Origin of the sequence: Paenibacillus albidus (assembly GCF_014644435.1) — a bacterium.
Lineage (GTDB): Bacteria > Bacillota > Bacilli > Paenibacillales > Paenibacillaceae > Paenibacillus_AQ > Paenibacillus_AQ albidus.
The window spans coordinates 1-57,671 of the sequence record NZ_BMKR01000015.1 but is presented as its reverse complement, the minus strand read 5'-3'; the positions used below and the strand labels follow the sequence as shown (position 1 = coordinate 57,671).

The following is a 57,671-nucleotide window of genomic DNA, read 5'->3' as shown; positions in this document are numbered from 1 at the left end:
CCCGTTCATCCGGCCGGAGCGGAAGGTGTGGATGCACAGGCCAATAGCGATGGCGGTTGCGAGAAAAGGAAGCGATGAGAATCCCCACGCATACCATACCGGGTAACCCAGCATAAAGGCCTCCGAGTTCCCGTACAGTAATTGTCCGGCCAGGAAAACGGAATAGATAGCGGCGATCAGGAAGGTCGGCCCGGACATTCTCCGCCGTTTCCGTAAAATAAGCGGTAAGACGTAAATGAAAATCCCGATGATAAACAGACAAAACCACAGGATGCCAACTCCTGCGTATACAGCTAATTGGGTAGACGGCTGCTGCAGGAAAGGTGCCTTTTCTTCGATGGTGACCCCATGGGTAAAGGTCATTTTCCATGTGCCGTTGTCCTGGTGAAACCAGATATATTCTTCAAGCTTCTCATCTTTGAACAATCCGTTGTTCAGGGGTACATAACTTTTGGTCTGCTCCGTGCCTACCCCATCCGGGAAGACCCCCCGGACGGACAATTTGTCCCCGGCGGTTCGGACTTCAAAATCTCTTCCGCCCAGAAATTTGTACCACTTTCCCCATCCATGCTGCGGTCCAAGGGCCAATGTATAATCACGAGCATATTGCTCAAGATCGGTAGGGGATACAGCAATTGGAGCTGCAGGTGACTGTGTAACGGGCAGCAGATCAACAATCGCAGTCGTTACCTGTTCAGGAAGCGGAGTGCCCGGAGCGTTGGCATTGCTGATTACGAAGATGCCCAGCTTCTGCTCGGGAATCAGCGTCATTCTGGACGTGAAGCCGTCGATATCCCCGGTGTGCCAGAAGGCCAGCATGCCGTTGTTCGCCAGACGATCTCTGTACAGACCATAGCCCACACCTTCAACATCAGGATGCTCAGAGAACTGCCTCGCCTGCATTTGAGAAACCGAGTCACTGTTCAGGATACGCCGTCCTTCATAGGTTCCGTCATTCAGCAACGTTATCATTAAATGGGCCCATTCATTCGGAATCGCACTAAGCGCACCGGCTCCCGGCAGATGAATATAGGTAAAAGGGATTTGGCGCGGGGCCCCGTCCTGATACGCATAAGACTGTGCGAGATTCGGTCCGTCTGTGTCCAGCTGGAATGAGGTATGTGTCATATCAAGCGGCTCAAAAAGCTGCTTCGACATATACTCCTCAAGCGAACTGCCGGAGACCTGTTCAATGAGATAACCGGCCAGTCCAGGCCCGGCATTATTGTAGGCGAACTCTTTGCCCGGTTCACGGACTGGAGGCTGCTGGTCGAAATATTGCGGCAAAAAGCTCCCGGCAGGCCATGCAGCTTTTTGGGAATGGGAAACAATCTTATAGATCGGATCATCCAGGCCCGCAGTATGGGTCAGCAAATGATGCAGGGTTATCGGCTGATTCGAATAAGACGGGACCTCAAACGTGTCGAGATAAGTATTAACATCCTGATCCAGCTTAAGCTGGCCTTGCTCTACCAGCTGCATGACAGCAACGGCCGTCATAGTTTTGGTCAATGAGCCTATGCGCATTACTGTGCGTGCGGGGTCGACGGGATACTGCTGCTCCACATCGGCGAATCCATAACCTTTGCTGTAAATGATTTTGTCCCCGAGCGTGACTACGACAGCGGTGCCGGGAATATGCCCGGCTTCCATCACCTGCTGTACGACAGGATCGACGGTTTTCTCCAATATAGCAGGGGTGATGGAAGCCTCTGCGGCGGCTGCGGGTGAAGCCGGGATCATTCCCATGCTGCTTACTCCGAGAATCATCAGCCCTATCATTATTTTCCTTATCTTCATTACATGCCCTCCCAAGCTGACTATTTGTGCCTTCTATCCTTAGCTTAACGGGAGTTTCTTTCTACACTATTTCATCAATCTTAAATCGATCTTAAATCACTCGAAACCCGGATGAGCCATGGTAGAATATAGAACATACAGTCATACTTAGGAGGATTTTGCCCTTGCAAAAAACGGTGCTGCTCGTTGATGATGACCGGGATATCGTGGAATTATTGAAGCTTTTTCTGGAAAAGGAAGGATTGCGCATTATGGAGGCCTTCAATGGGGCAGAGGCGTGGGAATGTATCCGCCGGGGCAACATTGACCTGGCGGTTCTTGATATTATGATGCCGGGACTGGACGGTGTCCAGCTGCTTCAGCTGCTCCGTGCGGAGCACAAGCTGCCGGTCATCCTGCTTTCGGCCAAAAACCAGGACAGTGACAAGATTCTCGGACTGTATCTGGGGGCCGACGATTATATCGCCAAACCGTTTAATCCGCTGGAGGTGGTCGCCCGGATCCAGGCGATTCTGCGGCGAACCTATGAATATGGGGAACCGGCTTCTCCTGCCCCGCGCCGCGAAGAACAGACGGTCATCGGTGAACTGATTCTGGACCACCGGGACTGCGTGCTGTACAAGGGGGGAGTGGAGATCGGGCTGACCGCAATCGAATACAAGGTGTTGTCTGCCTTAATGGGGGCACCCGGACGGATATTTACCAAAAAGCAGCTGTTCGAGCAGGCTTGGTCTGATCATTATTATGAGGATGCCAATACCATTATGGTGCATATCTCCCGCCTGCGGGACAAAATTGAAGATTCGCCGAAGCAGCCCGTCTATATCCGGACGATCCGCGGGCTCGGCTACAAGTTTGCGAAAAAGGAGGATTTAAGGTGAGGCCTGCGCCGAAACAGGATAAGCTGTTCTTCAAGCTTATTAAATCCTATGTTTTTTTTGCGTTCACTCTGGGAGTCATTAATCTGGCCTTACTGCTGCTTGTGCTGGATACGGAAAATGAGATTATCGAGATCACATTGCCATGGCTGCTCCTCCTTGGGTTGTTGTTCAGTATGAACGTCTACATCTACAGCCGCTGGACAGCTAAGCGGATCACGCGGCCGCTGGAAAGTATCGCTGCGGCCATCCGCAGAATGGAGAAGGGACACTATACCGAGCGCCTGGATATTACAGCCGGCTACGAGTTCTCAGTGATCCAGCAGCGTTTCAACGATATGGCGGAGAGGCTGGAGCGGACCGAGGAGGAGAACCATAGACTACAGGCCAGCAAGCAGCGAATGCTGGCCGATCTGTCCCATGATCTGAAGACGCCGATCACAACCATTCAAGGGTATGCCAAGGCGCTGCAGCTGGGGATGGTCGATAACGAAGCGCAGAAGGAGCGGATATTGCAGCTGATCTATACCAAATCGACACTGGTTACGACGCTTGTTGATGACATCTTCAACCTCTCCAAGCTGGACCGTCCGGATTATCCGCTTGTGGCCATGCAGGGCGATCTCGCCGAGCTGCTGCGGGAGATTGCCGCTGATTATTACGATCAATTCGAGGACAAGCAGTTTACACTCCTGCTCGATATTCCCCATGGCGAGGTGCTGATGGACTATGATTCCAATCTGATGCGCAGGGCGATCTCCAATCTGCTGTCCAATGCCTTGCTGCATAATCCGCCGGGCACGGAGGTGTCCATTAGGCTGAGCGATGCAGATGATACGGTCCGGCTGTTCGTCATCGACAACGGGGTCGGGATCTCTGACCAGCTCAAACGAGTGATTTTTGATCCGTTCGTGCGTGGTGATGCCGCCCGGCAAGGGGACGGAGGAACCGGGCTTGGCCTGGCCATCGCCAGACAGACACTGGAACTGCACGGGGGTGAGCTGAATCTTCACAATCAACACGGCAAGACTGAGTTTGAGCTGGTACTGTACAAGAAAAGGAAATCGACACAATGAACAACAATATCAGCGGCGCTTATATGGAGATAGTTCAAGAAGCACTCGTAGGCCAGCGTACTGGATGCCAAAACCGATGAACTAGCCTATATTTTTGTGCTCTCCGCAGTAAGGATGAACAGCGGAATTCCTTTTCACGTTAAATCCGCGAGAAGTCATGGGGCCACCCGCGAAGAGGTGAAGAGTGCTGTCCTGGTTGGGCTTCGGGAGGAGGGACTGGCAGTTACCGAAGCGTTCGCTATTGCCATGCGCAGCTATGATGATAAATAAAGTCGTAACACCAAAAGAAGGTTCATCATGTAGCCTGAACCTTCTTTTTATCAGATTAAACGAATCCCCTTTGGGAGGACGTTCCCCGCAGAGTGACGAATCTGTGTAAACTAAAGAATTACCTCTACAGTCCGATATATAGTAAGTGATTGACTTACAAATACCAGGAACTTAGGGGGTAATTTTATTATGCAGGTTATGCAAAAGGAGTATATAATTCCTGGATACATTCGTGAATTTCAATGTACGGGGGCTGCATGTGAAGACAGCTGCTGCTCTTTTTGGGAAATAACAATAGATAAATCAACTTACGAGAAGTACAAGCGGATTCCAGACAAGTCCATCAGAGAAGATATAAACAGCAATCTTGTCCGTAATCCAAAAAACAACGGAGCGCATGCTTCTTTTAAAATGAACCAGAAAACCGGAAACTGCCCCATGCTCTGTGGCGGGCTATGCTCAATTCAGGCGAAGCTGGGGGAAGACTATTTATCGCAGACTTGCTCAACCTACCCAAGAGTGCTGAATAAACGGGATGAATCTATTGAAGTGTCCGCTCTCCTGTCCTGCCCAGAAATAGCCCGCCTTGTGCTGCTTTCAAAGGACTCCATGCACTTTTCGTACGCAGCTGAATTACCCACCCCCAACCTCATGGTCAAAAACCAGGGGAACCTATCTAAAACGAAAATCGAATGTTCCTTCGCCATTAGGGACCTTGCTGTGGAGATTTTAAGAGACCGCCAGTTTTCACTCCAACACAGGTTGATTATACTAGGAGTACTATTAGACAATGCAGCCAACCCATTTGTAGTGGGGGAGCATGCAGATACCTTAGCTTTCTTGGATGAGTTCAGAGGTGAACTGAAGACAAATCAAGAATTAAGAAATTACGACGTATTCGCCTCCGATGATCAGTTCCAGTTTCAGTTCTTAAATAACACCTTGATGCATCACCTTAACGAGTTCTTGTGGAATGCTCGTTACAACGAATGTATGAATGAGTACCTCAAAGGCATACAGTCTAATGGAAGTAGCTTATCTGAATCATTGAGTACTTATCGTAAGGCACGCAAAGAAATATATGATCCTTATTTTAAACATAATGAGCACATCATGGAGAATTACTTGATTAACCATGTGTACCAAACCTTTGTTGCAGATGCCTTAGTTGATTCAAACCTATTTAACTTCTTCCTAAAACTTGTAGCTGATTATTCATTCATCCGCCAACACTTAATTGGCATGGCAGCTTATAGACAAGAACTAACCGACGACATGGTAGTTAAGCTGATTCAGTCCTATACAAAAAACTACAAATTTTCAAACAAATTTTTAGATGCGGTTCTTAAGGACATGGCCGCACAAAACATCTCCTATTTAGGAGGCATGTCACTGCTTATTAAATAAGCTGAATATAAATTTAAGGCGCTCCGGGCTAAGACAACATCTGTAAGGACCATCCTCGCCTGGACAGTATACGTCTTCGTAAAAAAGCCTTTTAAAAAAGACACGGTTCCTTTTCACGGTCTTACGGACCGAGAAAAGGATGCATTTAAGAAGGTGATCAGCTTATCGGCTGTCTTGAACTGAGGTTATTTCAGTGATGCAGGCAGCTTGATCCCAAACAGTTTGCCGCCGGATTGAATCAACAGCATGTCGCCGGTCTTCAGCAGAGGGCCGAATTCGCGTGATCCGGTCCGGACGGTGAATACGGGCTTCGTGCTCATAAGGTCATAGGCATGCAGCAGACCGTCGGACTGTCCGACATATACCCCCTTGCCGAATACAGCGGACTGTACCGAATCGTTCTCTCCCTGATCGAAGCGCACATATTGTCCGGTAGCCAGTTTCATGGCGATCAGGCCATGGCTGTTCTCATCGGTGAAATAGATCCGGTCCTGATGTACCAGACCCAGCGGAGTCCGCTGATCATAGCTCTCCTGCGCCCACTTCTTGACCGGCTCTGCGCCGGACACATAGTTCCGGAAATCATACAGAGCCAGGCGCTGACCTTGATGAATGTACAGATCGTTTCCGTTCAGAAATGCGAAACTATAAGAGCCGCCTCCGTGATACACCCCGTCAGTTGCCGCCTTGTCCGTCCAGCTGTAGGTTCGTTCACCCTTGAGCGTTCCCGTACGGAGATTGAAGGCGGCAATTCGGATTTTTCGGTTTACGGGGTCATCATCCAGCATGAATAATTCACGCTCCGAGTAAAGAATTCCATCCTTTATGACCAGCGGCGCCTGCTGCCTGGAAGCCTCCCACAGCTTGGTGCCGGTCGTTTTATCGTACACGGCCACCAGAGATACGGTAATTGCACCGGATACGGCATAATTTCTAACGACAACGTCCTCTGCCTCCTGCGGTTTTGATCCATAATAGTAATTGTTCGGATCTTCGGCGATCCTCCATTTGATCTTGCCCGTTGCGGCGTCTACTGCCGCCATTTTTTGCCCTTGGGTAACATACACCGTTCCCCCGGTAACCGTGATGCTGTCCGCAGCCCCGTAACTGAGTGCAGCGGACCAAACTTTGCTGCCGTTCTCTTCTTTGACCTTATACAGGGCACCCGCACTGGTCATTCCGTAAATGGAGCCGTTGTTATACACCATTCGCTGAGCCAGCTGGCTGCCGAATTCCCAGAGCTTGGTGCCGGTTGCGGCTTTCAGTGCGGCCAGCTTGCCGTTTGGCTGCATCATAAATACCTTGCCATTCTCTGCGATGGCTGTCACCGGCTCCAGGTTATCTACCACCTTGGGCCTTGCGATCGACAGGGACCAAGCAGGTTGTACCACCGGTGCGTCCACTTGCTGGTAATAAATATTGCTTGTACGTACAGCCGCCTCTTCTGCCTGGGCGATTTCTCCACCCCCTCCGAGTGGCAGCATCAGTGCTGCACAAACAGTACAGCTGAGTTTTTTGAAGTTTTCCCCCATTAGCATTGCGAATCCTCCATCCTCAAATGTTTTGTAAACACGTCATGTTCAGGAACTGCTACTATATAGACTCATTGTTTGTAAAAAAGTTACAGTGTGTACGGACTGGAATGGTTTCTAGTGATTATGCAATAGGGTATATTCAATAGATAGGAAAGCAGGAAAGACCAGGAAATATTAAGGAGGGAGAGACATGTTATTACCTCACCGTGTTCGTGAAAAGGGGGTGCTGGAGCAGCGGTTTGGCGACTATCTCACCCGTGAGCGATTCGGTTACCGGATTATGGAGGGGAAGGCAGCTGCGCAGAATCCGCAGGATGTCTGTACTTTTTCGGCGGCAGAAGCACTTGCGGTTCAGAAACGTTTCCTTGCGGCCGATCTGGCTTTTATCAATGCCCGCCATCAGGTGCCGATGCTCTATCATTTTGCCTGCCGTGTGGATAAGGAGAAGGAGAGGGCTTTTTTGCTGGAATACCTGGATATTTTTGCAGAGGAGAAGGATCTTCATTATATTGTGATGCTGGAGATTCTCGGCATGGAAGGTATACATACGCTTGTCGTTCCGGCACTGCTTACCCGTGAGTTGTATCAGGGATACACGCTGGAATTTACAGATACTTCTCATACGATTCTGCGCAAGCAGCGCTAAGACCTAAGGAGGAACAACTATGGGACATCGGGCCAATCTGATTATAATCCGGGAGAGGACTTATTCTCTTTATTACAGCCACTGGTGTGCAATCACATTGCCCAGTGATTTATTCTGGGGGCCGGAAGCGGCAGTGGAATTTATTGAGCAGCAGGAACCGGCGGAAGGATGGCTGGATAACGCATGGGCCGAAGGCGGGGCCTTGGTCGATCTGGACCGGCAGTATCTGTTATGGTACGGCGGTGAGGATGTGAAATATGAAATCCCGCTGCGCCGGCATTTGTTGAAGATGATGTTGCCGTTGTGGCCGGGCTGGACAATGGAGTGGGCTTCCGCCGGGATTCTGGATATGGGCGCTTATATCGGATATCCACTTGAGAAACTGTACAGCAAGAACAGCAGGACTGTGACCCCCTTGAAGCTGGAATCTGAACCCAAAGACGGCTGGGTCCGCTTGGTGGCAAGCGTGGTTTATCTGGATGGAGAGCTGCGACTGTACCCTGTGCAATCGGAACTGGAAGACTATCTGCTGCAAGGGCCTCAGCTGGTGGAATCACTGGAGAAATCAGCGGGGTTCCCCGAACTGGACTTAAACGAATGGCCCCAAGAGACACCGGATCAAGGATTTCACTTGAATTTGCCGGATAAAGCGATAGATGTCTGGTATGCCCCGGATGCGGGAACCCTGCTGCAGCAGTTACGGGAAGCATGGCCCGGCTGGAAGGTTACAGATCATAAGGACCGGTATGAAGCGCAGGTACGGCTGACAGAAGGCAAGCTGCTGTTTAAAAAGGATAATCCGGGGGAGTTGACGGAGTGCTTAACTTCTTATCTGCTGAGAAGCCACTCCAGCCCCATAGATGTGATTAAACAAATTGTTCAGTTAAAAGAAGAGGCCGGGGAGAACATCGAGGTCAATCCGCATGCTCTGGTGGATGAGCCGCAGGATATCCCACAGGATACCCGTGAGCAGCTCTTGCGTTATGCGATTGCGAACATGGCTTTAGAATGAGCCTAAGAGGCTTAAGCCGAAATACGAATCCATCGAAGGAGGAAGAACATATAGAGTGGTTTTTAGAGGATGTTGAAGAGACGATCCGTTTAAACACCCGGAATCGTTTTTTATCCCTTCAAAGCTAGAACGGATGACACAAGAGATAGGGAGAAAAATCAGGCTGCATTTTATATTGACGAATCGGGCCGAAGGGAACCCGCGTGCAGAGCGGATGTGGGTGGAGATAAGGTGGCATTGGTCACCAAAAGATGTTTTCTGCCCGGGAACGCGGTACACTCTGGATATATCGTGAGCCTGCTGAACGTGAAAAGGATAGCGGTTGGCGGCTATTCGCCGGGGATGAAGATCAGGAGTACCTGAGCAATCCTCAGAATACACGGCTGATGAAGTGTATGACACAGTGGACCGTGACCCCGGTTTACTGGGGCCTTCTAAAGGAGAAGTAGGCACGGCGTTCCAGGGGAGCAATATGAGGGAGTGTGGCGGGAGGTCAAGGATTGACAGGGCGGGTACGGATAAGGAATACAAAATGCAAGCTCCTGGAGCGATATGCTGCGGGGGCTTGTTTCACTTCTTCTGATTTAGGTTGGATGAGGAGCCATTTGGCTGCATTTTCTACATCAGGCAGCAGGTAAATCAGGCTGATTTTTAATTTGAGTGTATTTTATACAGTAGGAAAAGCAGTAGTGGCTGGAAAACGCCTGTTTCTTAATGTTCCACTGTACAAAATACATCAGAACACACTTTTGAACTATTTCAGAGGGATTTTGCTGTACTAAATACATTAGCTACATGCTATTGGGGCCTAAGAGATTGAAACGGGAAATTTCGGCCTGTTGAAGCTAATTTGAGTTTGTCCTCCTCTGGAATTTCATATTAAATACACACAGTGTACACAGGACTCAGATATAGTTGGTCTTGTAAGGAACAGCAAAATGATGGTGGGTGGAAGTGGAGTGTCCAAACATGAGGCGAAAAATATTGCTGGTTGAAGACGATGTGCTCATGCGGGAGTTCATTACGGATTATTTTAAAAGGGAACAATGGGATGTGTATGAGGCCGAGAACGGGAGAATCGCGATGGAGCTATTTGAACAGATCTCTGTTGACTTGGTGGTTCTGGATATTATGATGCCGGAGCTGGATGGATTTTCGGTATGCAGGCGTATCCGGAAGAAATCGGACGTACCGATCATTATCATCACGGCCCGTTCGGACGACGAAGATCATATGCTGGGATTCGAGCTGGGGGCGGATGAATACGTGACGAAACCCTTAAGTCCGAGGGTATTAGTTGCCCGTGCAACGGCACTGATGAGAAGATCGGAAGGGACAGTCGGACGGGATGACGATCTGCTGGTCTATGGCGAATTGGTAGTGAACAGATCGGCGCATTCGGCGGCTGTAGCTGGAGCTAAGATTTCTTTGTCGCCGAAGGAGTATGAGCTGCTGCTCTTTCTGACCAAGCACTACGGCAAAGTGTTGGCCCGTGAATATATTCTGGATGCGGTCTGGGGATACGACTACTTGGGGGATGTGCGCACCGTGGATACCCATATCAAAAAATTAAGAGCCAAACTGGGAGAAGAAGGCCGGTACATCTGCACGGTTATCCGGTCAGGCTATAAATTCGAGATGGAACCTTGAGAAGGCACAGTGTAGTACTTAAGCTTTTTGTTGTGACGACAACGTTGATTCTGCTTGTTTTTTCAGGTGTACTGGTTGCCGCAGGGGTGTTTTTTGAACACTTTTACCGGGTATCCAAGATTGAGGCTTTGGATAAAAGCACAGCTGAGCTTGCCCGGCAGCTCCAACTGGAGCCGTTAAATGAGTCTCAATTCTCGCGGCGGCTTGGAGTATACATGAATGAGAATGATAGCAGTATGTCTATTTTGGATGAGTCCTTTGCGCGGATTCCTTATAACCCGTATCATCTGGAGCTTCAGACCGGTACCCAGCAGATCAGTATCCATATTCCCCGGGAAGGAATGGCTGTTGGTGACATTCCTCAGGGCATTAGGACCGGTGACAAGCTGGTAGTGGATGGGATTTTTATGGATGAAAAGGATACCATCTTGCAGCCGGTGGTATTTCAGCCGGCAAACATGGACCCGGAAGAGGGATTGGTACGGGTATCAGGGACTGTGACAGATCTGCTGCTCCCTAAGGATCGGTCGTATAACCCTTTATATCAGGATACACTGATGGATGAGGCACTTAATGAATTCGGGCCGCAGGTGGAACACGCTCAGTCCAGCTTGGCGAGCGGTTCTATTATGGAGATGGAGTGGCAGGATAAATGGAGCGGAGTGAATTACGCGGTATTAATCCGCTCTCTTCCGGAAGACCATCAGGGCATGCGTTATTTAATGGTCATGACTTCTTTGCAGCCTGTCGGGGAAGCTGTGGAGATTCTAAAAAACTATGTCGTGTATTTGGCACCGGTTATAGCCGTGGCAGTGGTTATTTTGTCATTCATTTATTCCAGACTGGTCTCCCGCCCGTTACTGACACTGAACCGTTCTGCGGAGCGTCTGGCCCAGTTGGACTTTTCTGAGCCGCCAAAGATCCAATCGAGAGATGAGTTCGGCAAATTGTCCCGGAACATGACGGCATTGTCCCGAAATCTGGATGCTGCCTTACAGGAGCTTACCCGTGCGAATGAGCAGCTTCAAGAAGATGTTGAGCAAAAGCTGCGGTCTGAACAGCTTCGTAAGGAGCTGATTGCGAACATTTCGCATGAATTGAAGACTCCACTGGGGATTGTCAAAGGTTTCGCCGAAGGCCTCCAGGATGGAGTGGCCAGCGACAAAAAGGAACGTTACCTGGAGCTCATTGTCAATGAAACGGATCGCATGAATGCTCTGATTATGGATATGCTGGAGCTGTCCAAATATGAAGCCAAGGCCATCCGGTTACGTCTGGCGAGCCTGTCCCTAAAGACTCTGATTTACAAAGTGGTGGATTCGTTCACGGAGCAGCTGGAGCGGAAGCAGCTTGCACTTAAGCACGATATCCCGGAAGCAGAGGGGCTGTTCGTAGCCGCCGATCCCCGGCGAATCGAGCAGGTGATTCTAAATTTACTCAGCAATGCCACCCGGCACGCCGCCGAAAATAGCGTGATTACTGTCCGTATAAAGCAATCGTCACCTGGTATTCTCACCACGGTTATTGAAAATACCGGTCCATCCATTGCCGAGGAGGACCTTGGCCGGATTTGGGATCACTTTTACCGGGCGGAACGCTCCCGTGATCGTAAATCCGGAGGGACGGGGCTGGGACTGGCGATTGTAAAACACATTTTGGAGCTGCATGAAAGCGAGTTTGGCGTAAGTAATATAGATCAGGGAGTCGCTTTTTATTTCACATTACGGATAGACAAAGGAGAAACCCATGAATAAAAATACGAATAAACCTAAATTTATCTTACTGGGTGCAGCCATGAGCACCATGCTTCTACTCGGTGCCTGCGGTACGAAGTCCAATTCAGAAGGTGCAGACGTTGTGAATGCCCCACCTACAGCGGGCAGCGAGGAGAATACAGTCGCCGAGAATCAGCCCGTTACCAGCACGGCATCACCTGATACCAACATTACGGAGCCGACAGTTGCTGATCCCTCTAAACCCGAGAACACGGAGAACACCCCAGCTTCGGAGAAGCCGGCAAATACGGACAGTGAAATCCTGGTTGTGATTGACCAGACCGCCAAGCCGTCGGAAGGAAACAGCTTTGATTTTTTCATCGAGCAGCTTCCGTCCGGGTTCATGCTTGCTGAAATGCAGTGGGTCTCCAAGGAGAATCTGATTGTAAATTCACGGGAAGAGGCCATACAGCATGGAGGGGATGGAGAAGACGGGTTTTACATCAGCGGAAACGGACAGTTTTCCGGCTTCATTTACCCGGATTCGATGAAAGGTGAGAAAGGCGAGGTGGTGATCTTGTTCAAGAATGAACAAGGTAAAGAGCTGACGTGGAAAAAGGAAATCACGTTGAAGTAATAGGATATACGTATTCAGAAAGCAGCCGATAGGGCTGCTTTTTTGGTGTGCTTGCCTGCAATTATACAAGAATTTATTCGATAGTGAATAAATTGTCATATTATTGCAAAAGTCATGATAAACTTAACCTGTATGAACAAAAAAGGTGGTGGTAATAATGGGCAGTTTTCTTCCAAAAAGTAAGAGGTCCAGGTCACTCGTATTAATTGTGCTTGTTATTGTAGTGGGAAGCTATTTATTATTTTTTGGACCGCCCTGGAAACCTATTGCTCTAAAAAAACAATTTGAAGTTTATTTGGAGGACAGATACCAAAAGGACTTCACTCTGAAAAATATTGATTTTGATTTCATACACCGCACATATCATTCGTTAGCTCATCCAGGAGATGACCCCAGTCTTCACTTCTATGTTGGGCAAGATATAAGCTCAAAGGAAATAAATGATGCTTATCCACAAGAAGTATGGAAGCAAGAGGCGAATGAAGAATTGACTCCTTGGATCAGCAAGTTGTTCACAGCATCTATCAACCATTCCATTGAGACTCAGACATCATATGAACTTTCTTCAGAGGAATTAGTGCAGCTACCAGAATATAAAAAAGCTGTATCCGTCAGAATTGGTATTAATATGAGAAATACCGAGATATCCGATAATAACAAAAATAAAGAACTGGAGCTTGTGTTACAGTTTCTCACTCTAATAAGAGAGGAAGCAATCCGTGTCTCGTATCTTGCTGTTGACTATGGAAATAAAACTCTGCGAGTAAACTATGAACAAATTAAGGAAGTGAATAGCATTTTTGATCTGGAAAATCTCTTGCCAAACTAGTTGAAAAGTAAATATTGGGGAATAAATTCCTTTATCTTCCCTATTCCTTGCTCTATAATATATTCAATATGGGAATATTTTGAAAAATAAACACTCTCATTAACCTATTATACCAAGGAGATGATTTAATGACAGGTAAAAAAGTTTATTTTGTATTCTTAACTATTTTTATGATTGGTTCCATATTATTTCTCCCTCCATCAAAATCTAGTGCTAACAGCGGTGAAACAATACCTATTGAAATCGTCAAACAAGTTATTGAAGCAGATATCAAATCTTTTACTCCGGATCATGAATTTTTTGGTATTTGGGACCATGTTAACATCATTCATAGCGCTGATCTCTATGACATTCATGACAACATTATGGGTTATTACTTTCTTCTCCAGGATAATCAGAAAAATGTGGGTTATTATATTACCGGAGCACGGTATGATATAACGCCCATACTAGAATACAGCAATGCACCTTTCAAAGATAACTTGAAAGCTCAACATGAAGGGAAGAAAATTTATTATTTTGGTGGTGAGAATCAAGCATTTGCTTATAATGCAAAAGAGCTAACAGACCAAGTAGAGACAGAAATAAAGAAATATAATGAGAAGTTATCACTCAATAAGAGTTCATCTGAATCTGCTCTTGATCTAACAACTGTACTCAATGACCTTGAAATGAATCAAGATGAAAACTCGCAGATATTATGGAAGCAATACTTGACATCTGGAGATAATAGCCTCATGGCATATCCAACTTCGTATTATTTAAACGTGCCCCATATTTATCAGTATCAGACTGGTATTAACCACGATGATAGCGCCTGTGGTCCATCCTCTTTAGCGATGGCTATTCAATATCTGAGTTCAATCGGGTTATCGGTCCATGACAAAACTTACTTTGATAACTCAGAAGTTGATATGGTAAACGGGTTCTATAATTTTCTTGGAACTAGCATCTTTGGAACAACAGCTGGAAATATGTCCTACCTTACAAGCCAACTGCTAAATATGCATATGAACGGCTGGCAGGCTACTTCCATTGACGCCGATGATTCCGGTTCCATAGCGAGCTTTCAGGACCGTGTTGTAAGTTCAAGGCCTCCGTTAGTTATGTGGGATACATTAGGCATATTCCCATGGCTTGATCCTGATGTTACTTGGCATTGGCAAACAGGGACAGGTTATAGAACGACTAATGGAGTTTTCGAATTTGGTGTCAAAGATCCTAGCAGCAGTTCCTCCGCTACTAAATATTACTCGTGGACAGCAAACGATAACGGCTTTTTATTCGTGTCTTATAAACAGTAACGTATCTCTAAGTGAAATACGTTACGGTAAAGAGCTGACGTGGAAAAAGGAAATTATGTTGAAGTAATAGGATACGCGTAATCAGAAAGCAGCCGATGAGGCTGCTTTTTTGGTGTGCTTGCATACGGTTTAAGTATGCAACGCTTATTGGAGCAGGAACTAATTTTATAGCTCGAAAGTACCTTATTCAGGAAAAAATATATTTATTTCCTTTAATTTAATCGATAATACTTGTAAGGAGTTGGAAGTAGATATAGTTAATTTTCACTAGAGGATTTTGCAGATAAGTGAGCGTTTAAATCTATGAGGCAGGAGTGAGAGAAATGAGAGGAATAAGACCCAAAAGAATTAGGCTTTTGTTCACTATTTTTACCGTTGCAATAGTTTCAAGCTTGGCTTCTATTTCTGCATCAGCCGTCCAGTATGAATACGACGATTTGGACCGCTTAATCAAAGCAGGAACAGAGGGCGGCGAGACCATCCAGTATCAATACGATGCGGGTGGAAATCTGTTGAATGTAACCAAGAGCACAAATACAGAGGGGGGGCAGACAGCAAATAAGGCGGGAGTGCACATATGGGAGGGCTGGAAGCCATATTTTACAGCGGGAGTGAATGCACAATATAGTTTGATACATAATGCAAAAGAAGATCACAGTGAACCTACTGTTGAAGACTCGGTCTATGCAGTTGATCCCGGACCCTCGGTAACGTTAGATGTATATGGAGCAGTTACCGTTGAACACTATCCTGTTCAGCAATTGATAGCCAACTCCAGTGTGGCGGGCGGCGCAAACATTTACAAGGATTTTGAAATAAAGAGTCAAGTGTCCTATACCCTCTCTGGCTTAATCCAAACTGAGCAGCTGCAGCATTCTGTGGCACAGGTAATTGTCAATTACTATAATGCAAAGGATCGGCTGATCGGATACGAAAATGTTGTCAATGTGCGGACCAATTCGGATTGGATGGATTTCGGCAAGGAACTGCTCACACCTGTTGAAGCGGTTAAAGCGCGTGTGCATTTGCAGATGCTAATACTTGAAGCTGATGGATCAGGAACGGCAAATTATGCAGCCGTCTCCTTTGAACCTCACCAGGTTCCATAATAAGGAGGCGCCAAGCAGATGAATCGAAAACGAATATGGCATAGTGTTGTTGCAGGTCTGGTCATCCTTGCCCTTGTTTTTATCTCCACACCTACGAAGACAAATGCGGCAGCTACGACTTCCTACCAGATCTCGCCGGGGGAATCTGCTCTCATAACATCCACTTATACGACAACAACATCCATTTATGTGAAAGGGCCTTCTTTTGATTATGTGAAATATTATGATGATGGAGAAGTTGCATATTTAGGCCAAAAAGAAACATCGGACACCTATTCAGCCACGGCGGGTCAGCGGTTAATTGTCACGAATACATCAGCGGGAACAGTAACCGTCGAGACCAAAACCAGGGCATTGAACATGAGCTGGACCGGCGCGCCAGCCTTGATTAAAAAATGGCTGGCTCCGGGTCAAAGCTTGACAGCCTATAATAATAGTGCCGCCACAGAAACAATAAATGTGGGTGGGGACAATGACTATGCCGATTATGACGGAGCCGGTACTTTACTCTCCTATGCAACGGAGGATACAGGCGGCAATATGACGATTCCCGCTGGCGAACGGTCTGCGGTTACCAATCGGGATACGGCTGGTTACGAAGTCTTTGGAGCCTATGAAATATTTAACTTTATAGACCGGTCAACACCGGCAGCCTTTCACTGGACGCTGCAACCCGGGGAAACGATGCAAGCGGCCAGTCACGCAACGAAAAACTTTAATATTCGTTTTCATCCCAATTTTTACGAATACGCTCTTTATAATAATGCAGGTGAACTAGACTCCTACGGGAAATCCACCAATTCTTTGCGGACCCTCTCGCCACTTGAACGTCTGGTGGTCACCAATTATCTGGATAATCCCATGGAAATAAAAGGGCCTTATGATGGGTTTACCGTTTCAGCCCGAACCCTTCCTGCTATGTTCAGCGATACACTGCATAGTGGAGAAAGTCTGCGAATCCAGAATACGGGAGACAAAGCTTATACACTCGATTTGGAAGGGTCGTATGACTTCGCAGAGTACAACGCAGCCGGAGAAGTGGTCGGATATGGACAAGAAACTATAACGGGTACCAATTCCATCGCGGCTGGTGGTTACATTGTGGTTACCGAATCAGGTACAGGAACCGTGGAAGTTGTTGGCCCTCACGATGGCTTCCAGTTTACAGACAGTGCTTATCCTGCACTCTATACCCGGACGGTCACAGCGGGTGAAAGTCTGGAAGCTGCCAATGGGACGAGCGGAGCAGCAGGCATAGAGTTTAACGGAACTTTTGACTACGCTCTGTACAACAATCCCGGCAGCATCAAAAGCTATTACGCGGGCCGTTCTCTCGGTGAACTGAATATACCTGACGCCGAGCGGGTTGCTTTTACCAATGTAGGCAGTACATCCGAAGAGATTTATGCCCCGTATGCGGCATTTACCTTTTCATCCCGATCCCATCCCGTAACTTTCCACAGGACATTGGCGCCGGGAGAGACAATAAGGGCTGATAATCTTACTCTCCTTAGCTTTCCTGTAGCTGTCAGCGGCCAACATCATTATGTGGTGTATGACAACGGGAACGAAGTTAGTGAATTCGGTCGTCCTGTGGAAGCAGATAGTTACAGTATTGACGACACAGAATCGCTTATTGTTACAGACAGCGGTCTGGCGAATATGACGGTATCCGGTCCATATGATGCTTTTTTGGTCAGCGACCGCACGGTTCCCGCCCTGAACAAGATTTATCTTCCGGAGGGAAGCAGCCTGCGGCTCAGCAATCTTAGTCCGGCATTATTCAGTCTGGATCTGGAAGGGACTCATGATCAGGCCAGTTATATGGAGAATGGCGCTCTCCGTTCTTTTGACCGCAAAAGAACGCTGGGCAGTCTCTCGATGTTCAATGGCGAACGGCTTACTATAACCGGAGCAGGCAGCACGCCGCTGCAGGTAATCACGCCTTATGATGTGACACAGGTGCAAACAAGTGAGACGCCTGCGCTCGCTTTAAGGACACTGGCTCCGGGGCAAAGCGCCCAATTGGCCAATACATCCACACAAACCAAAAATATTGAAATGACCGGCACACATGACATGATGGAGTATACCACTGCCGGTATCCCTAATATCTATACACAGGACCGCACATTGTCCTACAAAAGTTTAAGTGCCGGAGAGTCGGCTGCAGTCGAGAACCGCGATATCAAGACTATCGACGTGTATGGTGCCTATGAATTGTTCACTGCGTCAGACCGCATTAATCCGGTAACGTTTAAGCGAACCCTGTCAGCGGGCCAAAGTCTTGATCTAAAGAATTCCTCCGCCAAATTATTTACTGTTTATGCAGATGGATTATATGATTTTGCACAATATGATGGAACCGGAGATGCTTCGGATGCCGACCGGGAATATGCGCTCCATTCCAAAATTGTGGCCATCGAAAACCGCCTGGCGGTGACGGCTGCGGCCTCATCCGTTACCCTAGAGGGACCTTTTGATGTCTTCACGGTAACGGCACGGACGAGTCCTGCTTTGTTTGAGTATGCCCTGTCCCCGCGAGAGAGTATAGAGGCTGTATACACGGGGACTGCTCAGGGTGATGTTCATATGACAGGAGAATATGATTATTCCCTGCGTACCCCTGAAGGCAGTGTAAATACGTATGCCCGCAATCAAAGAATGAGCAGCAAGGAACCTGTGGATGCTGGTCAGCGGATCGCGGTAGAAAACAGTGCTGAAGCCGGAATTGTGGTATATGGGGCCTATGATGTGTTTCAGGCTTCCCGCCGTGTCCATCCGGTGACCTTTCATCAATCGCTCGCTCCCGGAGAAAGTATGGAGGCGGTCAACAACGCTGCCAAGCTGTTCTATCTTTATCCAAGCGGAATTCATGATGCTGTGCAGTTTGACAGCGCAGGAGAAGTGGATGGAATAGGACGAGCAAGCAGTTCGGGAACAAAATCCATGGAAGCCGGTTCGCGGATTGCGATTACGAATGCGGATACGGTTCCGATCCTGGTTGAAGGTTCTTTTGATATCTATACTGTGACGAATCGTGCGAACCCGGCTTTATTTATAACATCGCTGCAGCCGGAAGCGAGCATGGAGGCACGTTACACCGGTACAACCGAAGCGGATATCAAAATGACGGGAGCTTATGATTATGCAACGTATGACAATGCCGGAACCTTTGAACAGTACGGGCATCATTATACGACTGTTCTAACTCAGAAGGTCGAAGCTGGTAAACGCGTGGCTGTTCAAAACAGTGACGAAGCTGCCATCGAGGTATATGGAGCTTACGATCTATTTCAAACGCAGTCACGTGTGAACCCGGTAACCTTTATCCGGACACTTGCAGCCAACGAGAATATAGAGCTTCACGCCCGCACCTCCAAACAGCTGTCTCTCTACTTCGAGGGTCCCTTCGATTATGCAAGATACAGCGGTAATGGAGGGGTAGAATCCTACAATACAGGATACTCGGCTGTCTCTCTGCAGCTGCAAGGAGACGACAAGCTTGCGGTTTCTGCCACACAGGTACAGCCGGTCACCGTTTCCGGTTCCTATGACGGGTTCAGACTGACCAGCCGAAATGAACGGGCGGTTACAGTAGCAACATTGCAGGCAGGGGAGAGCAATTCGGTACGGAATATTTCCCCGGATTCGTTTGGTGTTAAGATTTCCGGAGTCTATGATTACCAGATTTACGATTTGTCCGGCACCATGGACAGTTTCGGTAATGATAGTTCACTGGCGAGCAGGACTCTTGGATCAACGAAACGGATCGTCATTACGGGCACGGAAGCAGGTCACGTAACGGTTAGCGTGCCCACAGATGCAGTACGGGCAACGGACGGCAGTGATTCTGAGTTTGTGAAGGGGCTTGAAATCGGTGAAAGCATGGAAGCCGTCAATCGGACGGGTGTTTCGGCATCACTCATCGTAAGCGGCAAATACGATCTGGCTATCTATGATGGGGCCGGCAAGCCTTCCAGCTTCGCAAGGGAGACATCAAGCGCCGCCATTTCCATCCCTGGTGGTTACCGTGCCGTTCTAACCAGCCGACAGACGGGTGGCACTGTAGTAAGCGGCAGTCAAGCGGCCTTTCAAATCGCTGATCAGGCGAACCCTGCGCTGAATATTGTGAAGCCTGGACAAGGCAAAACCGTTCAGATTAAGAATATCAGCACGGGAACCTGGAAACTCTCCGCTGATGGGACGGCAAATTGGGCTTCGTACAGCGGAAGCGGAGCCGTCCTGGATTATGGACTGGAATCGGAAGCAAGCGGGTTTACGCTTACTCCGTCTGAGCGCCTGAACGTAACGCAGCCTTTACTGGATGGGCTGGCTCTTTGGGGACCTTTTGATGCGATGCAGACCGAGACGGTTGATCATCCGGCACTCGACCAAGGAGAACTGAAGGCGGACGGATTATTATCCGCCCTTAATCAGACCAGCACTGCACAGACGCTAAAGGTAGAAGGAGCATTCAGCTACCTTATCGGTCAAGGCAGCGAGCAGACTGGGCAAAGTCCGCTGACCGTGCCAGCTGGCGCATCGGCATTGCTTCGGAACACAGATACAGCCGATATTCAGGTCTATGCCCCTTATGGACTGTTCCAATTGGAAGACCAAGGGGAGGGGACAGTACCTATATCGGGCATTGGGGCAGCCGGCCAGATTGCCAAGCTGGACCCGGCGGACTATGACCCGCAATCGTTCCATTCCGATCCTGTGGATACGGCTACGGGTGCACAGATTATCAACCGCACGCTATTGACGGCACACGGTGCTGTACCTATTCCGTTTCAGGCTCAGTATCACTCTTTATTAACGGGAGAGGGAGCACTCGGTACTGGATGGAGTCATAATTTTGCGATTCGCCTGTCCCGGGACAGCAGCGGTGATCATGTCCGGGTGCATTGGAACGACTTCCGAAGCAACTTGTTCGTGCGAGGAGCAAACGGGACTTTTGCCTCATCAGACACAGCCGCCCGACTAGACTCGCTTACGGAAAATCCGGACGGCAGCTATGTCCTGAAGCGTAATGACGGGACCGCCTACCAATTTACTGCAGCGGGACTTCTCAGCTCGTTGTCCGAACATACCGGGCTGCAACTGGTGTTCACTTATACCCCAACTGGACAACTTACGGGGGTGGTAGATCCGCTCACTGACGCTGCGCTTAACTTTGCGTATAATGCCAAAGGCAAGGTCGCGGCAGTATCGGATCAGGCAGGCAGAGAGGTTGCCTTTGCTTATGACCCGGAAGGAAGATTAAGCCAAATAACCGATGCCGGGGCGAAACTAACCCTGTACACGTACGACAGCAAAAACAGGGTAGTTTCCGCCACCAGCGAGGGCCTGCAATTATTCAAGAATGTGTTCGACAGTGAAGGCAGAGTTGTAGAGCAGCGGGATGCTGTGACTGGCAGTGAACCCACCCGATTTGCTTATTCGGAAACCGCTGGTCAGCTTGTAACCACCATTACTGACCGCAACGGAAACACTCAGAAGCGGACGCATGATGCAAAATATCAGCTCTTGAGCGTAGAAGATGAGCTTGGACGCACAACAACTTATGCCTATGACAATTACGGCAATCGAATTAGTGTTACGAATACGCTAAACCAGACGGCAACGTATACCTTTGATGTCCGAAGTAACTTACTGGGAGCGAAAGACCACACTGGCAATACGATTCAGATGACATACGATACGGATAATAATCTGCTGACGGCCACCGGCCCGGATGGCAGCACCGTGGTTAATACGTATGATAGCAATAACCGGCTGTTGACGGTAAAAGATCCCGAAAGCGGGACAACCCGCTATACGTATGATGCGAACGGGCTTCTGCTCTCGGCAGCCGATCCGCTCAGCGGCATCTCGCATTACAGTTATACTGGCAACCGATTGACGGGTATGCAGAATGCCGCAGGTGAATCAGTAGCCTTCAGTTATGATTCGGCTGGACGGTTAGTGAGCCAGACCGATGCAGACGGCAATGAATCCAAGGTCGTATACAACGCAGATGACCAGCTTGTGTCGGAGTCGGATCCGCTGGGAAATAGCGAATCTTACAAGTATGACCGCCAGGGTTTCCTGGCTGCTGCAACTGACGCGCTTGGCAACATCACGAGCTATATTTACGACGGCAACGGGAATATAACCGCAGTCGTCAATGCACTAGATGAGACGATGAACCTAAGCTATGACGGTGAAGGAAGGCTGGAGCGCCTGGCGGACCCGCTGGGGAATGTCATGACCTTCAGCAACGATGCTGCAGGCAACCTGCTCACCGAGACGAATGCAGCAGGAGAGACCGTACGTTATGTCTATGATGCGCTGAATCGTCTGACGGAGGCTTATGACGCGGCCAACATTAAAGTTTATGCAGCTTCTTATGATAATGCAGGTAACCTTGAGACGCTTACGGATGCTCTGAATCAGACGCGGACCCAAGTGTATGACGATCTGAACCGTTTAACTGCGGTGATCGATCCGCTGCAGCGGACGACGAGCTTCTCCTACGACAATTTGAACCGCCTGACCACGGTCACGGATCCTTTGCAGGGCCAGGCGAGCCGCAGCTTCGATGCGCTGAGCCGGATCACAGGGGTCACCGATCCGAATGCCAATACAACGGGATACACCTATGATCTTGTGGGTCGTCTGACTGGAGAGACAGATGCATCCGGCGGTAATCACACCTATGCGTATAATGCACTCGGAAGGCTTGCCCAGGAGACTAATGGCCGCAATCAAGTAACTGCATATCACTATGATGCGAACGGACGGCTTACCCAATTTACAGACCCGGCAGGCAGTGTTACCTACACTTACGATGCGAATGGGAACGTGACAGGTATTGCCGATGGCAGCGGTAAGGCACTCACCCGAGTATTTGATAAGTTGGACCGTGTCGAACAGTATACGGATGAAGAGGGAAACACCCTCCGGTATACCTATGATGCAGCTGGCAACTTGACGATCCTTACTTATCCGGACGGCAAAACGGTTACGTACACGTATGATGCCGCCGGCCGGATGAAGACTGTTACGGATTGGGATAGCCGAGTAACGACCTACGGTTACGATAGTAATGGACAGCTTATATCCACGCAGAGACCGGATGGTACGGTAGAGACCCGCACGTATGATCCGAATGGACAACTGGCCAGCCTGACCGACAAAAGCACAGACGGCAGCGTCATTTACACTGCTTCCTATCTATATGATGCGGCCGGTAATGTAGTTACGGAAACGGTGAATGGTCCGCAGACGGTGACCTCAAATGTGTATGGCAGCGGACTTGGCATTGATATTAACGGCCCGGGGTTATCGCCGGATACCGAACAACTGACTGTTGCCGATGCCGCGATGACTTACGCAGCCGATAATCGGCTGAACGCCTATAATGGCAGTGCAGTCCTCTATGATGCTGATGGAAATATGACACTCGGTCCTCTGCTAGGCAGCATGCAGGCGTATACGTACGACGCACGCAACCGGTTGACGGAAGCGGGTGGAGTGAACTACGGATACAACAATGAGAACGCAAGAACATCTGTGACGGTGAATGGGATTACAACCCAATACGTTATAAACCCGCACGCGGTATTGTCTCAGGTGCTGATGGAACAGGACGGGCAGGGGCAAGCGAAAGCCTGGTATGTCTATGGTCTCGGGTTATTGGGCCGCGAGGATGCGGGAGGAAACTACCAGACGTATCATTATGACCGCCGCGGCAGCACCGTGGCGCTGACCAATGATTCGGGCCTGGTGACAGATTCCTATACGTATGGAAACTATGGGGAAGCACTGGATCATCAGGGTGCGAGCGAGCAGCCGTTCCGGTATAATGGACGCGAAGGCGTGATGACCGATGAGAACGGGCTCTATTACATGCGGGCGCGGTATTATAACCCGGACATCAAACGGTTTGTGAACCGCGATGTTGTGACAGGAACTATTTCCAGCGCACAGACGCTGAACCGTTACGCCTATGTGAACGGGAATCCCATCTCTTACGTCGATCCGTTTGGCCTCAGCCGCGACGGCGACTCGATCTGGATGCAGGGCGCCAGCTTCCTGGCGGATTTGACCCCGGGACTGGGCACGGTCAAGGGCTTCCAGCAAGCCTTCACCGGCACAAACTATGTCACCGGAGGCCAGTTATCAGTTGCAGACCGCTGGTCCGAAGGCATAGGCTCGGCCATGAGCATCATCCCGATTCCTGGCATGAAGTATGTCGGGAAGTACGGGACGGAAGGTGCTGTATGGGCGGGCAAGGGGATTGGGAAGTTGCTTGGCTTGGGGGCTAAGAAGGGGACGGGGAAAGCTCGCACAGAAATTATTGATTTATACCGAGCGGTTGGTCCAGACGAATATTATGACATTATGGATAAACAGATTTTTAGAGCGGGACCGTACAGTTACGATGGAAAACAATTTGGACTAAATTTTGATGAAGTGTTGAAATTAACCGATTTCTTGAAGGATTCTTCAGCAATTATTAAAGTGAAGTTACCAAGGAGTATATTTGATGAGTTAGATCATACACCTGTCGACAAGATGATATTAAAAAGTGGCTCTGTTACGGTACAGCCAGACAAATATGACATATTTAATCAGTCTATACTTGAAATTAAACATGAATTTTAGGAGAAGTTCAAAATGTTGAAGATTCTTGCAGAAGTTTGTTTTTTACCGGAAAATGAAGGTGGAATGACTAGGGACGCTTTTTCTGGCCTGATGGTATCTTTTAACGTTAACGGTGACTTAATTATGTGTAAGATTATCCTTGGTGAGGAAAAGGAAAAAAAGATAATTCTGAGAGGAGAAAAACATATCGTTGATATTGAATTGCCTTACGGAGAGATGTATAAAGATTTGATAATACCGTACTACGTCTTTACCTTAAACGTCGGCAAGAGAGTAATTGCAAATGGAATTGTACTCAAAGTATAAATACTAACTGACCTGCTTATCGTTATAAGCAGGTTTTCTTTTACTGATAGTTTTCTCTTTATTGATGGGGCTACCCAGTGCAGATTGAACCAACTATGTAATACCCATAAAAGATTTCTCCACTGCGTTTAAACGCACAATAATGTTTAGATTTTATATTCTAAATAGCGTTCTTGCGAGACATACTAAAGGGCGATTATGGTCAGATACGACCTGGTGAATTTTTAATCAAATTTGGTGCAGGAGGCTTTATTGCCAAATGATCCTTAAACATGAATTCATTCCTCGATAAGGATTGAGGGACAACTTGTATATATTTTAAATTCGAGGAAGGAGCTTATGGTATAGAAAGTACATTTTGGGATTACTTTAGGAGAAAGGGAAATTGAAGATGGTTAATCCAAAGTTCAAAAAATGGTTACAACTTGCAAAAGTGGTCAAAGAAACAGTACCTTAAAGTCCGCCATTAAGTTGTCCCAATTGTAATAGTCATAATATCAGTTATGAGTTTATTGGCGATATTCAGAAGAGAGCGGGATATTTCCTAATATGGTGTAATGATTGTGTAGAAGGTTTACACATTTCAAGTATGATATCCCTAAACATGCCAAGGTAATTCCATTTGGGGCACCTGATGAACTAACATCACATATACCTAATTTCTCAAAGGTAAATCCATAAACCTTCTTGTATTAACCTTGAATGGCTTCAAGCCTTTCAAGGTATCTTTTTTGGTTTCATTTGTACGTAGCTTTTGGGAATGAGCTATCACAAGCATTTGGTACACGTAGAACATTAATGTTAGTAACAGGTGATGAGAAAATAGCTAGATTCTTTCTGGTCCGAATGGAACAGTATATCGTGCAGATTCCAATATCCCAATTAATACCTCAAACATTGCCGGGATTAACTGAAAGAGAATACCTAATTAAATTTGGAACAGGAGGTTTTAAACCAAAATGAATCTAGGTGATACATCAAAAATAATGCTAGATGGACAATTAGTGTATTTAATAGATCCATCTTTAAATGAAAGTGTTATATCAGATAAAGAAATAAATGGTATAAAGGTTTACAGTGTGGATTTAGTGCGCGATATGATGATTTTTATCAAAGAGAATCCTGGATTTTCTCTAATTTGCTACCTAATAGGACAACAACGGAGATGGATGTTCTGCATTGTTTATCGTTTGGAAAACACTTGGCGGAGGGTCCAAATTGAAAACTTGGTTTGTAACAAGTGCGGGTGGAAAGGGATATCGGCGAACCCAGCTATTCCAGAGTTATATTTTGGGGTACCAAATGAATGGGACGCATTAAAAAAATCCAGTGCTGCTCAATCTTGTCCACAATGCGCAGAAAAATTGCCTAGAGACTCTTTATGGACAAAAACTATTTAAAGAAGTATCTAAAACCTTGATTGGCTTCCAAAGTTTTTCTTGTGCAGATCACAGTCACACCATTTTCAAATACACATTGCAAAGTATTAACAACAACCCTAATCGATACCCGTGTTGATCGGTTATTTTGAGATGAGGACCTTCAACGGGGATCATGTAGATGGTCCCCTTGTGTTAGGTATCAATGAATATTGAGAAATAATATTAGTGGGAGAATCCGACAACATCTGCTGTATTTGAAGAATTCATTCATTCAACTCAAAATCGAACAAGGACTATAGAAAATTACTAGATGAAGAGTGAGGTGAGTTCAATTGTTTGAACTAGAAATTATTAAGGCTCATTCACTAAAAGAAGTAAAACTCATAACAGTCGAAGCCAGACTGTCAGGTAACATCGACAGTCCATTGATAAAGAAGGTTCTTGTCGATAAAGAACAAAATGATAAACGGTTTTTCCTTAAAGGACCTATATTTGTGGACGGTCCTAACGTAAAACGTATGAAGGATTATCTCTATCTAGCATTTGATGGAGTGGATTATACATCTGAGGATATGATTGGAGGAATCTTAGTTCCATTGCATGAGTAGAATTTTCTCATCCTTGATTGGCTTCATGCCTTTCAACGTATCTTTTTTGGGAGGGGTGGGTGACGAACGAACCCATAATTCACCCAATAACACTTACGCAGGACTGAAAATCAAAGGATTGCTAATAGTTTGAAGGAGGGGCATATGAAAAGAAGAACTAGTGAAGAAGTTCTTAGAGAGGTCGATTTTATTCAAACAATGCGGGAGAAACTAATGAAGGCTGAAAAAGTCAAATGTCCTAGATGCGGCGAATACTTAAAGTTCTTGGGCAAAAATAGTGGAGAACATCCGGGTGTTTTTTGTCCAAAGGGTGACTTTGAAATTCTTGTTGAATACGATTAAACTCGGTATTACTAAATAAGATAATTTTTAATATGTAAATTTTAACCTTGATTAATTCCGGCCGTCCAAGACTTCTTTTTTCTGGGGTACCCGGTGCTGAATGAATCCATCATACAATAAATGACCTGTTCACGATGTATACGAAGGGTCGTAAGCTACAACTGTTCATTTTACAACGGCCTAGTGGGCATGAACGAGGTACGTTTAAGTGGCCCAAGGCAACAGCTTATCATAGCCCTCATCTCCTTCTCCCAAAAGATTCCCGAGCGGTAATGTATGTCCGTTATCATACCCAACATATCTTACTAAATCACTGTGAGCATCGATCCAAATTAAACAAGTTTGAACTGGAACATTAATATGGGGTTGATCATTGTTTTTTAAGTCATTCTTGTCTCTCCTTTACTTCAAAGTAAGGTAGTATAGAATGAGCGCAAATAAATAAATAGTAAGCACTTTTTTGATAGGTACTACCAGAAAGGATAGTGTAAATATGAGTATGGCTGAATATAAAGGCAAAGTTAAAAATATTCAAGATACACCTTTTGGTTATACATTGTCAGTTATAGGTGGGAAATGGAAGATGGTTATTCTTTACCTCCTGGCTGAAAATCAACCAGTTCGCTTTAATGATCTTAAAAGACAGATAGGAGCTATTACATATAAAACATTGAGTTCACAACTTAAAGAATTGGAAGCGGATGGTATGGTGAATCGGAAAGAGTATCCTCAAGTTCCCCCTAAAGTCGAGTACAGTCTCACAGATAAAGCAGGAACCCTATTACCCGTGTTGGAAGAGTTATGTGAGTGGGGAACAAAAAACCAAAATAAATGAAATCCTTTGGAAGTCTAATCCTTCCTTGGCATGCGTTAGAGCAGCACTTGTAGGAGATTGAAGTGGTCTTTTAACGCTGTACGGTGTTATAATGGTTTTAATTTTTTAGGAGGTGCTCCTTTTGACTCATTCCATGCGTTTACGGTAAGTTAAGGTGCAATACAGGCGGACTCAACCATTTTTTTCTAAAGGGTTTGGGTTTATTTGTACTGTTTCTTTATACAATTACCTAAACTAATGAAATGAGTATATTTGTGTTTTCTACAAAAGGGGATGAAAAATGATGCAGCTGCATTGGAAAAAAACCTTCGCTTTAATCTTCAGCGGACAGATCTTTTCGATATTAACAAGTTCAATGGTTCAATTCGCCATCATCTGGCAGTTAACAGAAACTACAGGATCAGCAGCGGTTTTGATGCTTGCCGGATTGGCTGGATTTTTACCACAGGCACTCTTGGGTCCTTTTGTGGGAGTGTGGCTGGATCGCTGGAACCGGAAAGTAACGATGATTCTGGCCGATAGTGCCATTGCGCTCTTTAGTTTGGTATTGGGCATTTATTTCTTTTTGGGTGATCCGGGACTGGGTTTCGTCTATTTAATTCTCGGCTTGCGTTCTGCGGCTTCTGCCTTTCATGCTCCGGCCTTTCAAGCGGCGATACCGCTTATTGCGCCTGAAGAGGAATTAACAAGAGTCGCCGGCTGGCAGCAGATGGTGTTCTCTTTTTCCAATGTGATTGGACCGGCGTTAGGGATAGCGGTATATTCGGCTACTTCGCTAGGCGTGGTGCTGTTGCTGGATGTGGCTGGCGCAGTGATCGCTAATGTGATGTTGTCTTTGGTGAAGATCCATCAGCCCAAACCACAGGCGGTACAAACACCCTCTTTTCTAAAAGAGTTCAAACTGGGCTGGGACGCTTTCATTCAAGTGAAGCCGATCGTCCTGCTCACAGGGGCTACGGTGATTTTTGGGATTGCTTTTATGCCGCTGGCGACGTTGTTTCCATTTATGACGTTATCCCATTTTGGACGTGGAGGGTATAGTGCTAGCATTGTAGAAGCGGCTTTTGGTATAGGGATGATTCTTGGCGGGATTATGTTGTCTGTACTCTCTTCCAAGTGGAAGGATATCACCTATGTGAGTTTAAGCTTGCTGGTCATTGGTTTAACCTGCGCAGTCAGTGGCCTGATGAGTAAAGAAGCTTTTGTGCTATTCGTTATTCTCTCCTTCATCATGGGCGGGGCATCCCCCTTCTTCAATGGTCCGTACATGGCCATGGTACAGCGTTCCTTTGAACCGGAAATCCTGGGCCGGGTTATTTCGCTTATGACAAGTGTGATGCTGCTGTCTTCACCTATTGGGCTGCTATTGGCAGGACCGATAGTGGACCGGTACGGCGTACAGCAATGGTTCCTCGGTTCAGGAGTTGTCGTGATGCTGACTGGTCTGTTCGTCTTCATTTTGTTTAGGCGGATGGAGTCCAGACAGACTGGCGAAATATAACCATCCAGAACTAGATAAGCAAGCTACTCGGACTGCAGCCCTATTCACACAAGTGTGTTAAGGGGCTGCAGTTTTTGAGTTGAAAAACGAAAGAGGGTCGCTGGAGTCTTCAGACCTATTTAATCCTCCAACATTCAAATGGTGAGAATATATGGGTATAATAGAAAAATAGCATTTAAATACATAATATTCTCTTGAATCTACTGAGGATGTACCCGGAGGTTAATCATGCAGCAAAAAGTGGAGCTAAACCGCTTACTGGAGCTGGAGCAGGGGGTGAAACGCCTGAACCGCACGCTGGAGGAGCAGGTCACCGGGATGCACAAGGCCGTATCGGAACAAGTACGTTCTGCCCAATCGGCCTATCCCGAATCCTCCGATGTCCGCTCTCCGGCTCAGGAGCTAGAGCAATTACTGCGGGAGACAAGGGATCTGGCAGCTTCGATCAGCAGCCGGCTGTACCAGAAGGAAACGACGCTCCGCTGGGCTGTGGGGCAGTACCAATCTACAGAGAAGCAGGCCCGAAACCTGATAAAGGCGCCGCCAAGCTTTACCTGGAAGCAGACGAGTACACTGTTCAGCAAGTGGCTGCAGACAGCAAGGGACCGGGCAGCGGGCGGGCTGCAGGATCTTTTGCGCAGCACGCCTACGCTCTTCGAGATGATCAAGGATCTACTGTGGAATGTCAGGGATGCTTCACTGGACAAGCGATTGCAGCCGTTTGTAGACGAGGCGAAGATTGCCTCTCTTCTGGAGCAGAGGGATCACGGCAGCCCCGAAGAGCAGCAGGAGGCGCGGGAGCAACTGGCGAGAATCGCCGAGGCGTTGGACGAGATCGGGCGGAGCCAGGTGGCTTATGGAATCTATGAGAAATATGGTAATGTGGAATATATGGAGTTGGCGGGCTTGCATGCCGAGCAGCAGCGGCAACTGCTTCAGGAGCTGGGGGTGGACCCGGGCCTCTATAGGAATGTGGATCTGAGGAGCCAATACAAAGGGTCGCCGCTGTCTGCGTGCACGTACAACCCCCTGCAAAAGGACCGGTCCGCGGTGCCTGCAAACGAGGAGCTGAGGCTGGTCATCGCACTGGGCCTGGTGAATGACAAATACCGGGAATGGGCAAAGACGCATTACGAGGATATTGAGCAGGCGGTAAAGCGGGCGGAGGTTCAGCGGGAACTGGAAAGGCAGATGGCGGAGTGGCAGCGGCTGAATGAGCCGCCCACGACCTTGCCGGATGGCACACCAATTACGGCGGAGAACAAAAGGAACGATACGACCCGGGCGTATTATAAAGAAAAGGTGATGGACGGGGAGTATAGAAAGCTGCTGGGATATAATGACTGGCTGGAAGAAACCTACGGGATGACCGAGTGGCGTAATACAATGGATCAGACGGATAAGGTCATCAACGCTTTTGTGGGCGGCTTTGTCGAATCGACGGTGATGGCCGTGGTGGATACGGTCCAGTTCGCCTTCGAATTTGCCATGGAACCGGATAAAATGAGCCAGGAAATGATGGACAAAGCCAATTATATCTATAACAACCCGGACGTAATCGTCGAGGCAGCGAAGACGATGTACAAGAACTTCGAGGAAGGCACCCCCGAGGAACAGGCCAAAATGCTGGGCGAGGCGGCCTCCATTCTGGTCCCAGGCGTACAAATAGCCAAAGCACGCATTTTGGGCAAAGTGGCGGACAGTGTGTTGGACCCGCTATGGGATGCGGCGAAGAATTTCAACATTCCAGAAATCCGCAATCCATTTAAGAATCAGATGATTCTGGATACCCCTGGGATACCAGGCTCCTTAAACCCCAATCAGGTGTGGAAGGTTGAGGGGAATGGTCGTGGGGGAACGGGTGAAGGTAGGGAAATGCCGGACGATCCACCGCCATCTATTGATCCACCTGAGGGGAGGGGGAATGCATCTCCGATAGTGTCAGTGGTGTCTAAGTTAGGTCCAGAAGTTGAGAAAAAAATACTTGAAGGACAAAGAATTACAGACTCTAATAAACTCATAGGAGGGCACTCACCAAATATTAATAATGCGAACCCAAAGTATGCTGTACAAGAAATAAGAGTAAATCCTGATGGAACAAGAAGTGTCAAATTTACTACACAATTTCCTGATGGAAATCTATCAAAAATAAAGACAAGTACTTTATATCCCGAATCATGGTCTGATGCTGGAATTATCAATTCAATCAATATAGTTGGCGATTCTCCAGTTGTAGGGATACGTAGTTCAGAAGGGCTAACACTACATCGAGGGACAATAAATGGTGTGGAAATTGAAGTTATAAAACATGGAAATGATATTATTTCTGGTTTCCCAGTTGGAGGGAAACCAACAACAAATTTTGATCCACTACCTTAGCTTAACTGATAGGAGATGCTTCGACATGTACGATGAATTTAATCAATATATTACGGAATTTTCTGATGAAAACAGTAAAAATGATTTTTGGTATGATGTTGGTGCTATAAGAGCCACTGAAATTTTATCGGAATTCACTCATCAAGATTGGGAAGTTTTACTAAAGGAAATTAGTAATAAGACTGTGGAATGGAAGCGCAATTTGGCTTATTGTTTGGATGATGCAAATAATATATATGAACTGAGAGCTCTATTATTGTTGATTGATACTGATGATGAAGAATTAATAGAGGTATGTGCAGATTCATTGAGAAGTTTTATAAATGCAGAGAATAAACAATTAATATTGAGTAATAAAAGATTTATAGAAAACATCAGAATAAAAATGAATTGCTGCGGTAATGCAACAAGAGCCGTGTTTGCAGATTTCCTTCAAAGACTAAGTAAGTAAGTTAACATTGGTGGGGAAACCCCACTAACGAATGAACTCATCATTCAACCAATAACACATATGACCCATGTAATACCCGCGTATTCTTCATTTTTTTTTACACGTACATTAATGCTTGAGTTTTATAAACTAAATAACGCAATAGCGTTACAAAAAGGTCAATTATGGTCGTAACCACGATAATTGACCTTTTTAGCATCCTTATCATTTGAATTAATGGAATAAAAATGAAACATTTACAGTCTGTTTGCGTACACAATGACAGAACAGAGAGGGCAGTTTTGGAAAAGGGGTGTGCGATGTGACAACAGAGATTAGTTTAACGGGCATCTGTAAATCGTATAAGACGGGTGAGGTGGAGACCCATGCGCTGCGGGATATTACATTGACCTTCTTGCAGAGGGAATTCACGGCCATTGTGGGTGCGTCGGGGTCCGGTAAATCGACTTTATTGAGTTTGCTTGGAACACTTGACAAGCCGACAACCGGGCGGATTGAGATTGGTGATGTGGATGTTTCTTCATTAAAAGGAAAACGGCTCGCGGATTATCGTTTTGAAACCATTGGGCTGGTGTTTCAGCATTTTCATCTGTTGCCTACGTTAACCAGTATAGAGAATGTGATGTCTCCTTTTTATGGAAGGAGAACAGCCGTCAAGTATAAAGAGAAAGCTGAAGGGTTGTTGTCACAGCTTGGGCTCGCAGACAAAATGAACATGTTGCCTTCGCAATTGTCAGGCGGTGAACAACAAAGGGTGGCGATCGCCCGTGCATTGGTGAATGACCCGGAATGGTTGTTTGCGGATGAGCCCACGGGGAATCTGGATTCCCATAATGCGGAGACTTTTTATGAATTATTGCAGCAAATACAAGCAGATCTGGGCTGTGGGATCATCGTTGTTACACATGATATGAAATTGGCGGAGAAAGCGGAACGGATCATCGAACTGAGGGACGGAAGTGTCGTTAACGAACAAGCGGGCTCCGTAAGAGGTGCCTTATGCTGAAGCTTCTGGGCTCCTTCTGGTGGCGGAATAAGGAACGTTTCATTGTGCTGCTGATCGGTGTTCTTATTGTCAGTTCAGGTCTGAGTATTCTATCGGGAATAACGGAATCCAACAAGGGTACGGTTATGGAGACACTCCAGAATAAGTGGCAGGTCTCTTATCATATTCTTGTGCGTCCGGCAGGGACAACCTTGACCGATGAAAAGAACAAACTGATGGAACCTAATTTACCGGGAGGGATCTCAGGAGGAATTACGGCGCAGCAATGGCAGCAGATCAAACAAATACCCGGGGTGGAGATAGCGGCCCCGTTGGCGGTAATCGGTTACAGCAGTTATGGTGTGGATCTTAATGGAATAACTAGGTTGGAGAAACCCGGACTATACCATATCACGAACCAGGTTACCATTGATAATGGTGTTCAGATCCAGAGCATAGAGAATACCAATATTTACGGAAGCTATGGGTTCTTAAACAGTGATCTTCTGGATCCACAGGATGTAATCCGGGACTATGGATTGGACTCCCAAGTAAAAAGCTTTTTAGAATATAAGTCATTGCTAGTCGGAATAGACCCTGGTGAAGAGCAAAGGCTGGTAGGATTGAATCAGGCGATAGTCCCTCTTCCGGGTACAGGTAGCCGATACTTCAACGATAGCGATAAAAGTGAAATGAAGGTTCATGATGATCTTCAAATGAAGCAAATTAAACTGCCGATACTGGTCAGCCGCAATATTTTGCCGGAGAACGCCACCTACACTTTTCAGACCAAGCGTTTAGATGTGCCTTTTGCCACCCAAGGGGAAGCAGAAGCTACACTAACCGAAGCTAAAACTAAAGGGCTCAAATCTTATTTGGATAAGGCTCCCGTGGCATCAAGCGAGTCCCGAACCTACACTTCGGAAGAGGTGCTTAATGACCTTGTTTCCAACTTGTTTGACCCATCGAAACAGTTTCAAGGCATTAGAATTTTTTATCTCTCATCGCCACTTGCCTTTAAGCCGGTTACCAGCCCTTACAAAGACCGCTGGCATAATGCCTATCAATTACAAACATATGATCCGCAAGAATCTGGTGAACCTAATCCTTTCTCCGTATACACCACTGCTTTTTCGGACGATTTTCCGGAATATTACCGCCCGCTCAAGAAACTGATGGACCCGCAGAACCCTGAGCAACCGGCACAGTTTCAAATAACACCAGAATACATCGGGATGTATGATTCCACCCGGCTGAAGGTCGACAAGGATATCGGCAATCTTTTTCCGATGGATACTTACAGTACCCCTTCAGCTAAGGCAGTGCTAGGTAAAAATGGAGAGCCGCTAAATCCCCAGCTGGAGATTACTTCGATTCATAATCCGCTGGGCTTGGTGACCAGTCCGCCGACAATGCTGACCACTATGGATGCCGCAGCCTTAATTCTGGGAGATAAGCCTATATCCGTGATTCGTATTAAGGCCGCCGGAGTGGAAGAAGTCAATGAGGCCAATCGGGCGAAGCTGGAACAGCTTGCTGCTACGATCCGGGAAGAGACCGGGTTGCTGGCAGATGTCACCTTTGCTTCATCACCGCAGCCGGTACTGATTGAAGTTCCGCCAAGTGGTACACAAACGGCATTAGGATGGATTGAGCAGCAATGGATCAAGCTTGGGGCCTCGTTTACCTTGGTTAATGAGGTGAAGATTGGATATTCAGGCCTGTTGCTTCTAATGATGTGCATGGCAGTTATTTATGTGGTGGTTACTAATCTCGTTTCTTTTCTGGTTAGAAAAAAGCAGTTCGCCGTACTTCTCTCTATCGGCTGGCGTTATTCACAAATCAACCGCTTAATTCTTACCGAAGCGGCGCTAATCGGGATGTTCGTTGCACTCGTAATCTGGATGATGCAGTCCTCTTTTATATGGATCGGCGGACGGTCAATTCCCTTACATAAGTTCCTTACAATGGGAGCGCTGGGTTTCCTGATCTATATCCTGGGTGCCGTAGCTCCAATAATTTTGGTGCGGAGAATTTCACCTACCGAGTCTCTGCGTTCAGGTGAGGTGTCCGCCCGCATCCGGCGGATCACTCCGGTCCGTCATTTGGTGCAACTCGCCTGGGCGCATTTTAACGGGAAAATGAAACGGAATGCCTTGTCTGTGCTATCCATGATTATTCCGACAACCTTAATGATGTTCCTTGTGTTTGTCACCGTTCAGCTGAAAGGCACTTTCTACACCTCATGGCTAGGGCAATATGCGATGGCGCAGATTGGTCCGATGCATTATGCAGTTGTGGGAATCTGTCTAATGATAGCAGTTCTGACAATTGCGGAGCTGATGTGGCAAAATGTATCGGAACGTAATGAGGAAATCTCCCTCCTAAAAGCGATCGGCTGGAGGGGGAATACGATCCGCCGGCTTATCCTGTGGGAAGGGGTTATTGTCGGAAGCCTCGCCGGTCTGCTTTCTCTAGTGCTTGCTGCCTTCTTTATTACAGGAGTGTACGGCAAATTTCCGGGTACAGAGCTGTGGGTGATCGTGCCGGTTGTTCTTGTACCGCTGTTTGCAGGTCTGGCCGGTACTATTGTACCGGCGGAGCTGGCGGTTGCTGCAAGGCCCGGGAAAGGGCTGCGCGGAAAGATCTCCACCTCAAAGTTCAGTACCCGGTTTCTTCAAGCGGGATTGGCTATAGCCGTTACGTTAATGCTGGTTATTGCTGGAGCTTCGGTTCACCGGATGCTTAATCCGGCGGGTGAAGCCGTCCGGGCTGCTTCATTGCCTGGTTTAATGGTGAAGACTGAAACACAACCTGCTGCTGTTACCGCTTCAGCAACCAAAGGGGATATATCGGGCTTTACTTCATATCCTGTTCCAAATCGCAATAAAGCGGTCTATGATTTGGACTTGAAGATGAATGAAGAAGAACAGTTTACGGTTAAGGCGACAATCAATGTTACCAATAGTTCGGCCGATCGTTGGGAACAAATTGTATTTTATATGATTCCCAATGTCTTTACACAAGAGGAGCAGAAGGATATCTACAGGGAAGATGCCCGTTTTGCCATTCGGAGTGTGAAAATTAACGGACAGGAGTTTCCTTACACCTTGGAAGGGGATACGCTCACTGTTCCGCTTACGCAAGGATTGGCGCCACTGGCGCAAACCGAGGTAGAGGTGGACTATACATTTACTTTGCCGGAACAAGGTATCCGGTTCAGCCAAACCGGTCAAAGCTATGATCTCGCCCAGTGGTACCCGATGCTGGCAACGTATAATGAGGGTTGGAATAAAGAACCTTATGTGCTGGCGATAGAATCCTTTTATACTGATTTTAGTGATTTCACCGTGCATTATGAGCTGCCTGGTGATTACCGGGTGATCAGCACATCGGATGGGGACCCGGTCGAACCTATATCCAGCGGCGAGCTGAAGGCAGAACAGGTGAAGGAATTTATGCTCAGCTTCACCAGAGACCTGACACCCATACGTCAATCTGTGGATGACATCGAGATTAAACTCTGGGCGGGTGAGCAAGATCCGCAAAAGGAAAAGGCGCTGGAAATCGCCGCAGAAGCACTGCGTTATTTTAATCAAAACCTTGGACCCTATCCTCATAAACAACTGGATGTGATTCTGGGAGATCGTTTATCGATGGAATATCCGGGAATTGTTACAGTTTATACGAGTGAAGATGTCAAGCATGTGCTTGTGCATGAGATTGCCCATCAATGGTTCTATGGTATGGTCAACAATGACGCCTTTCATGAGGGGTGGCTGGATGAGGGGATGACAGAGCTGGCGGTATCGCTGTTTCTTCAGGATTACCAGTACTCAGAAAATCTGTATAAGTCAAATGGGGTATATTCCAACTTGCCTCTTACGGAATTTCAAGAGGGAGAAATACCCTCAGCTCTATATGCTCAGCCCGTGCTGAAATTTAAAGAGCTGCTCGAAAGTCATGGATACAATGGAATGGAGTTTTTGCGGGCGTATTTCAGTACCTACAAGTACAAGCAGGTAGATACGAAGGAATTTGTTTCATTTGTAAAGGCTTATTTTGAGTTGCAGGACAACTCCTTTTTTGACGAATGGATCAAGGTTGAATAAGCCTGGGACACCCTTCCTTTTTTGAGCAGGATAGACGTGAGTGCCTGGTGTGGACGCTCCGCGAACGGACCGTTGCTCCAATCGCTGTGTTCTCCGGATTTTATTTATTTCTCTTAGCGGTAAAAATCCGGAGACCAAGGCGAACGCTGCCGCTTTTCCACAATCAATCCGTTCTCTCCACTGCTCTAAGCGGGAAAAGTTTCGTTGATCTTTTAAGAATGCAAAATCGCTTCTTGGTACGAAAGTAGATTTTCTACGACCAGAGATAGTTTTCTTCATTCTAAAAACCACAAAAGTGAGCAAAGCGGTGTCTGGTATTGTTCGTACTTCAGCAGTCTGGGCAGCAAATCCTTGCGAAGCTTCCGAACACTCTTCATGGTGCTCTACGGCATCGATTGTGGCAAACAGCGCGTGTCCCTTCTCTTGCAATTCAGCCTCTTGAATGTACAAAAGAAACCTCCCCTTTGATTTGAAATGGTTGTGTGCTAACTCCAGTTCACCAAAGGGCGGCTTCTTTTTTTACGTTTTTTGAGGATTGTAGACACTTATTCTGCTCAAAGCAGCGGAGAGGACGGACTGATTGTGGAAAAGCGGAGCGGTCGCCTTTGTCTCCGGATTTTTACCGCTAAGGAAAATGAATAAAATCTGGAGACAACAGCGATTGGAACAACGGTCCGTTCGCGGAGCGTCCTCACCAAGGTTAAAGTTGATCCTACAAAAAAACAACAAGGGCTGACCCAAGTAGTCATTTCATGGTTTTTGGGTCAACTTCTTTTTTGACTTTTGTGGTTTTTTAGATTGCAGAAGGGCTTTCTCTGTCGTTGAAATCTGCTTTGAGATACCCCGCCCGTTCTCAGGAACGACTCCCTGAAATCTTCCGATATAATCGCAATTCTGTGGGATATTTCTTTGGACAAGGCCACGTTATGATGAATTTAAAGTAATTAGTGTAGATAGAATTGACAGGAGGAACAAGGGAATGTCTGAGATTGCAAAACGGTTCTACAAAGGCCGGGTGGCGCTGAATGTGCTGGCCAGGGATATCGAAAATGCCAAGGACGTCTTTGAGGCTGCCGAAGGCCATGTGCTGGTTGGTGTACTCTCCAAGGATTACGCCACTGTTGAGCAGGCAGTGCAGGCGATGGAGGCTTACGGGCGGGAGATTGATGGCGCGGTATCCATTGGTCTTGGAGCGGGAGACAACCGGCAAGCGGCCGTGGTAGCGGAAATTGCCAGGTTCTATGGCGGGAGCCATATCAATCAGGTATTCCCTGCGGTTGGAGCCACGCGTGCCAATCTTGGCGGAAAAAGCAGCTGGATTAACAGTCTGGTCTCTCCCTCAGGACAGGCGGGATTGGTGAATATATCTACAGGTCCGGTCAGTGCAGCACATTCCGAACATGCCGTGATTCCCGTGAAAGCGGCCATCGCCCTGGTCCGGGATATGGGCGGAAATGCGCTGAAGTATTTCCCGATGCAGGGACTCAGCCGCGAAGCAGAGCTGCGGGCGGTGGCCAAAGCCTGTGCCGAAGAGAATTTTGCGCTGGAGCCGACAGGCGGCATTGATCCGGGTAACTTTGAGGCTATTCTGTCGATTGTGCTGGAAGCGGGAGTCCCGCAGGTCATTCCGCATGTCTACACCTCGATTATGGACCCGGACAGCGGCGTAACAAAAAGGGCGGATGTGCAGAAGCTGTACCGGTCCATGACAAGGCTGGCGGATCAATATGTCTAAACGAATCGCCGCTTTCGGTGAAGTCATGATGCGGCTGCAGGTTCCCGGCCATGAGCTGCTGTCCCAGGGCAGTCTGCTGAAATACTCCTTCTCAGGGAGTGGAGTAGGCGTGTTGTCCGCGCTGGCCCGGTACGGGCATCGCGGCAGTCTGGTCACCCGGCTGCCTGCCAATCCGGTGGGCGACGCGGCGCTTGCCGGTCTCCGGCGCCTCGGCATAGATTCCGAGGATATCCAGCGGGGCGGGAACAGTCTCGGAATCTATTTCCTGGAGAATGGCTTCGGGGCAAGACCGGGCCGGGTAACCTATTCCGGACGTGCCGGAAGCAGCTTCAATACCGCACCTCCGGGAGCGTATCCGTTCGCTGAGCTGGCGGACAAGGCCGACGCTGTGCATTTTTGCGGGATTACGCTGGCAATGAATGAAGGGGTAAGCAGGGCGATGAAGACTTACGCAGAAGCGGTCAAGCGGCGTGGCGGTCTTGTGATTTTTGACTGCAATTACCGCCCGTCGCTGTGGGGCGAAGGCAGCTATGAGCTGGCACGCCCCCATTATGAAGAGATGCTCCAACTGGCCGATATCGTGCTGATGAATGAAAAAGATGCAATCCATATTCTGGGAATGAACACCGTCAAGGAGCAAAGGGAGGAGCAGCTTCTTGAGCTGATTCCTGCTGTGGCTGCCCGCTACAGCCTGTGTACAGTGGCCGGGACGCACCGCGTCCTTCATGGGGACAATCGCCACTCTTTGCGCGGTTATATCTATAAGGCGGACAGCTTCGCTTTTTCCGATACATTGACCTTCTCCGTTCTCGACAGAGTCGGAGCAGGCGATGCTTATGCCAGCGGCATCATTCACGGGGAACTGGAAGGCTTCGATCCCCAGCATAGCGTCTCATTTGCCGCCGCCGCCGGAATGCTGGCCCACACCGTGGAGGGTGATTCGCCGATGGCTTCGGAACAGGATGTTTTTGCAGTGCTGGCTGGCACTGTACGGGATGTTCAGAGGTGAAGAAGAGCCCGCGCCCGGGCTTTATACAAATACAAACGGATGAATAATTCGGATGATTTCGAAACTCTGTCGGATATTATGGAAGCGTTCCCCCCGCTATAATGGGGCTATACTTCAACCGCAGGTTATTATAAGGAGGCAGAGCAATGAAAATTACCAGACATCCGGAGAATCCGATTGTGGTGCCGGGGATATACGACTGGCGGCTGGCTACGGTGTTTAATCCGGCCGTGATCAAGGATAACGGGAAATTTTATATGATTGAGCGGACCGCAGGTTCGTTGACGCCATGCAAGAATTTTCTCGGGCTGCTGGAAAGCGAAGACGGCGTGCATTTCACTCATGTGGTGGATAAGCCGGTGGTCACACCGGATATGCTTGGTTTTCCTTATGGAAGTGTGCAGGACCCCCGGATCGTCAAGATTGACGATACCTTCTACATGACCTTTGCGCTGCGCCCCTGTGCCATGAACTATTACCCGACAGGCACAGGGATACCGGAGCGCTCGATTCCGAAATATCCGGACGGCTGGGGCGAAGAGGAAGGACACTGGCTGACCCGCTCCATTCTGATGTCCTCCCGCAATCTGACGGATTGGGAGTATGTGTGCACAACGACGCCCCTTGAGATCAACGATCGCAACAATATGCTGTTTCCGGAGCGGATCGGCGGCAAATATGCCCTGCTGCGCCGGCCGGAAGAATATATCGGCGAAGCGTTCGGCACGGATCAGGCGGCGATCTGGATCACTTATTCCGACGACCTGAAGCATTGGGAAGAGCCGAAGCTGCTGGCCAAAGCAGAGAGTGAATGGGAAGGTAAAAAAATCGGCAGCTCTACGCCGCCCATCCGCACGGAGCACGGCTGGCTGCTGCTGTACCACGGCGTGGACAGCAATATCGTGTATCGTGTCGGCGCTATGCTGCTGGATCTGGAAGACCCAAGCAAAGTCATCGCCAGAACGAAGGACTTTATCATGGAGCCGGAAACCTATTATGAAAAGTTCGGGTATCAGATTCCGAATGTGATTTTCCCTACAGGCTGCGTACTGGATGAGGGTATACTGCATATCTACTACGGCGTAACCGATACAGCGATTGCCCTCGCGACGGTGCCGCTCTCCGATATGCTGGACCACCTGCTTGCCGGATCACAGCAGTCTTAGACAGGGTTCAGGATAACCGCTTGAGCTGTTCAAGCGGTTATCTAAATCCCATAAATGGAAGCGTTTGCTGTTGAAAAACACAAATGAAAGCAAACATACATTACGTCATGAGTTACATTTCATAACTCATAATCGCGATTTTATCCAAAAAACTAAGGTGAAATTCAATATTCCTGATGAATATCGGATATAATCTAACATTTGTGGGATATAGCAAGAAGTGTGGAGCTTCTATAATAATGAGTAACAGATCAGACGAGACACGCTGACAACGATCTGGGAACCGCAATGGGACATGCTAATACAACTTAAGGAAAGAGGGTTGATTATGGTAAACAGCAAACAGACAAAGAAACTTGCTCTATTGACGATGGCGGGCATGCTGGCCTTGTTCACGGCGGCTTGCGGCAACAGCAGCAACAGCAGCAACTCGGATAATGCCAACGGGAGCGAAGGCTCCGGAGAGACGATTACCTTGAATATGATGCATCCCTGGACGTCGCCCAATGTAGATAACGAAGTCTACAAAGCCCGGATCGCCAAATTCGAGGAAGAGCATCCCGGCATTGTTATCCAGCAGGACGGTGTCCCTGCAGCCCAGTATAAGACCAAGTTGCGCACGCTTGCTGCGGCCAATAATCTGGCAGATATCAACGTCGTCTGGCCCGGCGCCGATCTGGCTCCGCTTGTAGAGGGAAGCCTGGTGGAGCCGATTGATGGTCTGATGGATAACTGGAGCGCCATTTTGCCGGAAAGTGCACTTGCCGGTTTTGAAGTCGGCGGCCATCAATATGCCATTCCTACCAAGCAGACCTTTGTGGACATCGTCTATTACAACAAGGCCATGTTCTCCCAGGTCGGATACGATCAGTTCCCGGACACGTATGAGAAATTTATCGATGCGGTTAAAAAGCTGAAGGCAGCCGGAATCACGCCGGTTTCGCTGGGCAACAAGGAGCAATGGCCGCTGCAATCCTCGTATCTGTCGATTATTGGCGACCGTCTCACAGGCAGCGATTTCCTGACCAAGGTTGTGGCCAAAGAAGCCAAGTTCACCGATCCTGATTTTGTCAAAGCCTTGTCAGTCATTGACGAATTGTCCAAGCTGGGAGCCTTCAATACGGATGCCAACAATATGGATTCCGTACAGGGCCAGGATTATTTCATTCAGGAAAAAGCGGCCATGCATATTTCCTCCTCCACCGTGGATGCGAGAATCCGCATCAATAATGAACAAGGCGACAAATTCGGTATCGCGCTGTTCCCAAAAGTAGAGGGGGGCAAAGGAGATCCGGTTAAAAGTGCAGGCGTCGTTCAATACGGCATTGCACTCAAAAGCGGATTGGATGAGAAAAAGAAAGCTGCGGCAGAAGAGTTCCTGAAATATTTTGTCAGTGAGGACCTGTACAAAGAGTTGATCCGAAACGGCGTAGTTGTTCCGGCTACCGTGGATATTCCCGAAGACGCCAGTCCGTATTTGAAAGAGATGCTGGAACTGACCGGCAACGGTACGGCTCCTGTCTTTGACAGTATCATTCCGACCCAGGTCGTGGATGTAGTGCAGAACGGCATTCAGGCACTGACCATCGGCAGAGGCACACCGGAGCAGGTGGCTGCGGATGCGCAGGAAGCTATCGATCAAATGAACTGAGTGCAACAATAATAAATGTTCTACCGAGAATGGCTGGCCCCCGGTGATGGAGGGACAGCCGTTTTTGGAAGGAGCAAAGGTCTCAGACTGGAAGGGGAATGCTTGTGCACACGCTAAAGCGAAACAAACTGGCTATATTCATCGGCTTATTTCCGGCGCTGGTCATCTATCTCGGCATCGCGATCATTCCGATTGGGCTGTCGTTCTATTATTCGATCATGGACTGGAACGGCATTGGCGATATGAAAGTAGTGGGAATGGATAACTATATCCGCATTCTCAGCGATGATACCTTTTGGCTGTCGGTGCAAAACAACGTCATGATTATGATTACAGGTCTTATTGGCCAGCTTCCGCTGGGTCTGATTATGGCTCTTTTGCTGAACAAGGGGCTGAGGGGTTCGGGGTTCTTCCGCACGGTCGGCTTTATGCCGGTTGTCATTTCCTCGGTTATGGTCTCCTTGATCTGGGGGATGGTCTACAACACGGAATACGGCATGCTCAACGGCATCCTCTCGTTCCTGGGCCTTGACAGCTGGAGGCAGAATTGGCTTGGCGATGCAAAATGGTCGATGCTGTCGATTAGTGTGGCCTATATATGGCAAAACTGCGGTTTATACATGGTCATTTTCCTGGCCGCTCTGCAAAATATACCGGAAGAGGTCAATGAAGCGGCAGAACTGGATGGTGCTACCGGATGGCGGCGGACAATCCATGTCACGATTCCGATGCTTAGAAACACCATTATGGTGGCGGTGGTCTACAGCATCAGCAACTCCTTCCGCGTGTTCGATCTGATCCAGGTGCTGACGGGCGGAGGCCCGGCGCATCAGACGGAAGTGATGACGATTTACATGTATAACAGTGCATTTATGAATCTTCGTTACGGATACGGCAGTGCGGTGTCGATTCTGATTCTGCTGTTCAGTCTGGTTGTGATTTCGGTAATTAACCGGCTGGGCCGGGAGAAGGACGCCTAAAGAAAGGAGATGGGATCATGAAGAAGAAGTCACCGTTGTTCCAGATATTTGCCTACACTTTTTTAAGCTTGTTCGCTATTATGAATATAATTCCGATCTTCTGGATGGTCGTCAACTCATTCAAGGAGGAGCAGGAATATGCGGCGGACCCGTTTTCTTTTCCGGAGACACTGAATTTCTCCAACTACAGCAAGGCCTGGGATATCGCCAATATGGATACTTATTTTCTGAACAGTCTGATCATTACGTTTGTTTCCCTGATTGTCACTGTGCTGCTCGGGGCGCTGGCCGCTTATTTTCTGGCCCGGTTTACCTTCAGGCTGCGCGGTTTCATCTACGGATTATTTCTGCTGGGCATGTTGGTGCCGATTCATGCGACACTGATTCCTATATTTCTGATTATGCAAAAAATGAGTCTGATTGACACCTATCTGTCGCTCATTTTGCCCTATACTGCGTTTCATCTGTCCTTGACCGTGTTCATTCTGGAAGGGTTCATGCGCGGATTTCCCAAAGATCTGGAGGAATCGGGTGTGATGGACGGCGCGGGAATCTTCCGTATTTTCTGGTCCATTATCTTGCCTATCACCCGCCCGGCCATGGCAACGGTGGTCATTCTGAATTTCATCTACAACTGGAACGAGTATTTGTTCGCACTGGTGCTGATCACCTCCAATTCGCTCAAGACGCTTCCTCTGGGGCTGGCGAATTTTGTCGGGGTTGAAACAGCAAGCTACACTCTGCAAATGTCCGCGCTTACCATTGCGCTCATTCCTATACTCATCTTCTATCTATTGCTGCAGAAGCAACTGGTGACGGGCATGACGGCGGGGGCGGTTAAGGGTTAAACGGAGGCAATGCGGCAATGTAAAAAAAGGAGCCTGGCTGATGAAAGCAATCCCTGACAGGAAACTCGGCAATTTCGGCTTGAAATCCAAAGCGCTGGTGATTTTTCTGCTTTTTGTGATCCTGCCAACCATCGGGGTCGGAGTGGTGGTGCAATACAAATATAACCAGGTGCTTCGGGAGCAGTTCATCAGCTCTACGAGACGGACCCTGGACAATGTTACCAGCCGGCTTGGCGAGCAAACCAAAATGGTCGAGGACATTGCCGATTACCTCATCCTGAGCCCTGATACGAGAGCTTTTCTTAGAAGTTATCCCCGGCTCCAAAATGAACAAAAAACCGTGGTCAAACGCAATATCGAGGATTTTCTGACGTTTCAGTTAATGTCACGGGGGTATATCCGATCCATTGAAATCTCCGGCTTCAACGGCAATTCGATTGAAATGGGTGAACCCTTCATTGGCGATGAAGCGAGGTGGCAGAAGGAGGCTATCGCCCGAAAAGGCGGGATTCTCTGGACTGCCGGCTATCCGCTGACCAGCTCGTGGAACGGGGAGGTTAACGTTCTGTCGCTGATTCGGATTCTGAACTCGTTCAGTGAGGTCACGAAGCCGCTTGGGATGCTGACGATCCGGCTTGATGAAGCCAGCCTTGCGGCTCAACTGGAAAAAGGTATCCTGGAAGAAAATGAAGGCAGCGTATTTCTGATAGGGGATCAAGGGGAGCTGATCTTAGAATCGGCAAACAAGATGCCGGACCGTTTCGTTCCGGACGCGGACCTGATGAAGAAGCTCTCAGCCAGCAATAAGAAGCTGACAACCTATAAGGTGGGAGGCGAAAATTATTTAACACTGTACAACCAGATTGAGACTACAAACTGGAAAATGGTTGTAATGATCTCGGAGAAGAAGATGGCTGAGCAATTCCGTGGTGTGAAGATGGTTATGCTGGTGATTCTGCTGGCGATTCTGATATTGGCACTTATTGCATTTTTCGGCTTCCATTATACCATTATCCGGCCCATTCTGCGGCTGAAGATCGAAACAGGCCGGGTGGCGGGCGGTGATTTCAGTGCCCGGGTCCCTGTCAATTCCCGGGATGAAATCTCGGAGCTGAACCGCAAGTTTAATGAGATGGTCATGACGATCCAGCAGCTGATCGAGCATAAATACAAGCTGGAGCTGCGGGAGCGGGAATCCGAGCTGAAGCTCATGCAGAACCAAATGGACCCTCATTTCCTGTACAATACACTGGATATGATCCGCTGGACAGCCCGTTTGGAGCAGGCCGAGCAGTCCAGTCAGCTGATCGAAATGCTCTCGAAGTTCTTCCGGGCCAGTGTGAATAACGGCAATTATCAGACGACTTTGCGCAAGGAGATGGATCTGGTTCAGGCTTATCTATACTTGCAGAAGTACCGGCTGGGGGACAAGCTGTTCTACTCGCTGTATGTGGAGCCGGGGCTTGAGGAGGCGCTCACGCTTAAGGCAACAATCCAGCCCCTGGTCGAGAATGCCATCAAGCACGGATGGGACAAGACAAAGCCGGTTAACCGGATAGAAGTCAGTGCCTACACTTCGGACGGCGTGATCAGGATCGATGTCGCTGACAACGGTAAAGGGATGAGGCCTGAACGGATGCAGGAAATTGCGGCTTCCCTGCGCAGGCGGCTCGACCGGCTGCATGGGCATGAAGGCGCATTGCAGAATATTCATGAACGTCTGTCCATCTTCTTCGGGCAGGAATACGGATTGGAGATTCACAATACTTCGGCGGAAGGTACGGTCATTCGGATCACCCTCCCTATGCCGGAAGCCGAAATTCCGGGTGGTGAAGAACATGGGCAATAATGCGGCAAGAAACAGCAAGCTGCTCAAGATGCTGATTGTAGACGACGAACCGATCATATGCAAAGGTCTGCGCTGCACTATTGACTGGTCAGAGCTGGGGATTGAGGTCATCGGGGAGGCTTATGACGGAGAGGAAGCACTGCAGGTGATGGAGCGGTCCGGTGCGGATATTGTACTGTCCGACATCCGAATGGATGGAATGGATGGTCTGCAGCTGGCCGAACAGGTCAGGTTGCGATTTCCGGAGACGAAAATGATCATTATCAGCGGGTACGAGGATTTTGAGTATGCGCGTCAGGCCATCCGTCTGGGCGTCGATGATTATCTGCTGAAGCCGGTGGATGTGGATGAATTGATCGGGGTCGTGGAGACGCTGATCCAAGATGTCCGCAAGCAACGGCAGGAGGGCGGAATTGAAGAAATCAAGCTGTGGCTTACCAACATGGCCCGCCACGGAATCGCTTACCGGAAGGCTGCTCCCTCTTCTCTAAAAGGCGTGCAGTTCCGCATTTTGGCGACCCAGCTTACCTCTTTTCAGGAGCATTATGCCGGTCTGGCGCAAGAAGCCTATGGGTTGATTCAGGAGAACTGGATAAGTTGTCTGCAGCAGAAGCTGGAACGGCCGGATCTGCAGCTGGTCTCTGTCTTTGATCATGAGAATCTTCTGATCACACTGGCGGTATCCGATCACTGGATGACTCCCGGGGAATGGCTGGAGCGGCTGGAGCCAGTCTTTTCCCAGCCCTTTTCCAAGTCAAGCCTGTGCTGCGGTGTGTCGGAGGTATACAGCGGGATAGAAGAAACGGCGGGGCGTTGCGCGGAAGCGTCTGAACTGCTGCGCTTATATGTCTTGGAGAATGAGCCGCTGCTGGATATGGAATACAGCACCCGCTGGAGCGGAACCAGGGAGCCAACGCCTTTCAATATTACAGCATTGGTGCAGGGCCTTGTCTCTGCTTTGTTCAAGCAGGATGGGGAAGAGACGGAGCGGCTGGCTGCCGGAATGTTCGATTTCTTCCGGGCAGAAGCTTATCTGCTGCCGGAAATCCTGACGGTATATGAAGAGCTGTTCGCGCTGCTCCGTCAGCGTCTGCGCAAAAGCGGTATTACCGGTATGGAGTACAGCCGCCAATCGCCGGATCTTTATCTCTATAACTCTTATGATGCGCTTGCGGAGCTGACCCGCCGGGATTTCACGGATCTGCTGGAGCTGATTGAGCAGAGCGGGACGGACCGCTCCTACTGGATCGTGGAGAAGGCCAAACGTTATATCGAGGAGCAGTACCGGACCGATCTCAAAGCTTCGGAAGTTGCGGCGTGGCTAAAAATTACGCCCAGTTATTTCAGCTATATTTTCAAGCAGAGTACGGGCAAAGGGTTCACGGAATATATGAATGAGCTGCGGATTGAGCAGGCCAAGGCCTTGCTTGCATCCACTCATGACAAGGTGTTTGAAATTGCCGATCAGGTAGGCTACAGGGAATACAAATATTTTGTGTCGGTGTTCAAATCCCATACGGGCATGACGCCCAAGGAATACCGGGGATTGCGGGCAAGCCAATCATAATAACGGGGGGAATCGGACGATGGAGATTTACAGACAGTCCTCATACGCAGTGGAAGAACGTGTACAGGACCTGTTGTCCCGAATGACGCTTCAAGAAAAAGTGGGACAGCTGAATCAGCGGATGTACGGCTGGGATGCCTACGCTTTTGAGAAGGGGGAACTGGTGCTGAGCGAAGCCTTCAAAGCAGAAGTGGCCACCGGCGGGGGAATGGGTGCCCTTTACGGATTATTCCGCAGCGATCCCTGGTCGGGCGTCGATTACAGCAACGGCATTAATGCCGCAGGCAGTGGGGCGGCCGCAAACAAGATCCAGCGTTATATGCTAGAGCACACGCGCCTCGGTATTCCGGTCCTTCTTAGCGAGGAATGCCCGCACGGACATCAGGCACTGGATGGCACCCTCCTGCCGGTTAATTTAGCTGCTGGTTCCACCTGGAATCCGGAGCTAATGGAAGAGGCCTACAGCAAGGTGGCGCTGGAGCTGCGGAGCCGGGGGGCCCATCTCGGGCTGCTCTCCGCGCTGGATATTCTGCATGATCCGCGCTGGGGACGCTCCGAGGAGTGCTACAGTGAAGATCCTTATCTGGCAGCGGCGCTGACGGCTGCGGCGGTGCAAGGAATGCAGGGCACCGGGGAGGGGGATTTGGCCTCCCCGGACCGGATTGCGGTGGTGCTGAAGCATCTGTGTGCACAGGGAGCCGCTTTGGGCGGACGCAATGCAGGGCCTGCCGCCATCGGGGAACGTGAGCTGCGGGAGATTCATCTGCCGGCAGCCCGGGCTGGAGCGGCTGCAGGGGCGGCCGGATTCATGGCCGCCTATAATGAAATCGACGGCATTCCCTGCCATGCCAACGAACGGCTGCTGACGGATGTCCTGCGGGAGGAATGGTCCTTTGGCGGCGTGGTTATGGCCGACGGCCAGGCTGTAGACCGGCTGCTGGCACTGACCGGCAGCCATGAAGCCGCAGCGGCGCTTGCCTTGACGTCCGGCGTCGACCTGAGCCTGTGGGACAAGTCGTTCAGCACGCTTGCCGAGGCTGTCCGTCTTGGCCTGGTCGAGGAGGTTTATCTCGACCGGGCGGTCCGGCGTGTCCTGGCGCTGAAATTCCGCCTGGGCTTGTTCGATAATCCGTTCACGGATGAAGCCCGGGCGGCTTCCGTGGTGGGCAGCCCCGAGATCCGCGGACTAAGCCTGCAAATTGCGCGGGAATCTGCGGTGCTCTTGAAGAACGAGCAGGGTCTGCTGCCGCTTCTGCCTGGGCTCTCCCGCATTGCGGTCATTGGACCCAATGCGGACCGGCTGTATAATCAGCTTGGCGATTATACCAGCGTCCAGCCTGAAGGCAGCGGGATCACCGTGCTTCAGGGCATCCGGCAGCACGCACCTGCCGGAACGGAGGTCGTGCATGCCATGGGCTGCGGCATCCGCAGCAGCTCCGAGGAGGGTTTGGCCGAGGCCGCCTTGCTGGCGGCGGGGGCGGATGTTGCTGTGCTGGTGCTGGGCGGCAGCAGCGCGCGGCAGTTCGGCGGCGTCTTTGAAGACAACGGCGCGGCGGTGGTTTCGGAAGGCAGTCCTTCCGAAATGGATTGCGGCGAAGGCGTGGACCTGGCCGACCTGCGGCTCGGCGGGTTGCAGCAGCGGCTCGCCGAGGAGGTGGCCGCTACCGGGACACCGGTGGTCGCCGTGATCATCCAGGGACGGCCGCATGCCCTCGAAGGAATTGAGCCGCTCGCCGGTGCGCTGCTGTGTGCCTGGTATCCCGGACCGGAGGGCGGGAGGGCTCTGGCCGAAATTCTGTTCGGCGCGGTGAACCCAAGCGGCAAGCTGCCGGTATCCCTGCCGCGTTCATCGGGGCAGCTGCCGGTCTATTACAACCAGAAGGACCCTGGCCGTCCGCGCGTGTATGTGGACATGCCGTCAGCACCGCTGTATCCATTTGGTTACGGGCTGAGCTACACCTCGTTTGAATACAGTGGCCTGACACTTTCACAGCCGTCTATTGCTGCATCTGCTCTGCAGGCCGGAGAGGAGATAACGGTCAGCGTTAAGGTCAGGAACGCGGGCGGGACAGCCGGAATGGAGACGGTTCAGCTCTACATCCGTGCCCGGGAATCGGGCATCACCCGCAGAATTCTGGAATTGAAAGGTTTCCGTAAAATCACCCTCGCGCCTGGTGAAGAGACAATAGTTACCTTTAAGCTTGGGTTTGAGGAGCTGGCGATCTGGAACAAAAATCTGAAGTTCTCTGCCGAACCCTGCCGGGTAACCGTGATGGCCGGAGGCAGCTCCAGTGAGACCCTATTATCCGAGCTCGCCGTAACCCGCTGAGTATAGGAATAGCTTCTAATCTGCTGAATGTCCAACAAAGAGGTGTCCCAGAAGCCAAATGGCTGCTTGGGACACCTCTTTCAACAATGTCTCTGATGGAGCGCGGGACCATTCTGGCCAGCGGTCGCTCCAGTGTATTTAGTGCAGTCAAATCGCTTCGGAGGAGCCTGAAAGGCTATTCTGATGTATTTTGTACATCGCAAACCTCGAAAATATCGAAATCCAGGCACATTCGGCCTTTCCTGATGCACAAAATACAGCCAAACCGAAAAAAAGCCCGGTTTATCCACGTTCTGCTGCACAAAATGCAGTCAAACCACAACTTAGCTCACTAGCAGTAACTATCAGGCACTCATCCAGCATTCAACCAGCACTCATTCGGCACTTAACCAGCACACATCCAGCACACATCCAGCATACAACCAGCACTGCCTCTGATGTAGCTCGCGACCAGTATGGCCGGCTACCGCTCCAGTGTATTTAGTGCAGTCAAATCGCTTCGAACGAGCCTGAGAGGCTATTCTGATGTATTTTGTACATCGCAAACCTCGAAAATATCGAAATCCAGGCACATTCGGCCTTTCCTGATGCACAAAATGCAGCCAAACCGAAAAAAAGCCCGGTTTATCCGCGTTCTGCTGCACAAAATGCAGTCAAACCACAACTTAGCTCACTAGCAGTCACTCACCCAGCACTCATTCGGCACTCATTCAGTACACATCCAGCACTCACCCAGCACTCACCCAGCACTCATCCGGCACTCATTCAGTACTCACCCAGCACTCATCCGGCACTTAACCAGCACACATCCAGCACACATCCGGCACTCACCCAGCACTCACCCAGCACTCATCCGGCACTCATTCAGTACTCACCCAGCACTCATCCGGCACTTAACCAGCACACATCCAGCACTCACCCAGCTCTCACCCAGCACTCACCCAGCACTCACCCAGCACTCATCCGGCACTCACCCAGTACTCATCCAGCACTCACCCAGTACTCATCCAGTACTCACCCAGCACTCATTCAGCACTCATCTAGCACTCATCCGGCACTCAACCAGCACTCAACCAGCGCTCGACCGGCACTCACCTGGCACTCACCCAGCACTCAATCCGGCCTGTTGCCCCCGCCATCACTCAATCCCAGGGTTACGCACAGTTGACAACGGTTATGAAGTGCAGTGGCGCCAATACCAAAGTAACGATGCCAGCAATGTCCGCTAATGGCCCATGTGTACCAAGATTGTTGGCGGCGGGAGGGGCACAGTGAGTCTTTGAAGGCCTCCGGTATAGACTACTGGCTCGGCAACTCCTGCCAAGTAAAGCAGTCTAAGCTTTAGCCGTTCGTTCGGCGGATGATGGAGCCGGGAAGTGTGTTTGAGCAACTGAAGAATAAGCGGGGATTTCGTAGATTTATCCTTCGATGGATGGGGAAAATGGCGCTTGGAGGACGGAGGGCTTTCGCTTGATGGGACACCCCTTATCTCGCTAAGTGGTATCACAAAATCCGAATGAGCCCTCACCCCAATCTTGAAAGCGCTCCATAATTTGTCTATCATAAGGTAATAAACACATTCAATCCCATAGCCCGAATGGACGAAGGAGGATGTTATTTATCAATACGAGTGTTATTGTGATCCTGATTGTGCTGTTTTCTACGATGACCGGAATATTGACTGTTTATTTCGCGATTTCCAAGATTCGTGTCCAGAAGGAGAACCTCCGGTCAAGACAAGAGCTTGTGAAGAGCGGAATTCCTGCCCAGGCTAGGATCAAATCGATCCGGCAGCTATCCTCCACTATGAATGACAGGCCCGAAGTCGAGCTGGAATTGGAGCTGACCCAGGAGAACGGAGAAAGGGTGGACGCCATGACACGCACCTTCATTCCGCTCACCCATATCCCCAGGTTTCAGCCTGGGAATATCATCGAGGTGAGGTACAGTAAGGCGGGGAACATTTTAAGAGTGGAGCCTGCGGATGCCTACTTCCCGTGAACGGCCAAGGGCCTCGAGGGCTCCCTTCCATGTAAGCTTCCGTTAAGCCGCGGCCATCCCTTAGCCGATCAACCCTGCATGCCGCAGTCCCTGACGAATCCCGCCTTCATCTACAGAAGCCGTTACATAGTCGGCATAGGGCAGCAGTTCTGGGTGAGAATTGCCCATGGCGATGCCAAGGCCTACATGCTCCAGCATTTCCATATCATTCAGGCCGTCCCCAAAAGCGACCGCTTCCGAAGGGGAGATATTCAGGCGTGCCAGCATGGACTCGATGCCGACCGCTTTGGAGCCGCCCATGACGGTGACGTCCATCGCTTTGGGGTGCCAGCGGACCAGACGGAGATCATCGAACACTTGGTCATACAGATGCTCATCCGCAGCTTCACAGTGCAGAAAAACCTGATAAATATCGGAATTTCTCCAGAATTCAGGGTCGAATCCGGGTTGCTCCACCCGCAGGGAGTTCACAGATTCCATAATAAAAGGATGGGCCTCGGAGTTGGCGAAGAACTGCTCATTGCCTTCAAAAACCAGCGAATGGTTGTTGCGCCCGGCGGCTTCCACCAGCTTCTCCAAGCTGCTCAGCGGCAAGGTGCGCTTATACAAAGGTTCACCTTTATAAACAACATACGCTCCGTTAAGACTGACAAAAGAGTCAATGTGCAGCAGCTCAGCAAGCGGCTTGAAGAAATAAGGCGCACGTCCGGTGGCAATCACGGGCTCGATGCCGCTCGCCTTTAATTCGGCAATGGCGTCAATAGTGTCCTGCGGCACCTGCTTCTCGTCATTTACCAGTGTGCCGTCGATGTCGAAAAATACAATTTTATAACTCATGTCTCGTACCTGCTCCTATCTGTATCTTTATAAATGTCGCAATAACTGTTTCCTTGATTAGTGTAACATATTTGCAATATCGCACCTATATTATCCCGGAAGGAGGTTCCAGTACATGCTATACACCATTAGATCCGTAGAGGAGCAAGACATCCCCTTTCTATGGGAGATGTTATACGAGTCCTTATATGTACCAGAGGGTCAACCGCCATTCCGCAGGGAAATAATCCGTGAGCCGGATATTGCCAAGTATGTGGAGGGCTGGGGCAGGGAAGGGGATCTGGGTTATATTGCGGTGAACGACAAGGGGGAGCATTTGGGTTCGGTAACCCTTCGCTATTTTGACCAGAGTTGTGGAGGGTTTGGATATGTTGGGGCAGATGTGCCTGAACTGGGCATGGCGCTTAAGGCTGAATACCGGGCACAAGGAATGGGTAAGGCTCTCTTAAAAAGATTATTTGAGGAGCTCAGCCTGCGGAAAGTGCAGAAGGTGTCTCTGAGCGTAGACCCGGATAACGCAGCTGCGGTGAAGCTGTATAAACGGTTTGGGTTCAAGGAGATTGGAATAGTCGGCACCTCGATTACAATGGTTGCTGAGATTGAATAGTCGCCTCGCCGGTTAGAACGCCGATCATGGGAATGTGTCAGAGTGAATTTTTAAGAAGGAGGGAATTGAGGGATGATTCTATTTCAGGGGCAAGAGCTGGGTCTACGGAGTCTGGAACCCGCGGATGCGGGGTTGCTGGTGCAATGGCTGTCCGACCCCGGGGTGCTGGAATTCTATGAAGGGCGTGACCGCCCGCATGATATGGACAAGGTGTTGGAGAATTTTTACCCGGATGAAGATGAGCATGGGTTAACACGCTGTATCATTGAGTACCACAGTCAGGCTATCGGGTACCTGCAATTTTATCCTATAGATGAAGAAGAACTCGGAATATACGGCTATCAGGAGTATGCAGGCCGGATCTACGGTATGGATCAGTTCATTGGCGAGACGGAGTATTGGAACCGGGGGCTTGGCTCCCAGTTGATCCGGGAAACCGTGGCTTACCTCATTGAACAGAAAAATGCGAGCAAAATTGTCATGGACCCCCAGGCCTGGAATGCGCGGGCGCTAAGGGTCTATGAGAAAAACGGGTTCGTCAAAAAGAAGCTGCTGGAGAAGCATGAATGGCATGAAGGTGAATATAGAGATTGTTGGCTGATTGAATATGACCGGAAGGCCAATTCCGCGGAACTCGCCATCCGCAAGAAATGAATCGGCTGAGCGGTAGCACCGGGTTCAGGCCTTAATCCATGATACGCCATACTTCTCCAGTTCTTCTGACCAGGAACCAGGCATCTCCTGATCGCTGATAATGATATCCGCCGTATCCAGTGCGGCGATTTGACAGAAGGCTGTACTGCCGATCTTGCTGTGGTCTGCCAGCAGGATGACTTCATTGGCCTGCTCGGCGGCCCTGCGGGAGACCAGGGTTTCGTTCAGCTCATAATCGGTGATTCCGTGTTGAAGGGAGATGCCGCCGACAGAGAGGAACGCCTTGTCCACACTGAAATGTCCAAGCATCTCATGCGTCATAATGCCACTCACGGACTGCTGCTCTATGGAGACCTCACCGCCGAGCAGAATCACTTTCCCCGTGAAATGTTCATGGGACAACGCCTGGAGCAAGGCAGCCGCTGAGGGAAGCGAGGTTGTGATTACTGTGATCCTTTTTTTGCCGGCCATATAGCGGGTCATCTCCAGTACAGTCGTCCCCGTGTCCATAAAGACAGTGTCTCCGTCCTTCAGCAATCCGGCAGCCTGACGGCCGATGGCTTCTTTTTCCGCCTGATTCAGCTTGCGCCGCATCGTATACGAGGGCTCTCCGTTATGATGGGTGAGCTTTACTGCCCCGCCATAGACCCGTTTGAGCTTCCCTAGTTCCTCCAAGACATCCATATCCCGCCGGATCGTTTCATTCGAGACCTGAAGCTGCAACGCCAGCGGGATTACCTTCACCTTTCCAGCCTCATCCAGCTGCTGCAAAATCAACTGCTGCCGTTCCTCTGCCAATAAAGACAATGAATCCCTCTCCTTCACAAAAAATAAGATTGCATCCCTTTGCTTGTTAATGCTATTTTAGAATAAAGTAACACAATAAACAACGTATAATCACAAAAAACAACATGAATCTCACAGAAACTATGAGGCATCAGTAATCCATCTAAAAAAGAGCAGAGCTCAGGAGGCCAGAGATGAACAAGCAACAGCTTGCTTTTCGCGACAACGGGACGTTTAAGATTGTGCAGTTTACGGATATCCACCTCAAGGATGGCATCCATCCCGAGAAGGATACCCGAACGCTGGCATTGATGGAGCAGATTGTCGAGACGGAACAGCCGGATTTGATTGTGTTCACGGGTGATCTGATTTCCAGTGAAGAGACAGGGGATCCGCAAGCGGTTTTCCGCCGGGTTATAGAGGTCGCGGCCCAGGCAAAAACCCCTTTTGCTGTAATCTACGGCAATCATGATTCGGAGAAAGGAGTTACCCGGGCCGAGCTGCAGGAAATTCTTACGGAATATGAGTATTGTGTGTCCAAAGCAGGGCCTGAAGACATCCATGGCACCGGGAATTATGCGTTGACTCTAGACAACCATGCAGGAGAACGGGAATCGGCTGTGCTGTATTTTGTGGATTCAGGTGAATATGCTCCGGCTGAAATTGGCGGATATGCCTGGATTCACCCGGATCAAGTGGGCTGGTATGTGCAGGAGTCCCGCCAGATCCGTGCGAGAAATGGAGGACCGCTGCCCGGACTTGCTTTTCTGCATATCCCGCTGCCGGAATATCATGAAGTATGGCAATCCGGAACCGTTGAGGGGAGAAAAGGGGAGATGGTCTGCTGCCCCAAAATCAACAGCGGCTTGTTCACGGCGATGCTGGAATCGGGAGATGTTATGGCGGCTTTTGCCGGACATGATCATGACAATGACTACATAGGCGTGCTGCATGGGATTACGCTTGCTTATGGCCGGGTAACCGGGCATAACACCTACGGTGTATTGGAGCGCGGGGCGCGGGTGATTCAGCTTCTGGAGGGAGAACGGCGCTTCAATACGTGGCTTAGGCTGGAAGACGGCAGTGTTATATAGAATATGTTGTCATGCTGACAGGAGGATATAGGCTATGAAAGTTGATTTTCATCTCCATCTGGAAGAAGGACCTTACTCGCCAAGATGGCTGCAGCGTACGCTGGAAAGTATGGCTGCCCTAACAGAAAACACTCATGTACCGCATACGATGGGCTGGATGCAAGAAAGTTTTGCTCGTTTGGAACGGAGAATGCACGGAGGCGCGTTTACAGAAGAATGGCTGGACCTGTATCTGAAGCGGGCCCAAAACCTCGGGATGCATACGGTTGGCATTGTCGATCATCTCTACCGGTTCAAGGAATACAAAACCTACTATGAGCCATTCATGATTCTGGATGAGACCCCGATTGGCAGATTGCAGCGGGAGTGGCTGGATCAGGTATGTATGGCGGAAGTGGACGATTTTGTATCCTGTATTCACAGCCAGAAGGAGAAGTGGCGGCGCGCCGGGATTGAACTGCGGCTCGGGATCGAAGCCGATTATTTCCCGGGCTGTGAGCAGGAGCTCAGCCGCATCTTGACCGAACAGCCGTATGACTACGTTATCGGCTCGGTGCATTTTGTGGATGGCTGGGGTTTTGACAATCCGGCTACGCAGAAGCAATTTGAAAAGTTTGATCTGGAGGTGCTGTATGCGAGGTTCTTCGAGATCGTTGGGGGCGCGATAGCCTCGCGTTTGTTCGATATTGTTGCCCACCTTGACAATCTGAAGGCCTTCAATTACCGTCCCGACGAACAGCGGCTGCTGCCCATGTATGAGCAGATCGCGGATTTGCTGGTGGAAAATGATACTGCGACGGAGATCAACGCCGGAATGGTCTACCGTTACCCGATCAGGGAGATGTGTCCAAGTCCGGCTTTTCTGGCGGTACTGGCTGCCAAGGGGGTGCTGCTCACGACCTCCACCGACGCCCACTTCCCGGATGATCTGGGTGGTTACACAGAGCAGCAGCTGGGGATGCTTGCCAAGGCAGGGATGAAGGAGCTTGTGACCTTCCAGAACCGGCAACGGACCAGACACAGCCTGGTTTGACCAGGCGGGGAGTGAAGAACCGCAAGTTCGGACCAAGCTTACGGACTCAGTGTACTTCTGTCAATAGAGTGGACACAGTAAAAAGGTCAATTCGCAAGCTT

43 protein-coding genes and 1 pseudogene (1 of these 44 running past the window's edge) are annotated in these 57,671 nt (G+C 49.2%); 38 read left to right on the top strand and 6 right to left on the bottom strand.

Annotated features, from left to right (window positions below; genetic code table 11):
- Positions 1-1,800 carry the 5' portion of a serine hydrolase domain-containing protein gene (locus tag IEY53_RS18195; RefSeq protein ID WP_189027439.1) on the bottom strand. It extends 108 nt beyond the left edge of the window, so the window shows 1,800 of its 1,908 coding nt (coding positions 1-1,800); it begins with the start codon at positions 1,798-1,800; its stop codon lies off the left edge, out of view.
- A gap of 164 nt (positions 1,801-1,964) precedes the next feature.
- Between IEY53_RS18195 and IEY53_RS18190 the strand changes: the two genes are divergently transcribed.
- The 4 genes from IEY53_RS18190 (at position 1,965) to fliB (ending at position 5,431) form a co-directional block, all read left to right on the top strand.
- Positions 1,965-2,681: a response regulator transcription factor gene (locus tag IEY53_RS18190; RefSeq protein ID WP_189027437.1), complete on the top strand. Its 717-nt coding sequence runs from the start codon at positions 1,965-1,967 to the stop codon at positions 2,679-2,681.
- On the top strand, positions 2,678-3,754 hold the full coding sequence (locus tag IEY53_RS18185; protein WP_229696221.1) for a sensor histidine kinase: 1,077 nt from the start codon (positions 2,678-2,680) through the stop codon (positions 3,752-3,754). The genes IEY53_RS18190 and IEY53_RS18185 overlap by 4 nt, the downstream gene beginning before the upstream one ends.
- Positions 3,755-3,814: 60 nt before the next feature.
- On the top strand, positions 3,815-4,024 hold the full coding sequence (locus IEY53_RS18180; RefSeq protein WP_268240792.1) for a carboxymuconolactone decarboxylase family protein: 210 nt from the start codon (positions 3,815-3,817) through the stop codon (positions 4,022-4,024).
- Between the two features lie 189 nt (positions 4,025-4,213).
- A complete protein-coding gene (fliB, locus tag IEY53_RS18175; RefSeq protein WP_189027433.1) occupies positions 4,214-5,431 on the top strand; it encodes a flagellin lysine-N-methylase in 1,218 nt (405 codons plus the stop codon).
- Between the two features lie 185 nt (positions 5,432-5,616).
- On the opposite strand, the gene IEY53_RS18170 is transcribed toward fliB, so the two are convergent.
- Positions 5,617-6,969, bottom strand: a complete 1,353-nt coding sequence (locus tag IEY53_RS18170) for an outer membrane protein assembly factor BamB family protein (RefSeq protein WP_189027431.1) — start codon at positions 6,967-6,969, stop codon at positions 5,617-5,619.
- Positions 6,970-7,156: 187 nt separating this feature from the next.
- Here IEY53_RS18170 and IEY53_RS18165 point away from each other — a divergent pair, with 187 nt between their 5' ends.
- The 14 genes from IEY53_RS18165 to IEY53_RS18100 all read left to right on the top strand — a co-directional run bounded on the left by IEY53_RS18165 (position 7,157) and on the right by IEY53_RS18100 (position 27,161).
- The gene (locus IEY53_RS18165; protein ID WP_189027430.1) at positions 7,157-7,612 is read left to right on the top strand and encodes a hypothetical protein; all 456 of its coding nucleotides are present in this window, start codon (positions 7,157-7,159) and stop codon (positions 7,610-7,612) included.
- A 19-nt stretch (positions 7,613-7,631) separates the two neighbouring features.
- Positions 7,632-8,624, top strand: coding sequence for a hypothetical protein (locus IEY53_RS18160; RefSeq protein ID WP_189027428.1), 993 nt, complete (start codon positions 7,632-7,634; stop codon positions 8,622-8,624).
- 251 nt (positions 8,625-8,875) lie between these two features.
- A complete protein-coding gene (locus IEY53_RS18155; RefSeq protein ID WP_189027426.1) occupies positions 8,876-9,073 on the top strand; it encodes an immunity protein Imm33 domain-containing protein in 198 nt (65 codons plus the stop codon).
- A 520-nt stretch (positions 9,074-9,593) separates the two neighbouring features.
- Positions 9,594-10,274, top strand: coding sequence for a response regulator transcription factor (locus IEY53_RS18150; RefSeq protein WP_189027424.1), 681 nt, complete (start codon positions 9,594-9,596; stop codon positions 10,272-10,274).
- Between the two features lie 32 nt (positions 10,275-10,306).
- Positions 10,307-12,028 carry a sensor histidine kinase gene (locus IEY53_RS18145; RefSeq protein WP_229696219.1) on the top strand — a complete coding sequence of 574 codons (1,722 nt, stop codon included), beginning with the start codon at positions 10,307-10,309 and terminating at the stop codon, positions 12,026-12,028.
- On the top strand, positions 12,021-12,626 hold the full coding sequence (locus tag IEY53_RS18140; RefSeq protein WP_189027421.1) for a hypothetical protein: 606 nt from the start codon (positions 12,021-12,023) through the stop codon (positions 12,624-12,626). The genes IEY53_RS18145 and IEY53_RS18140 overlap by 8 nt, the downstream gene beginning before the upstream one ends.
- A 157-nt stretch (positions 12,627-12,783) precedes the next feature.
- Positions 12,784-13,455 carry a hypothetical protein gene (locus tag IEY53_RS18135; protein WP_189027419.1) on the top strand — a complete coding sequence of 224 codons (672 nt, stop codon included), beginning with the start codon at positions 12,784-12,786 and terminating at the stop codon, positions 13,453-13,455.
- A gap of 128 nt (positions 13,456-13,583) precedes the next feature.
- Positions 13,584-14,759 carry a C39 family peptidase gene (locus IEY53_RS18130; RefSeq protein WP_189027417.1) on the top strand — a complete coding sequence of 392 codons (1,176 nt, stop codon included), beginning with the start codon at positions 13,584-13,586 and terminating at the stop codon, positions 14,757-14,759.
- A gap of 356 nt (positions 14,760-15,115) precedes the next feature.
- Entirely contained in the window at positions 15,116-15,868 is a 753-nt protein-coding gene (locus tag IEY53_RS18125) for an RHS repeat domain-containing protein (protein WP_189027416.1), read from the top strand.
- An 18-nt stretch (positions 15,869-15,886) separates the two neighbouring features.
- On the top strand, positions 15,887-24,523 hold the full coding sequence (locus IEY53_RS18120; protein WP_189027414.1) for an RHS repeat-associated core domain-containing protein: 8,637 nt from the start codon (positions 15,887-15,889) through the stop codon (positions 24,521-24,523).
- A gap of 12 nt (positions 24,524-24,535) precedes the next feature.
- Positions 24,536-24,829 carry a hypothetical protein gene (locus tag IEY53_RS18115; RefSeq protein ID WP_189027412.1) on the top strand — a complete coding sequence of 98 codons (294 nt, stop codon included), beginning with the start codon at positions 24,536-24,538 and terminating at the stop codon, positions 24,827-24,829.
- 959 nt (positions 24,830-25,788) lie between these two features.
- Positions 25,789-26,229 (top strand): hypothetical protein, encoded by a 441-nt coding sequence (locus tag IEY53_RS18110; protein WP_189027411.1) that lies wholly within the window; start codon positions 25,789-25,791, stop codon positions 26,227-26,229.
- A 314-nt stretch (positions 26,230-26,543) separates the two neighbouring features.
- Positions 26,544-26,819 carry a hypothetical protein gene (locus IEY53_RS18105; RefSeq protein ID WP_189027394.1) on the top strand — a complete coding sequence of 92 codons (276 nt, stop codon included), beginning with the start codon at positions 26,544-26,546 and terminating at the stop codon, positions 26,817-26,819.
- Between the two features lie 144 nt (positions 26,820-26,963).
- A complete protein-coding gene (locus tag IEY53_RS18100) occupies positions 26,964-27,161 on the top strand; it encodes a hypothetical protein (protein WP_189027392.1) in 198 nt (65 codons plus the stop codon).
- A 225-nt stretch (positions 27,162-27,386) separates the two neighbouring features.
- On the opposite strand, the pseudogene IEY53_RS35160 reads toward IEY53_RS18100, so the two are convergent.
- Positions 27,387-27,497, bottom strand: a pseudogene (locus tag IEY53_RS35160) (arginase family protein); the annotation flags it as partial.
- Between the two features lie 157 nt (positions 27,498-27,654).
- On the opposite strand from IEY53_RS35160, the gene IEY53_RS18095 reads away from it, so the two are divergent.
- The 6 genes from IEY53_RS18095 to IEY53_RS18070 all read left to right on the top strand — a co-directional run bounded on the left by IEY53_RS18095 (position 27,655) and on the right by IEY53_RS18070 (position 37,424).
- Positions 27,655-27,996, top strand: coding sequence for a winged helix-turn-helix transcriptional regulator (locus IEY53_RS18095; RefSeq protein ID WP_189027390.1), 342 nt, complete (start codon positions 27,655-27,657; stop codon positions 27,994-27,996).
- A 280-nt stretch (positions 27,997-28,276) separates the two neighbouring features.
- Complete coding sequence (locus tag IEY53_RS18090) at positions 28,277-29,497, top strand: MFS transporter (protein WP_229696218.1); 1,221 nt, start codon at positions 28,277-28,279, stop codon at positions 29,495-29,497.
- A gap of 228 nt (positions 29,498-29,725) precedes the next feature.
- Complete coding sequence (locus tag IEY53_RS35155) at positions 29,726-31,876, top strand: EndoU domain-containing protein (RefSeq protein WP_229696217.1); 2,151 nt, start codon at positions 29,726-29,728, stop codon at positions 31,874-31,876.
- Between the two features lie 25 nt (positions 31,877-31,901).
- Positions 31,902-32,327 carry a hypothetical protein gene (locus IEY53_RS18080; protein WP_189027388.1) on the top strand — a complete coding sequence of 142 codons (426 nt, stop codon included), beginning with the start codon at positions 31,902-31,904 and terminating at the stop codon, positions 32,325-32,327.
- Positions 32,328-32,628: 301 nt separating this feature from the next.
- Positions 32,629-33,333, top strand: coding sequence for an ABC transporter ATP-binding protein (locus IEY53_RS18075; protein WP_189027386.1), 705 nt, complete (start codon positions 32,629-32,631; stop codon positions 33,331-33,333).
- Positions 33,327-37,424, top strand: coding sequence for an FtsX-like permease family protein (locus IEY53_RS18070; protein ID WP_189027384.1), 4,098 nt, complete (start codon positions 33,327-33,329; stop codon positions 37,422-37,424). The genes IEY53_RS18075 and IEY53_RS18070 overlap by 7 nt, the downstream gene beginning before the upstream one ends.
- Here IEY53_RS18070 and IEY53_RS18065 read toward each other — a convergent pair.
- On the bottom strand, positions 37,356-37,874 hold the full coding sequence (locus IEY53_RS18065; protein ID WP_189027383.1) for a hypothetical protein: 519 nt from the start codon (positions 37,872-37,874) through the stop codon (positions 37,356-37,358). The genes IEY53_RS18070 and IEY53_RS18065 overlap by 69 nt on opposite strands.
- 529 nt (positions 37,875-38,403) lie before the next feature.
- On the opposite strand from IEY53_RS18065, the gene dagF reads away from it, so the two are divergent.
- The 10 genes from dagF (at position 38,404) to IEY53_RS18015 (ending at position 52,559) form a co-directional block, all read left to right on the top strand.
- Complete coding sequence (dagF, locus tag IEY53_RS18060; RefSeq protein WP_189027381.1) at positions 38,404-39,159, top strand: 2-dehydro-3-deoxy-phosphogluconate aldolase; 756 nt, start codon at positions 38,404-38,406, stop codon at positions 39,157-39,159.
- On the top strand, positions 39,152-40,168 hold the full coding sequence (locus tag IEY53_RS18055) for a sugar kinase (RefSeq protein ID WP_189027379.1): 1,017 nt from the start codon (positions 39,152-39,154) through the stop codon (positions 40,166-40,168). Before dagF ends, IEY53_RS18055 begins: the two co-directional genes overlap by 8 nt.
- 146 nt (positions 40,169-40,314) lie before the next feature.
- Positions 40,315-41,334, top strand: coding sequence for a glycoside hydrolase family 130 protein (locus IEY53_RS18050; protein WP_189027377.1), 1,020 nt, complete (start codon positions 40,315-40,317; stop codon positions 41,332-41,334).
- A gap of 328 nt (positions 41,335-41,662) precedes the next feature.
- Positions 41,663-42,985: an extracellular solute-binding protein gene (locus IEY53_RS18045; RefSeq protein WP_189027376.1), complete on the top strand. Its 1,323-nt coding sequence runs from the start codon at positions 41,663-41,665 to the stop codon at positions 42,983-42,985.
- 104 nt (positions 42,986-43,089) lie between these two features.
- Positions 43,090-43,965: a carbohydrate ABC transporter permease gene (locus IEY53_RS18040; RefSeq protein WP_189027374.1), complete on the top strand. Its 876-nt coding sequence runs from the start codon at positions 43,090-43,092 to the stop codon at positions 43,963-43,965.
- Between the two features lie 17 nt (positions 43,966-43,982).
- Entirely contained in the window at positions 43,983-44,813 is an 831-nt protein-coding gene (locus tag IEY53_RS18035; protein ID WP_189027372.1) for a carbohydrate ABC transporter permease, read from the top strand.
- Between the two features lie 40 nt (positions 44,814-44,853).
- A complete protein-coding gene (locus IEY53_RS18030) occupies positions 44,854-46,662 on the top strand; it encodes a cache domain-containing sensor histidine kinase (RefSeq protein WP_189027370.1) in 1,809 nt (602 codons plus the stop codon).
- Complete coding sequence (locus IEY53_RS18025) at positions 46,652-48,229, top strand: response regulator transcription factor (protein WP_189027368.1); 1,578 nt, start codon at positions 46,652-46,654, stop codon at positions 48,227-48,229. Before IEY53_RS18030 ends, IEY53_RS18025 begins: the two co-directional genes overlap by 11 nt.
- 19 nt (positions 48,230-48,248) lie before the next feature.
- Positions 48,249-50,558: a glycoside hydrolase family 3 C-terminal domain-containing protein gene (locus IEY53_RS18020; RefSeq protein WP_189027366.1), complete on the top strand. Its 2,310-nt coding sequence runs from the start codon at positions 48,249-48,251 to the stop codon at positions 50,556-50,558.
- Positions 50,559-52,169: 1,611 nt separating this feature from the next.
- Positions 52,170-52,559 (top strand): DUF3592 domain-containing protein, encoded by a 390-nt coding sequence (locus tag IEY53_RS18015; RefSeq protein WP_189027365.1) that lies wholly within the window; start codon positions 52,170-52,172, stop codon positions 52,557-52,559.
- Positions 52,560-52,619: 60 nt separating this feature from the next.
- Here IEY53_RS18015 and IEY53_RS18010 read toward each other — a convergent pair whose 3' ends face one another.
- Positions 52,620-53,396 (bottom strand): Cof-type HAD-IIB family hydrolase, encoded by a 777-nt coding sequence (locus tag IEY53_RS18010; RefSeq protein ID WP_189027363.1) that lies wholly within the window; start codon positions 53,394-53,396, stop codon positions 52,620-52,622.
- Between the two features lie 115 nt (positions 53,397-53,511).
- Between IEY53_RS18010 and IEY53_RS18005 the strand changes: the two genes are divergently transcribed.
- Positions 53,512-54,003, top strand: coding sequence for a GNAT family N-acetyltransferase (locus IEY53_RS18005; protein ID WP_189027361.1), 492 nt, complete (start codon positions 53,512-53,514; stop codon positions 54,001-54,003).
- A 72-nt stretch (positions 54,004-54,075) separates the two neighbouring features.
- Positions 54,076-54,657, top strand: coding sequence for a GNAT family N-acetyltransferase (locus tag IEY53_RS18000; RefSeq protein ID WP_189027359.1), 582 nt, complete (start codon positions 54,076-54,078; stop codon positions 54,655-54,657).
- Positions 54,658-54,681: 24 nt separating this feature from the next.
- On the opposite strand, the gene IEY53_RS17995 is transcribed toward IEY53_RS18000, so the two are convergent.
- Positions 54,682-55,464 (bottom strand): DeoR/GlpR family DNA-binding transcription regulator, encoded by a 783-nt coding sequence (locus IEY53_RS17995; RefSeq protein ID WP_189027357.1) that lies wholly within the window; start codon positions 55,462-55,464, stop codon positions 54,682-54,684.
- A gap of 173 nt (positions 55,465-55,637) precedes the next feature.
- Between IEY53_RS17995 and IEY53_RS17990 the strand changes: the two genes are divergently transcribed.
- Positions 55,638-56,537 carry a metallophosphoesterase family protein gene (locus IEY53_RS17990; protein ID WP_189027355.1) on the top strand — a complete coding sequence of 300 codons (900 nt, stop codon included), beginning with the start codon at positions 55,638-55,640 and terminating at the stop codon, positions 56,535-56,537.
- Positions 56,538-56,571: 34 nt separating this feature from the next.
- Positions 56,572-57,570, top strand: coding sequence for a histidinol phosphate phosphatase domain-containing protein (locus IEY53_RS17985; RefSeq protein ID WP_189027353.1), 999 nt, complete (start codon positions 56,572-56,574; stop codon positions 57,568-57,570).
- Positions 57,571-57,671: the final 101 nt, after the last annotated feature.

Bases quoted from the DNA above. Each gene is read 5' to 3' on its own strand.
- IEY53_RS18080 (WP_189027388.1), top strand. From the start codon at position 31,902: ATGTACGATGAATTTAATCAATATATTACGGAATTTTCTGATGAAAAC.
- IEY53_RS18000 (WP_189027359.1), top strand. From the start codon at position 54,076: ATGATTCTATTTCAGGGGCAAGAGCTGGGTCTACGGAGTCTGGAACCC.
- IEY53_RS18140 (WP_189027421.1), top strand. From the start codon at position 12,021: ATGAATAAAAATACGAATAAACCTAAATTTATCTTACTGGGTGCAGCC.
- IEY53_RS18135 (WP_189027419.1), top strand. From the start codon at position 12,784: ATGGGCAGTTTTCTTCCAAAAAGTAAGAGGTCCAGGTCACTCGTATTA.
- IEY53_RS18115 (WP_189027412.1), top strand. From the start codon at position 24,536: ATGTTGAAGATTCTTGCAGAAGTTTGTTTTTTACCGGAAAATGAAGGT.
- IEY53_RS18160 (WP_189027428.1), top strand. From the start codon at position 7,632: ATGGGACATCGGGCCAATCTGATTATAATCCGGGAGAGGACTTATTCT.
- IEY53_RS18110 (WP_189027411.1), top strand. From the start codon at position 25,789: ATGAATCTAGGTGATACATCAAAAATAATGCTAGATGGACAATTAGTG.
- IEY53_RS18055 (WP_189027379.1), top strand. From the start codon at position 39,152: ATGTCTAAACGAATCGCCGCTTTCGGTGAAGTCATGATGCGGCTGCAG.
- IEY53_RS18150 (WP_189027424.1), top strand. From the start codon at position 9,594: ATGAGGCGAAAAATATTGCTGGTTGAAGACGATGTGCTCATGCGGGAG.
- IEY53_RS18050 (WP_189027377.1), top strand. From the start codon at position 40,315: ATGAAAATTACCAGACATCCGGAGAATCCGATTGTGGTGCCGGGGATA.
- IEY53_RS18045 (WP_189027376.1), top strand. From the start codon at position 41,663: ATGGTAAACAGCAAACAGACAAAGAAACTTGCTCTATTGACGATGGCG.
- IEY53_RS18155 (WP_189027426.1), top strand. From the start codon at position 8,876: ATGTTTTCTGCCCGGGAACGCGGTACACTCTGGATATATCGTGAGCCT.
- IEY53_RS18035 (WP_189027372.1), top strand. From the start codon at position 43,983: ATGAAGAAGAAGTCACCGTTGTTCCAGATATTTGCCTACACTTTTTTA.
- IEY53_RS18165 (WP_189027430.1), top strand. From the start codon at position 7,157: ATGTTATTACCTCACCGTGTTCGTGAAAAGGGGGTGCTGGAGCAGCGG.
- IEY53_RS17990 (WP_189027355.1), top strand. From the start codon at position 55,638: ATGAACAAGCAACAGCTTGCTTTTCGCGACAACGGGACGTTTAAGATT.
- IEY53_RS18020 (WP_189027366.1), top strand. From the start codon at position 48,249: ATGGAGATTTACAGACAGTCCTCATACGCAGTGGAAGAACGTGTACAG.
- IEY53_RS18100 (WP_189027392.1), top strand. From the start codon at position 26,964: ATGAAAAGAAGAACTAGTGAAGAAGTTCTTAGAGAGGTCGATTTTATT.
- IEY53_RS18170 (WP_189027431.1), bottom strand. From the start codon at position 6,969: ATGCTAATGGGGGAAAACTTCAAAAAACTCAGCTGTACTGTTTGTGCA.
- IEY53_RS18090 (WP_229696218.1), top strand. From the start codon at position 28,277: ATGATGCAGCTGCATTGGAAAAAAACCTTCGCTTTAATCTTCAGCGGA.
- IEY53_RS18095 (WP_189027390.1), top strand. From the start codon at position 27,655: ATGAGTATGGCTGAATATAAAGGCAAAGTTAAAAATATTCAAGATACA.
- IEY53_RS18015 (WP_189027365.1), top strand. From the start codon at position 52,170: ATGTTATTTATCAATACGAGTGTTATTGTGATCCTGATTGTGCTGTTT.
- IEY53_RS18010 (WP_189027363.1), bottom strand. From the start codon at position 53,396: ATGAGTTATAAAATTGTATTTTTCGACATCGACGGCACACTGGTAAAT.
- IEY53_RS18120 (WP_189027414.1), top strand. From the start codon at position 15,887: ATGAATCGAAAACGAATATGGCATAGTGTTGTTGCAGGTCTGGTCATC.
- IEY53_RS17985 (WP_189027353.1), top strand. From the start codon at position 56,572: ATGAAAGTTGATTTTCATCTCCATCTGGAAGAAGGACCTTACTCGCCA.
- IEY53_RS18025 (WP_189027368.1), top strand. From the start codon at position 46,652: ATGGGCAATAATGCGGCAAGAAACAGCAAGCTGCTCAAGATGCTGATT.
- IEY53_RS18130 (WP_189027417.1), top strand. From the start codon at position 13,584: ATGACAGGTAAAAAAGTTTATTTTGTATTCTTAACTATTTTTATGATT.
- IEY53_RS35155 (WP_229696217.1), top strand. From the start codon at position 29,726: ATGCAGCAAAAAGTGGAGCTAAACCGCTTACTGGAGCTGGAGCAGGGG.
- IEY53_RS18070 (WP_189027384.1), top strand. From the start codon at position 33,327: ATGCTGAAGCTTCTGGGCTCCTTCTGGTGGCGGAATAAGGAACGTTTC.
- IEY53_RS18030 (WP_189027370.1), top strand. From the start codon at position 44,854: ATGAAAGCAATCCCTGACAGGAAACTCGGCAATTTCGGCTTGAAATCC.
- IEY53_RS18005 (WP_189027361.1), top strand. From the start codon at position 53,512: ATGCTATACACCATTAGATCCGTAGAGGAGCAAGACATCCCCTTTCTA.
- dagF (WP_189027381.1), top strand. From the start codon at position 38,404: ATGTCTGAGATTGCAAAACGGTTCTACAAAGGCCGGGTGGCGCTGAAT.
- fliB (WP_189027433.1), top strand. From the start codon at position 4,214: ATGCAGGTTATGCAAAAGGAGTATATAATTCCTGGATACATTCGTGAA.